Source organism: Nostoc sp. (assembly GCF_036917935.1).
In the GTDB taxonomy this organism is placed as follows: domain Bacteria; phylum Cyanobacteriota; class Cyanobacteriia; order Cyanobacteriales; family Nostocaceae; genus Nostoc.
In genome coordinates this window covers 1-57671 of sequence record NZ_JBALEL010000053.1, presented here as the reverse complement: position 1 = coordinate 57671, position 57671 = coordinate 1, and the positions used below count along the sequence as shown (strand labels likewise).

Genomic DNA, 57671 nt, shown 5'->3' with positions numbered 1-57671 from the left:
TAGAGAGGCTGCAAACTAATCCTGAGATTAATATAGTTTTGATGGATATCATGATGCCAGAAATGGATGGTTACGAAACCACCCGCGCCATCCGCCAGCTACAACAGTTTCGCTCACTACCAATCATTGCTTTAACTGCCAAAGCCATGCCAGGCGACAAGGAAAAATGCATCCAAGCTGGAGCCTCTGACTACATCACCAAACCTGTAGATACTGAGCAACTGCTTTCACTACTCCGGGTTTGGCTCTATCGATAAGGGAGTTCGAGGAACCTCTCCCTGCCTTAAACTTTAGTTCAAGTCTGTCCCTCTCCGACTCGGAGAGGAACGGTTTTACGTAGAAAAAGCAGGGAGAGGTCAATTCATGCCAATAACACCAAATGACAGTCTAGCGGAACATACTACTTACTGAAGTATCTTCATGAATCCGCCAGATAGTTTCTCCTAACAGATTAGCTACTGACAGCACCACTAGTTGGGGAAAGCGGTTGTTTTCTGGTATGGGAATCGTATTTGTGACAATGACTTCCTCAAACAAGCCACTGGATAACCGCTCCATCGCCGGTGGAGAGAACACCGCATGAGTTGCACAGGCGTATACCTGACGCGCTCCTTCTTCACGCAGTAATCGCGCCCCTTCCGCGATCGTGCCCCCAGTGTCGATCATGTCATCCACCAACACTGCTGTTTTGCCTTTAACATCGCCGATGACATTTAACACTTCAGCAACATTATGAGCCTGACGACGTTTGTCAATAATCGCCAGTGGAGCATCATTCAGTTTTTTTGCAAATGCTCTGGCTCGTGCTACACCACCAACATCGGGGGAAACAACCACAACGTCAGGCAGTTGTTTGCTTGCTAGATAATCTAGCAATACTGGTGAACCGTAAACATGATCAAAGGGTATATCGAAATAGCCTTGAATTTGAGCCGAGTGTAAATCCATTGCGAGAACGCGGTTGGCACCTGCTTCGGTGATCAAGTTAGCAACCAGCTTGGCGGTTATTGACTCTCGTCCTGCTGTTTTGCGATCGGCACGTGCATAACCATAGTAAGGAATTACTGCCGTTACCTGTCGCGCAGAAGCTCGACGACAGGCGTCAACCATAATCAATAATTCCATCAAATGATCGTTTACGGGTTGACAACATGGCTGGATTAAATAGACATCACAACCCCGAATCGATTCTTGGATTTGAACGTAAAGTTCTCCATCCGCAAATCTTTTGCGAATCATTGGCCCCAAGTCCATACCCAGATAACGAGCGACTTCTTGAGACAGTTGTAAATTGGCAGAGCCAGAAAACAGCCGCAGGCGATGATTATCGTTCAGTCCTGTTGCAGATGGTTGCACTTTGAAAGTTGCAGAACTGAGCACAGCAGATCCTCTATGTGCATTCATAGTAATATTATCATTAGAGATTTAATAGATTTAACCAAGAAATAGCCTAAAAAAACATCTGTGAGTTTTGTTGAAGCTTCCATACAAAATTTAAACATTTCTGCATAAAATTATTATTCGCTAATTATCTAGTCTTCTTGGCAAACAAGCTATTGATAGCTTAACTGACATCAAGTCCATCCACTAGGTCTATAGTTCAATTTTTTGAGGTTAAGGTAAATAACCCTAATCGCTTAAAAATTATTAGTGTGGCAGGTTTTTCTAACTACCTCATTTATAGCTGACAGTAAAGCATTTACAACTTGAGTGAGATTAAAGAGTTTCTTCTCACACAGTATAGCACCAATGACTAAGTAGTCAAATGGTAGCTTATTATTCTATAACTTACGCATTGAAAAGAACGACAATTGTACAACGTGGAATCTGATCGTGAGCATCCTGTCAAGTGTAAACGGCCAATTGGTGCTGAATTAGTTAGCATCCGTATTGTTACGGGGATGGCATTGATGCTGTTGAGTAGCGCTCTGATTTTTGGGTGGTTGCGATCGCCCCAGTTAGGTGCAGCGATAACTGCATAGGCCCTGTTGCAGATTGTCGGCGATCTGTGACTCAAATAGATGGTGATTTTGGATGTTGGAGCGATCGCGGAGGGAATAAATTTGGTAAATCGCTCAATGGCAGAATTTTCGGAACTTTGCGGATGAAAAATTTTAAAACTTTTTTGATGAAGTGACCCAAATTTGGGATCAAAGAAGCCTTCCAGAAAGCATCCATACACTAGCTCAAAGAAAAATGGACAAAATCAAGATTTGTGGTGCGAAAGGAATCATTCTTGATTTAGATAACACTATTATTTCTGAAGACGATCGCTACCTATTTTATTGTGCAGAAGATTGGCTTACACAAACCAAGTTAGCCGGATGACAATTTTTTATTTTCTCAAAGGATTGATTTAAAAAGAGATGAGTGATTTGTATAACCTGGATTCTCAAATTAATTTTGCATATAGCGGTTCTCGATCCAGTAAGGTACAATTTTGACCTCTCTCCTAAAAGGAGAGAGGCTTTGAATTTTTCCCCCTTGACGAAGCGAGAAGGGGGTTAGGTCTATTTGCATACTTGTACCTCACCCGATTGAAAATGGCTATATTTCAAAATCTATCGTTTACCCAGAAAGAGAAATTGGATTGAGGATTGGGGACTCTTAAGTTATAGAGTAGAAAACAACCTTTCTCCGGTGGGGTGTACTTGTTGGATATAGTAGAATATTGCCGCAGGTAACTGTCCGTCGCCTCTTGGACTTAATCTTTGTGGGTGACTTCCTCCTCAGTTGCTACTACACTCAATGAATCGATCATGCAACCACCGATTTCAGTTGGCACTGTCTTGCAAAACCGTTACCGCATAATTCAAATTCTCGGACAAGGAGGATTTGGTAGAACCTATCTGGCAGAAGACCAGAGGCGCTTTAACGAACTTTGCGCGATCAAGGAATTGATTTCAACAGCAAGGTCGGCTTTGGCTTTGGAGAAGGCACAAGAGCTTTTTCACCGAGAAGCTGCCATTTTATATCAAATCGAACACCCACAAGTGCCGAAATTCCGGGAAAGATTTGAGCAAGACCAACGCTTATTTTTAGTGGAGGACTACGTTGCAGGTCAGACGTATCGAACTCTGCTAACTGAACGTCAAGCTGTTGGTCAAACTTTCACAGAGGCTGAAGTATTGCAGCTGATACAGATGTTGTTGCCTGTTTTAGAGCATATTCACAGTCGAGGGATTATTCACCGAGATATCTCGCCAGAAAACATTATTTTGCGAGATAGTGACGCAAAACCTGTGTTAATTGACTTTGGGGTGGTAAAAGAACTGGCAACGCGTTTACGATCGCCAGATAGTCCCCTGCCAGAAACCACCGTGGGAAAATTAGGCTACTCTCCTAGTGAACAAATGCAAACAGGGGGCGCTTACCCTAGTAGTGACTTGTATGCATTAGCGGTGAGTGCGATAGTTTTGCTGACTGGTAAAGAACCAAGCGATCTATTTGATCAAAACCAACTAACTTGGAATTGGCAGGGGTGGGCAAAAGTGAACCCGCGATTTGCTGTAGTGTTGAATCGAATGTTGAATCATCTACCGAGCGATCGCTATCAAAGTGCTGCTAGTGTATCTCAAGCACTACAACCTTTAGAGCAACTCAGTCCTCCTCCCCTAAATGCCTCTAACTTGCAGACAATGGCAGTTGGTCGCCGTCCTAACTTAGTACCACCAGCGGCTTCGCCCAAGAAACCCGATCCTGTGATTCCACCAAGTCCCACTAGCTCAGTTTTAGATAATCCCTTAGCGATCGCCGCAATTGGCACTGCTGTAGTGATCATCGCGGGATTCGGTTCTTGGACGCTGGTCAGTTCCATCCGCAGTCAGTCAAAACCATCACCAAGTGAGACGCTTCCACAAAATTTCCCTTCACCAGTGATTTCTGGTGGTACTACATTCACATCTACACCCACACCCACTAACGATCAACCTGTTCTATCTAGTAAGCCCCTCAATCTGGAAGCATCTAATAACACAGCCACAGTTAAAGATACTCTCAAAACAAATCAAATAATCAGGTACACTTTTTTTGGAGACAAAGGTGACAAGCTAACTGCGTTTATTGACCCAGGAAGCAACGTTTTGCTAACAGCCTTAAGTCCCAATCAACAAGCAATTGATATTAATGCCCAACAAGTAACAGCCTATCAAGGCATATTGCTGGTTACTGGTAGATATACTCTTGAGTTAACTCTGGTTCCAGGAGTTGCCGAAAGCAATTACAACCTCAATGTTGCATTAGAAAAACCAGTCAAAGCAACACCGACAGAGACACCTTTGCCAATTCCCACAGAAACACCTTTGCCAATTCCTACAGAGACACCTTTGCCAATTCCCACAGAAACACCTTTGCCAATTCCCACAGAGACACCCTTGCCAATTCCTACAGAGACACCTTTGCCAATTCCGACCCCTAGTGAAACGCCAACTTTGCCGCCTGCTGATGGAACACAACCATTTTCTGGGCAAAGAAATTAATGTTAAACACACTACTGATTACTGGAACTGATACGGAAGCTGGTAAAACTGTTTTAACAACAGCGTTAGCAGCTTATTGGCAAAAATATTACCCACAGCGTAGCTGGGGAATCATGAAACCGATTCAATCGGGGATTGGCGATCGCGAATGGTATCAAAAGCTATTTGTGCTAGAACAATCTGCTGAAGAAATTACACCTTTATACTTTCAAGCACCTTTAGCCCCTCCGATCGCAGCAGCACGAGAAAATCGCCGAGTAGATTTAGCAGTAGTTTGGCAAGCTTTGTCGAAGTTGCGATCGCAGCGTGATTTTGTACTTGTAGAAGCCTTGGGAGGGTTAGGTTCGCCAATAACTGAGGAATTAACGGTAGCTGATTTGGCGGGGGAATGGCGTTTACCAACGGTATTGGTAGTACCAGTTAGATTGGGTGCGATCGCTCAAGCAGTGGCAAATGTAGCATTAGCTAGACAATCGCGCGTCAATCTCAAAGGCATTGTTCTGAACTGCGTACAACCCCGAACAGATGCAGAAATAGCCGACTGGACACCATATCAATTGATTCAATCACTCACTAACACGCCAGTTTTAGGCTGCTTACCCTATCTAGATAACCTGACTGATTTAGATAAACTTGCTCAAATAGCATCAGATTTAGATTGGGAAACACTAACACTTGAAAATCATTAAATTGACTGTGAATTTTGACATACTCCCCGGCGTAAACGCACGGGCATTCTTCACGCTTCATCGACAGATACAACCGTTGTAGTTTTACTCCGTCTCGACGTGCATTTAGAGTCGTGGCAATGCCCTATCCCGACTTTTTCTATATTTTTCGCAGCGTTAGAGTCGCGCTCGTGTTCAATTCCGCAATTTAGACACTTAATCTCGCGTATCTTTAAATCAAGCTTGCCCCATCTGTAGCCGCATCCCGAACAAATTTGGCTCGTCGGCTCCCAACGACTAATAACAACAAACTCACGTCCAAACTTCTGAGATTTCGTCTCGCATAATGTCCGAAATTCATGCCATCCCTGAAGACTGATTGCTCTGGCAAGTTTGCGATTTTTCACCATCCCGGACACATTTAAATCTTCCAGAACGATAGTTTCGTTTTCACTAACGACTTTGGTTGATAATTTGTGCAAGAAGTATGAGCGAGTATCTGCAATTTCATTATGCAGCTTTGCAATTTTAATCCGAGTTCTATGCCTGTGCTTTGAGTCTTTAGGCTGACGTGCTAATTTCTTTTGTAATTTCCGAATTTTCCGATCAAGCTTAGAATAGATCGGACTCTCAGCCTTTGTACCATTACTCATAAAAGCAAAGGTCTTTATCCCCAAATCAACACCGACGCTTTGGTTTTTAGCATCAATATTCACTGGTTCGATATCAACTACAAAGCTTAAAAAGTAACGCTCACCGCAGTCTTTTATAATTGTGACTGAACTAGGTTGTGATGGCAATCGTCTTGACCATATAGGGATCACATTGCCTATTTTGGCTAAATAGACACTATCTTTATTGTTAAACCCCGCCCTTAAGGGCGAGGTCTTAATTGAAAAACCACGAAGGGTTAATCTAGCCGATTGCTGATTGGTCTTTTTCTTAAATCTAGGAATTCCAAGTTTTTTGCCTTTGCGCTTTCCTTTCAGGGAATCAAAGTAATTTTTGTAAGCTACTCCTAAATCTGCAACTGACTGTTGTAATGGCACAACAGAAACATCTGATAACCAACTGCGCTCTTCCGTTTTTTTCGCTTGAGTAATGAATAGTTTCTGCAAGTCTCCATTGCTAGGGAGTTTAAGAGAGTTTTTGCATAAAGCTAAAGCATCGTTCCAAACCACTCTCACGCAGCCAAACAGTTGAGCCAAGCTTTGGCGCTGTTGGTCAGTTGGGTAGAATCGATACTGATATCTAGCTTTCACTTTAATGTTTTTTATGATACTATATCTAGTATACCACCACGCAGAAGATTTTCTATGCCTTTTAAAGAAAAAAATGAATATTGTTGGAAACCTGAAACAGGCAACCGACTAGACAAGTCTCCTATCTGTTTTAAGGGAACAGAAGGACAGAGAGAAGCCTTAAAACATATTCCTGGATGGCAAAATGAACTAAGAAAATTTATAGATCAATTAATCAATAAAAAGCCGTCCTTTATGACGGGGCTTCAGACCCATTTTTTCGGTGAAGGTGAGGATTTTATTACCTGCGTAGGCGTAGACATCGCACCAACTCAATTAGGATACAGCAACATTTTTGAGGATAGTCATCGGCCCTTGGGCTTTGAGAATATCCATTTCTGCGGTGTTTCGCACTAGCAGGGCACCAGCGAATCCTAATGAATTCACAGAGATAGATTGGAAATGCTCCTGCGATCGCGGTACGATTAACATCCATTCTCGTGTCGCTAGCAGATTGTAAGCACCAGATTGCTTTGGATCTAAACCCACAGCATGACGCAAAGTGCGATAAACTTCCAGTGTTGCTTGGGCCCCTGCAAATGGCGATCGCACCCAATTGGAATTTAGTGATGCGAAAGCATGTACAAAAGGAAGTTTTGCTGAAGTTGGATTCGAGTTCTGAAATTGTGCTGATCTTAGCAAAGCTTCAATCGGTATTTGCAGCCCTGAAGGTGCAAGTGGTAGCGGCACTAATTGTAAGTGCTTGTGTCGCTGACTAGCACCTGCGCTTTTGCCACTGTTGTAAAATGCTAAACCATCGAAATCAGCCAAACACGCCCACATAGCCGTAAAATCTTCCAGGGTGAGTAAGCTTTCTTGTTCCTCGAAACCACGGGTGATGATTAGCAGATGATAATCAACAACATTGAATTTATTTAAAATACATACATGGGTATCGGAGATATCCGCTACAAATAAATCCTCTTCGTAGGGCAAAAAAGGATTAAACTCTTCGCCAGAAGTAGCAGATTGTTTTTCCTGTTTCTCCTTAGCTGCTTTTTTGCGATTCAGGTTAGACAAAATCCGCACCAAAAAGCGCACGCCATCCTGTTCAACAAATTCAAATTCTGTCGGAATCGACAGTAGCGCCCCGCATTGCAAAGCATGTTCAGTTCGTTCTTTAACACTTGTCCATAAAGTGCCAGGTTTAAGTAGGATTTTCCCCTGTGCCATTTTTATTCCTTCAGGCATGGTAAAGAGTACGCAGCGCTGTGCGTCTCTACGAATGACTATATTCCAATCCGGTTCAATAAAATACCAAAGCTTTCACAACAACGCAATACCTCCGCAACAAAACTGTCACAAATCATATCTACATTAGTAATACATCTAAATATCTTTCCAGACAGCAATGCAAAACGAATCTCGCGACAGAGAACACCCATCAAATAGCATTTCACATAACACTGCTGATGCCAAATATCATAAACCCTGGAAAAAGGCTGCCGCCTCTCTATCGCTGGTGCTGCTGGGATCAGGTATGACATTGGCAGGCGGCTATATGGCTGGACACTCTCAGCAGGTGTCTGAAAATGCATCTAATTTGGCAGTGAGTCGAGTAAATGCCGCTCCTCCATTGCCAGTTGCTACAGATCCTAACTTTGTTACCCAGGTGGTGCAAAAGGTCGGGACCGCAGTGGTACGAATTGACTCTTCCCGAACCGTAAAAACACAGTTACCAGATGAATTTAACGATCCACTCTTCCAACGCTTTTTTGGCTCTCAACTACCAGCACAACAGAATCACGTAGAACGGGGTACTGGTTCCGGTTTTATTATTAGTGCTGATGGTCGTATTCTGACCAACGCCCACGTAGTCGATGGTGCTGATACCGTGACAGTTACACTTAAGGATGGGCGTAGCTTTAAAGGTAAAGTGTTAGGAAAAGACGAGTTGACCGATGTTGCTGTTGTCAAGATTCAGGCAGACAATCTCCCGTTAGTAGCCTTGGGTAACTCTGATCAGCTGCAACCGGGAGAATGGGCGATCGCGATCGGCAATCCCCTTGGATTAGATAATACAGTAACTACCGGCATCATCAGTGCTACCGGACGCAGTAGCAATCAAATCGGCGCTCCCGATAAGCGAGTAGAGTATATTCAAACCGACGCAGCAATTAATCCCGGTAACTCCGGCGGCCCCCTACTAAATGCCCGTGGGGAAGTAATTGCGATGAATACAGCCATTATTCAAGGGGCACAAGGATTAGGCTTTGCTATTCCTATCAACACAGCACAACGCATTTCCAGTCAACTAATAGCTACAGGTAAAGTAGAACATCCTTATCTGGGAATTCAAATGGTGGGGTTAACACCTCAGCTAAAACAAAATATCAACTCAGATCCCAATAGCGGTTTGAATGTGAATGAAGATAAAGGTGTATTAGTTGTAAAAGTTGTACCAAATTCACCAGCTGCAAAAGCAGGGATACGTGCTGGTGACGTAATCCAAACGCTTGGTGGTCAAGCAGTCACAGATGCCAGCAGTGTCCAAAAGGCAGTAGAAAATAGTCAAGTCGGGAGCGATTTACGTATGGAATTACGTCGCAATGGGCAGAATCTTAACATAGCTGTGCAACCTGGTGCGTTCCCCACCCAAGTGCAATAAAAGTTTTGCTATCAATCAATAGAGTAAAAGTGAATTTTTAAAGGATGGGGATTGTGCCCGTCCTTTTTTTCAGGTGGCAAAATTGAGTTGCAGTAAGCGTATTGCCGTCAGGTAGGCACTGCCACAAACATCAAAATCGAACGGTTGAACTAATTACTTTTTTCACTACTGTATAGCTCTTTCCAGCCCGATTTTTTATTTGTCAAAGGAATTAATATTTTATGAAAAATTAATTTCTTTGATGTCAATATCATAAAAGGGAAGTTTGCGAATGAGTATTAAAAGAATGCTTGCTAGTGCAGCGCTGATTTTACCAATTGCTGTTACCTTTATTCCTTTTCAAGCCGATGCTCAGATCAGACAACCAGTTAGGCGATCGGTTCCAGCTAGAATAATCAGAAGACCATTGCGAGTTAGGGTTCATACCCCTGTTCAAGCGAGAAGGAGAATACTGCTTCCTGGACGTTGGGTGCAAACAAATCGTGGTCGCCACTGGATACCTGCTCGCTATGTATATAGATAAAAAGTCCTACAATTGCAAAAAAATATTGTCCATCAATATTGATTGCAGATTTCTTTTTTCATAGCTTTAGTTAGTGTTTAAAAATCCCCTTTAGAATATTTCTAAAGGGGGATTATTTCATATTTACAATAAATAGGTAGGCATAATTAAACATACAAAAAAATCCTAGTTTGTAGTAAGCGATTTATCGCTTCTTCAGATTTATTAAAACTCAAGTCTTAACTACAAACTTTAATTGATTTATGCCTAGCAATAAGTTGCAACTGAATTTTAAGCTAGAGCCACTGCTGGTTGCTGCCAGCGTCCCACTGCCTTACCAATTACTGCCAATTCTTGCATCAAGTTATCGAAACGGTCTGGTGTCAGGGATTGGGGCCCGTCAGATAAAGCTTTGGCAGGATTAGGGTGAACCTCTATCATCAGGGAATCTGTGCCAGCTGCGATCGCAGCCATTGCCATTGAAGGCACAAACTCAGACCAACCTACGCCGTGACTGGGGTCAATCATAATTGGCAGGTGAGTCAGCTTTCGCAACACTGGCACTACTGATAAATCCAGTGTATTTCGCGTATACTGACGGTCAAAGGTGCGTATTCCTCTTTCACACAAAATTACATTGGGATTGCCAGATGCCAAAATATACTCGGCTGCCATCAACCAATCTTCAATAGTAGCCGCCATTCCTCGCTTCAACAGAACTGGTTTCGGCTGCGCTCCCACTTTTTTGAGCAAGGAGAAATTCTGCATATTTCTTGCCCCCACCTGAATCACGTCAGCAACTTCCGCAATTTTATCCAGGTCTGCGGCATCCATCACTTCTGTAATAATACCTAGTCCGCTGACTTCCCGCGCCTTCGCCAACAAATCCAAAGCACTCTCGCCGTGCCCTTGGAAGGCATAAGGTGAAGTCCGGGGTTTGTATGCCCCTCCCCGCAAAAATGCGGCTCCAGCAGCCTTGACGCGCCGCGCCGTCTCCACAATCATTTCTTCATTTTCTACGGAGCAGGGGCCGGCAACAACAACTAAAGGCTGGTGTTCGCCAAATACCACCGCTCCATTAGGAGTATTAACCACCACATCCGAAGCTTCGCCGTGGCGGTACTGACGGCTAGCTCGTTTGTAAGGCTGTTCTACGCGCAATACCTGCTCAATCCAGGGGCTAAGTTCCTGAATCTGTAGTGGATCTAAGTTGGCGGTTTCACCTACTAGACCAATAACTACTTTGTGTTGACCAACAATTTTTTCTGGAGTTAGCCCCCAGCTAGTTAATTCCTCATCAATGCGGTTTATTTCCGCTTCTGGGGAACCACTTTTCATTACTATAATCATCTGAAAGTTCCTGATTAATTAATTGAGTAAAATTTTCTGTACATAGGCTAACTTTATTGTTGCCTATTAGCCTAATTACAAATAGTTAAAAATAAAATTTGTTTACAAAATGAATAGACAAAATGTAGCGCTCAGTCAGTATTGTTACTGCTAAATAACTAGATATGGGGTATAAAAAGGATTATATAATTTTAATTAGCAATGTTGAAGTTATAAAATTTCAACTTCAACATTCACTTTTTCATTTACCCAATATCACAGTTACTTAATACCTGAGCGCCGTTCATTATAAGTTTTTTTGCCGAGTTTCGCGCCAAGCTGCCACCATTCGTCCCCAATTGGTGTTGAACTCACCCAAACCCAGCAAACTTCCGACTTTTTCTTCATCCCAAGAGGCAGAGAGAACGCCATAAGTTATCCCTAAAACCCCCAAACCAAATAATCCCATGTTCACCAATAACACGGCGATGGGAGGTAGTTGGATGTCGGAGTAGATAGCAAGCAGATAGCTAACAACCAAGGCGCTAATGCCCAAAGCTGTTGGTACACCACAGAACCCTGCTACCCGTCGGATCATCCGCTGGCTGACTACTTGGGGGATTGCCATCTGTTGTTTGGTATAAACCACTTTTTTATCAGCCTGTTTGACGGATTCTTGGGGCTGTGCTGCTGGTTTACTTTGAGTTTTTGCGGGTTTTTGGCGCTTTTTGTTCGGTTCAAAGGGCAAACGACTGCGTTCAGATTCTTCAGCAGACATAAGCGGTAGTCCTATCCACGAATACCGAGACGAGCAATTAAAGCTTGATATTTTTCCCGGCTTTCTTGCGATATATAAGCTAGAAGACGCTTGCGCTGACCGATTAGCTTCAACAGTCCCCGTCGGGAAGAATGATCTTTTTTATTTGCCTGGAGATGTTCGCTGAGGCGGTTAATGCGCTCAGTTAGCATGGCAACTTGGACATCGGCCGAGCCAGTGTCAGTTTCGTGAACTTGGTAGTTGGAAATTATTTCTTGTTTCCGCAGTTGCGTGAGGGCCATGGTCGATTCAGTTTCTAGTTTTTCTAAATGTATGCAGCAGTCTCCTATAATATCACAGCCCTCAAGCTGGATGTGGAATGACCTTGGAAGTAATATTTGTACTTTTTAATACTAGGTTTCAGAGGGTAACTCTCGGTATACTTCATTTCAATCCCTAATAGGGATTTTATAGGAATCATATTTGATTTCTGAAAAAATCTCGGTAGTCTTGTAGTGAACTGTCATGGCTTTACAGCACTTCCGGCAGCTATGAGGTACATCATCAAAGCTGAAAGCTATGCTAGGAGAGGGGCAAGAAGAAAAACTGTATTGCATAATAGCGGGAAGCGCTGTAATGTTGCAAAAAATTGTAGGTTGGGTGGAGGCTTTGCGTAACCCAACATCCTGATATATGTTGGGTTACGCAAAGCCTCCACCCAACCTACGTCTACGTCTACGTCTAATGCACTATTAAAGCCTAGACAGTCCACTACGTACATTTCAAAAATCAAATACTAGTCCTATAGTTGATTGCGATTGAGCATTTAAGAGATATGCTCAAAACCAGAATTGTTTCAATCCCTAATAGGGATTTTAGTTGATTGCGATGAAGATGTATTAGATGTTTCTATTCAGGAATCTTGGGTTTCAATCCCTAATAGGGATTTTAGTTGATTGCGATTCTAATTTGTTTACTGGTTAATCGTTATTGACTGTTTCAATCCCTAATAGGGATTTTAGTTGATTGCGATTCTTAAGACTCGCAATAGAGAGAAAGATAATTATGTTTCAATCCCTAATAGGGATTTTAGTTGATTGCGATCCAATCTTCGATGGTGATTCTGCAAAATATTATAAGTTTCAATCCCTAATAGGGATTTTAGTTGATTGCGATGTAAAGGGCGGTTCTTTATTAGCATCAAAGAAAAGTTTCAATCCCTAATAGGGATTTTAGTTGATTGCGATGTATAAGTTTTGATTGTGTGTGTTCAAAGGTAGTGTTTCAATCCCTAATAGGGATTTTAGTTGATTGCGATTATATAGATAAAGAGATGAATTCTTGCCACATTTAAGTTTCAATCCCTAATAGGGATTTTAGTTGATTGCGATGATAAGCATATTGAAGCTGTGAAGTCTGCTTTAAAGTTTCAATCCCTAATAGGGATTTTAGTTGATTGCGATTCGCCTCTCTAGTTATGCCGCATCAATATACCCGTTTCAATCCCTAATAGGGATTTTAGTTGATTGCGATTCTTTTTCGTTTCTTTTTCTGGGCATAACCTTCATGTTTCAATCCCTAATAGGGATTTTAGTTGATTGCGATGCTAAAGAAGCGTGGAATAAGTTATTAAGGCAAGTAGGTTTCAATCCCTAATAGGGATTTTAGTTGATTGCGATGTGTTTCTTAGTTTCTCAATAGTACTGTAGGTAGCTGTTTCAATCCCTAATAGGGATTTTAGTTGATTGCGATCTGTCTGGGTTTCGTGGTTGAGAGTATTTTGCTGTTTCAATCCCTAATAGGGATTTTAGTTGATTGCGATAATACAGGCTCATCAGTAGTTCCGATCGCAGTGCTGTTTCAATCCCTAATAGGGATTTTAGTTGATTGCGATTTCAGGTATTGTTGGCACAGTTATCGAAAAACTGGTTTCAATCCCTAATAGGGATTTTAGTTGATTGCGATATTCCCAGCTCTCTTGCTTTAGCTATGCGATCTGAGCGTTTCAATCCCTAATAGGGATTTTAGTTGATTGCGATGTGTTTACCGCATCTGAAGCGCTAGTGAGATGGGTAAAGGTTTCAATCCCTAATAGGGATTTTAGTTGATTGCGATAAAAATAGATTTGAATAAATCAGGGGTTCAAATTTCTGTTTCAATCCCTAATAGGGATTTTAGTTGATTGCGATAAAGTAATTCTGGGTTATCAAGAGCAGAGTAGTAAAGTTTCAATCCCTAATAGGGATTTTAGTTGATTGCGATTTTAGCATTTGAAACGACCAGGGGGTTGTCCCAGTCAAGTTTCAATCCCTAATAGGGATTTTAGTTGATTGCGATATAAGAGTTTCAAGTGATTTATCCATAGCAGGTAGTTTCAATCCCTAATAGGGATTTTAGTTGATTGCGATTTGACATTAAATGAATAACAGCCCCGATACTTCAGTTTCAATCCCTAATAGGGATTTTAGTTGATTGCGATGGGATGTCTTCTGTTTGTGTCTCGTAGTCCTTATCGTTTCAATCCCTAATAGGGATTTTAGTTGATTGCGATTGCCCCTAAACTTTGGCAAGATGGGAAAGTTTTAGGTTTCAATCCCTAATAGGGATTTTAGTTGATTGCGATCGCGGGCCTCTGAAAGCCCTGTGTTATTTTGTTTTCAAGGTTCAATAGCGCGAATGGAAAAATCATAACATAAAGAGTGGTAATTGTGCTAACTGTAAATAACTGAAAGTCAGTATACATAAGGTGCGCGGATGGTTTAAAGAAGCTACAACCCTCAAATCCTTGCATATAGGGCAATTCAGCCATTTTTGTATTCACCCCTTCTCCAACACCTACCCATCCGCGCATTTAGCGAAAAACTAATCCGATTGGAAAGCTGTTTACTGTAGATATCCGACTCGATTAGGTCAGCTGACTTTAGGGTGATGCCCACGCCTACGTAATTCCAGCATCCCCATGACTAACCTTATTTGGCAACGTCTTCAAAGTCTGTGATCGCACAAGCAAATTCTCTAAAAGCTGTTTTAATCAGAACCTCTTTCGTTCCTCTTTCCAGGGAAGAATTGCGTATGAGGTCTGTTAATTCTATGAACAACAGAGAAAACATAAAACGATCTTGGCGGTCAACTTGTTTCAAGCAAGACGATATAAACTGATAAAGCTCTGTTTTTCTGGGTTTGGTTTGTTCATCCCATATTTGCAACCCAAGCCGAAAAGTTCTCAAACGGATTTCATTGGTGTTGTATGACGCGTCTTTGTAGCGGACTGATACGCGTTGAGGTATTTCCATGAGTTTTAGCTATACATATTCAATGTAAAGTAATTATTCACTTATATTTTGGCTCAACCGGAAAAATCTGATGTTTTGCACCAATCGCAACAGCCGCCAGATGTTAGAAACGAATGACTTGCGTGGAATATAGACAGTTAGTAGGGTAGCACAGATGTGCTACCCTACGATCATCAATTTAGAGGATACCCCAGAAATGGAGTAGCCCTTGACCAGAAAAAGCTTCAATCAAAATCGCAGATAAAAAACCAATCATTGCAAGACGACCGTTCCAATTTTCACTCTGAGGAGTGAAGCCAAAACGTACAGCATTAGGATCTTCTGAAACGATAGGCGCAGGATTCTTAAAACCTGACATGAGCATAACTCCAAAGTTTAAGTGTTGTAACAGTTGTAACTGTCTGTAAAGTAATGTAACAAATCTTTAAAAGAATGCAAGATTGATAGCAATACCTTTTTTGCGATATCTCATTCAGGGGCTATGAGACTTAACTGTAAATTGCATTGAGAAAGACTTGTGTATACAACCATAGGCAAGCTTTTAGAGGAGACAAAGCGTAGCTGTAGCTTTGCCTCTTTGGTGGGGTTCTTAAAATTACGCCGGATAAATCCGTAATCTTCTATTTGGTTCTTCGCCAAAACTATGCGACTTGAGGCGATAATGTTCTACCAACTCATGTTGCATTTTGCGGACTTGGGGAGAACGCGGCAATAACTCGACTGGCTGTCCTTTCGGAATCACAATTTGCTCAACAGCAAGTCTAGCTTCTTCAAGAGCATCCATCTCATCATCGCTACCATTGTGCAAAAACAGTTGCAGTTCTAGGTCATCGGCCATTTCTGGGTCGTCGATGTTCAGCAACCGCCGCAAACCACGGGTAATTTGGGGAATGGTGCTGGACTTAATCATGTGGATGGGTACATGACGGGCTTTGGCCATTTGGCGTAATTTGGCGTGGTTTTTGACGTGCGATCGCAGTGCTAAAATTGCATCGGCACTATCTATATCTTTTGTCAATACCACGGGCAAAGTTAGCACGCTAATCACCTGTTCCAGTTGGTGGCGGCTAACCCCATAAGGGTAAACGTGCAGTGGCAAATCTTCACCATTCGGCCCTGGCTGTCTGGTAGCAGCAGCCAAATCAATGCTTTCAGAATAATTGAAAGATTCATCTAGCAAACGATCAAACTCACTGCGCCCAGTCACCCGCTCTACAGGCAATTGCGGCAGTGCTACCATTTGTCCAGATGAACGCCAGCCATTAGACGGTCGTGCCGGTGCGAAAGATTCTTCCACTGTCCCTAGCTGTCCACCGCGACCATTGACAACAGCTAACTGGCGTGTAACACCGACTTTGCCCTGGTCATCAACGGTTCTCGTTTGTGGACTAGGCTGACGCCCCCGCAACAGATTATCTACGGAGTCAGCAACGCTTTCGTGTACTGTCCAGCGTTGGCGTTCCAACATTTCCACAGCAATTTCAAAGGTAGGCGGGGCTTTACGCTCCAAAACAGTCTTTTGAGAGCCTCGCCGTCTGGCTTCATCGTCTCCCAGCGTCACAGCTTGGATACCCCCAACTAAATCAGCCAGGGTGGGGTTTTTAATTAGGTTTTCGATCTGATTCCCGTGGGCAGTACCCACCAACTGTACACCCCGTTCCGCAATGGTACGAGCCGCTAAAGCTTCCAGTTCCGTACCAATTTCATCAATGACAATTACTTCTGGCATGTGGTTTTCCACTGCCTCAATCATCACCTGATGCTGTTGATCTGGATGAGCTACTTGCATCCGCCGAGCGCGACCAATGGCGGGGTGGGCAACATCACCATCCCCAGCGATTTCATTGGAGGTGTCAATAATCACCACTCGCTTATGCAGATCATCCGCCAAAACACGGGCAATCTCCCGTAAGGCAGTAGTTTTGCCCACGCCTGGACGCCCCAGCATGAGAATCGATTTACCAGTTTCTACCAAATCGCGGATCATGCCAATGGTTCCGAATACCGCCCGACCAACGCGACAGGTCAAGCCAATAATCTTACCAGTGCGGTTGCGAATGGCGCTGATCCGATGCAAAGTTTGCTCAATTCCTGCCCGATTATCTCCGCCAAAGATTCCGACTCGTTGAATACAATCATCTATCTGTTCTTGAGTAACGGGTACTTCGCTCAAATACTCAGCTTGATTAGGAAAGCGAGCCTCTGGGCGACGACCCAAATCTAAGACCACTTCTACTAAACTATCTCGTTTGGGATGACTCTCTAGTGCTTGTCGCAGGTCTTGGGGCAAAATGTCTAATAACTTTTGGAGATCGTCTGTAATCGTCATGCTTTCTATGGTGACGTTTTTAGAGATAGCGAGGACGTTTGCGTGCAGGAGAACCCGCCCTGAGTAATTTTCCGAACGAGCGATTAACGCTCCTGCTGTGACTTGATCTGGGAAACGAGAGAATGGGCAAGTTCTACAGCTTGCCAAAGTAATACGTCATCTTCTTCTAGGCGAACAGTCGCCTTCACATTGGTGTTACTTACCTCCTTATTCTCTAACTGTTCGAGAATTGGTGACAGCAGTACACGGGCGTAGCTACCGTAGGCGACCCCAGCAATGGAGGCAGGGGAGCAGGGAGCAGGGAGTAGGGGGGAAAACTCTTCTCCTCTGCCCCCCGCCCCCTGTCCCTCTCCCTCTTTGAGTAGTCCCATTGCCTTTAACTTAGCAACGGTATAGCTATTAGTGCCGCCTGCTAACTGCACATATCCCGGTAACTTAGCTGCCAAAACTTTTTGCCCTAATTTCACCGCGGCTATTGTGGTGCCATCGCCAATATCACCACTCATCGGGCGACCGTCGGTTTGCCAAATTAAAGTACTCTTGAGTGGGGCAATCAGGTCATACAATTCTCTTAGGTAGTCAGTCATCCCCTCGCCATCGGGACAGCTGATGGCTAGTAACTTTAGTTGATCGGCCCACGGTGAAATTGCTTGCCATAATTGCTCAAATTCTGCCAACCGCCCGACTTTTGTATGGATTTCTACGGCATCTACTCCCGTTGACATTACCAATGGCGCGATCGCTCCCGGCGTTGACATGTATGAACTTGTATAAATTATATCATAAGGACAAATTGGTATACAACGGCCACAGCCATAACATTTTTCGGATAATACTCCCGAAAAGTCTTCTTTTATACTGTTAAACACAATTGCTTGTGCCGGACAAATCCGTTCACAGGGACGAGAGCAGTCTGTCGGACACTCAGTAGGATTAAATTCTGCTTTCCGAAAATGGGGGTCTTCTCCATCGTTCAAGCTGACCATCAAAAAGGGCGAATTGCCTTTGCAGTCAAAGCCTCGCTTTTGGGCATCCCTAGCCAGAGATTTGGCTACAAGTAGCCCTGCTTGCGCTGCTGCAATTACCGCTGGATCAGCTGCAACATCTATGCAGTCAGCGCCCGCCAAAGTATAGGCTAACGTTAAACTTCTGACTGCCGGCAAATGCTGGAAACTGGCTCCGCAGATCAGCTTGAACCAGTCACCTTGTTTGAGAGATTGTAAAGGGGCGAACAGATCAGTCACTATTCTATTATGCGTTTATGCGGCTAAAAATAGTAGTCTGTGATCAAGAAAAAGTCTGGATTTTCTGATTTAGGACATTGGTTATTTCCTCTCATCTCCCTCCACTCCCCGAAAGAGTAAAAACTACGCCAAAATCTAAATAAATCCGATCGCATCTTACCGACAATGCAGATTACCCAAAGTCTCCATACAGCGATTCTTGTGACTGACTTAGAACGCTCTGAACATTTTTATGGCAAAGTATTGGGATTATCCCAAATAGATCGTTCCCTAAACTACCCTGGTGCATGGTATCAAGTCGGCGACTATCAAATTCACCTGATAGTCTCAACCACTGTCCCCACGGAAAACCCAAACGAAAAATGGGGACGTAATCCCCACGTCGCCTTCACAGTAGCTGACTTAGATGCCGCCAAACAGGAATTCCTCAATCATAATTATCCCATTCAAGCCAGCGCCTCCGGTCGTCCTGCCCTGTTCACTCAAGATCCTGATGGGAATATTATCGAGTTGAGTCAGCAATGAGGAGTGGAGAAGGGAATAGGGTACAGCTTACAGGGTACAGATTATTCCCCCTCACCTGTCACCTCTCCCCTATCTTCTATTCTGGTAATTTATATTGCCCAACAATACGCTTGGCAAACTCTGGAACGTGCGCTTCTAATTTCTCTGGATGATTCCGCTTCACATACAAATAATTCCGAGTAAAGTGAGAATCAATGGAAAACCGCGCATATTCTAAACCCTTGGGGCCGATTTTTTCGATAACCACACCCATGAGTTTTGCTGCCCACATTGGGAGGGTAACGCCTTGATCGTAAGCGGGAATACTTTGCTGTACGGCTTCTTTCCGGTTGCCTTTAGACATCACTGGTTGAGTATCTAACTGGTCTTTGACTAAATCCAGCATTTCCTTACCAGTGTCATTTCTGACTACAATCCATTGCCAACCGAAGGGTGCGCCCATGTAGCCAACAACTAAATCGGCTAGGGAGTTGACGTAATCAAAGCAACTCATACAAGATGGGGCAAAGACATCTTTGAGTTGATTGGTCTTCAAGCCAAAGAAAGGTACTGTTTCTGATGAGCCATCTTCATGTTTGAAGTGAACCCGGAAGTCTTGCATGAATTCGTAATGCACAACTGTATGAGGCGATCGGCTGGTGGTTTCTAAGAATTTTTGCAGTCCGGCGCGGTTAACGTTATCTACGCAAGGCGTACCCAAAACATACAGCTTTTCTAAACCAAGTTGTTTTTCTACGGCTCGTAATGCCTGAATTTGGCAACCAACACCAATTACCAACAGTCGTTTCATCCCTGATTTTTCTACCTGTTCTAACACAGAAAGATTCGGGGAAAGTGTTGGTTTATTTACCCGTGCTGCTAGTATTTCTTCTGGGGTACGGGCGATGACGGGCATGGGTTGAAAGCGGTCTTCTTTGGTGTTTTGCACGCAGACTACACCTTCAACTAAGCCGCGATTAAGCATTTCAATGGCAATACTGCTAACAATACCCGTCCATTGTGCGCCTTCGATGGGCTGCTGTTTCTTCGCCGCTATCATGTCTTGATGAACACCAAAGTAGATTTCATCAGGGTTGTCGAGATGGCGCGATCGCGTGTGCGTTTCTGCTTCAAGTTCACCTATTTGCTGATTAATAAAAGCGCAAGCTTCCTTGACATAGTGAATATAATATGTATCGCATAGTCCGCACTCGCTACAGAGTTCTTTAGCAGGGCGGCGGCTGGTAGGTTTTAAGGCTCTGGCTTTTTTGTGAGGAGAAACTGAGGTCATATAAACTTTTTGTTTTATCCAGGAATCGCTTTTATTACCATACCTTCACTGGCTATGAACTTCACGATAGAGATTGAACAAGAATACGAAACCTGATTGCTCTAGAAATAGAACTAGCCCTTTCAAGGTGGGTAAAAACTTTGGTCAAATTATTCCTCTTTAATCTCTTTACTCTGTGTTCTCTGCATCTGGAGTGGTTAAATAAATTACTTTTAAACCGCAGCAGAGAAGCCCGTGCGCCCTTGCGGTTCCCCGACTTGTTCGCTTTTAGCGTTCCCGCTCTTTAGCAACTGGCGCGGCACAGAGAGAAAAAAAGAAATTTTACGAGTCACATTGAAAGGGCTGGTCTTAAAAAAGTAGGACTTATATCATGTCCGCTTGATTACTTATTAAACCCAGGAGTTCCCCACCCCGCCAAAGCTACGCTTCGTCTCCCCTCCCCGCAAGCAGGGAGGGGATTAAGGGGAGCCAGTGCGGTCTTCTCCCTTGGCGCTAGCCTCTCCCTTTGGGAGAAGGGGAGACGCTAAAAGCGATGGGGTCTCCCCAAGTGGAGCATCTGGCGTGTGGGGTGCAATGACTCTGGGAATCATAACTAATTATGCGGACATGATATTACGCAAACAATAGCCGAAAAGAGTGATTTTATGGTAGGGGCAATTCATGAATTGCCCCTACGCCGTGTAGTTTTGCGTAAGTCCTACAAAGTATCGTTGCAGATGAGAAACTATAGAAATATGTAGGCGCACCCCGCCTTCGGCATCGCACTCAGCGATAAGTAGGGGAAATACAATTTTATTTTTGATACACAGATAAAAGCAGACATTCCCAAACTAGCCGTGGTTGAGCGTAAGTCAGTAAGTGTTTACGAGCTTGTTCTAGCTGGTTGATGATCCTAGGTTGATGCCACTGCTGCCAGTAGAATTGCTGAAGATAATCAACTAACCACAGTTGTGCTTCTGTATCTAAATTCTTATCAATTTTTTTGGCTAACTCCAAGGCGTTACGGTAAGATTTAGGCACTTTTTTCAAGTCTTCGAGTAACTCAGGAGGAATAGCTTGTAATTGCTCATAAGATGCGATCGCACTTCCGGCACTACCAGCTGCTATGCTCAATACTGCCTGATTTTGCAAAATTTCCTGATGACCTGTTTGTGTGAGTACAACAGCTAAAGATTGTGCATCTAAGCGATAAAAAGGAATACGTTGACAGCGTGATACCAAAGTCGGCAACACAGACTCAGGTGTAGGTGCAATTAAAATTAACGTTGCCTGTCCCGGTTCTTCCAAGGTTTTAAGTAAAGCATTCGCTGCGGCTTCAGCCATTGTTTGAGCTTCCTCCAGCACTACCACATTCCTCGGCGCTTCTAAGGGCGGACGACTCAGAAACTCGGTAATTTCCCGAATTTGCTCTAGTCGAATTACAGGTGGTGCTTTACGCTTGAGTCCTTTCTCAACTGCTTCTGCTGCTGTTAATCGTTGTCCTTGGTATTGGTACGTTGGTTGTACCCACAATAAAGCTGGGTGGTTCCCCTGACGCAAACGGTTTTGTAAAGACGCAGTGACTCCCATCCGACTGGAAAATAGCAATTCCACAAAACACCTGGCTGCTAAACTCCTTCCTACACCATCTGGCCCCATAAATAAGTAGGCTGGAGGAACCCGCTTTTGTCTGACAGCCTGAGTGAGTAATTCTATCGCTTGCTGTTGTCCTACAACTGGTGCAAATGGGTCATTAGTCATTAGTCATTAAAGGTAGGTTGGGTTTCGTTCCTCAACCCGACCTACAAATATTTTATTTTTTCAGAGTAATATAAAGAGCGATACTTTTTGCTAATCATAATTTAGTCAGTTTTTATGTTTGTTCATAGTGCTGAGTACGATTATTACTTTTGTACTCAGCACTGTTTAGGTAAATAAGCGATCAAACCTTAGACGTGAGAAATCTGGATATCTCTGCATGTGCCAACACAGCACCAGGTTCGCGCTGGAGAGCGTTGTAATACTTTCTCTCGAAGGTATTGCCTGTCTCTACCGGTACAATCAGCGTGCGGACATCAGCAATCAACTTTTGGAAATCGTCTAGCAATATCGGTTCATCTGCTTCGAGCATTTCATCAACTTGTACAACCATCTCAGAAATGCGATGTAGCCAAGCAAATTGTTCATGAGCGATGACGAGCTGAAGCAGTTCTGCGCTTGATACTCGTCCACTAATCTGTTCGTAGGCAATGCGTTCTGTCTCCAGCAACATCTTGTGAAGGTGGAGTAATTTGTTTCGTAAATCACGCAGATATTGATGCTGACGTATTCTTTGTGTAAGTGTGTTAGAAGTCAATGTTACTTATCCTCTCGTTACAATAGTCTTCAATGGCTTAAATAATTTCTAAGCAGTGGGCATTGGTAACTCTTCGCCATACCTATGCTCTATCCCCCTTGTGGGTGGAGTTTTTTATCTATTTGGTTTCCTTGGGAAGAAGCATTATAATCAACATATCTTTTTATAGTGGTCATGTATTATATTGGATTAATCATATATTAGCATAAACTTGTAAAAAGTACATAGTGTAGAACCAAGCGAGAAAAGATCAATTATGGGAAAACCGTCTTCATGTCGCTAGCAAATGTAATTTTAGGTCTTCTTCAGCAGCAAGAAATGACGGGCTACGACCTCAAAACGAGCTGCTTTGATCAATGCATTGCCCATTTGTGGCCAGCAGACCAGGCACAAATTTACAGAACTCTCGATAAGCTAGTTGAGCAAGGCTGGATTACCTGTACCATTGAGATTCAGCACGATCGCCCCAACCGCAAAGTCTACAGTGTAACAGAGACAGGGAAAACCGAATTCGCCCGATGGCTGGGGATTCATCAGCCCTTGCCGACTGTACGAGAACCTTTGCTCTTACAGTTGCATTTTGCAGATCAGTTATCAAATGAAACCATCATTCACCTACTGGAGCAACAATTGGCGGCTCGAAGCAAAAAGCTGGCTGAATGTGAAACCATCGATTTGCCATCACTCGGTGATGAATCTGCTAACCGCAAGCAGGTGATGCAAAGGTTGGTACTGGAGTTGGTGATCCGAAGAGAAGAGACTTATATTGATTGGTTGAAGAGTGCGATCGCACTTATCAGTGACCAAAAACCATTACCCTGCTCTACTACTAATCTGTCAAGTTTACATTGATGGGAAGCAAGTTCTATTTTAGTTGAGTAAAGTTGCTAGATTGAAACAAAAACCACCAGCTTTTTACACTGGTAGTTTAATTTTTAGAAAAATTACTTTTTTCTATTGGTTGTAATTACTCTTTTCCACCTGTTATGATTCAAGCTAATTCTGAGGTAAAAGCAAGATGAATCTCGATATCTTCATCCAAGAGTTGACTGCAACTATCAAAAGTGGAACTGAAGAAGACATATTAAAACTAATATATTTCTCTGACAATGCATTTGAAGAGTTTAATAATTTAGGCGGAGGCGATGTATTCAAGAAAATGCTCTTAATTCCATTTATTGGCTTTAAGAGGATGAATGAACAAGTCCTCTTTTTGGTAGCAAATACTTTGAGATCCCCCTAAATCCCCCTTAAAGAAGGGGGACTTTGACTGCGGTTCCCCCCTTTTTTAAGGGGGGTTAGGGGGGATCTAGAAGTGCCTAAAATCACAGTCAACCACTTTTCAAACATCCTCTAAGGATAAAGACTTCCAAGTAACAATACGTGAAGTTGAACTCTCAGAGTCAGATAGAGAGAGATTTTTAAAGAAGCTTGCTGACAAAGTACAGCTTGAGTGTATTGCTAATCTAACCTATCAAGATGAATACACAAATATTTCAGCTTCTGCTCCTATTGGTAAAATTGGTGATACATATAAGCTAGTGTTTTTTTAAGACATCTACGAATAATATCAAGTTCAGATGAATACTTGTCATTACGAACGAAGTGAAGTAATCGCAGATTTGCTGCTGTTGCCGCTCTCTAACAAAAACCTCATTCCAACCAATATTAGCTTGACAAAGTATTACTTCTGCAATTTTTTTATTTCAGCAACCTCAGACCACTGAGGGTTACTAACACTGTGGAACCTTCATGGCCAATGACGCCGATGGGTAGGTTAATATTTCCTAGAAAGTTGCCCACTAAAAGCAACATAATGAAACCCAATGCTACGACTATATTTTGTTTTACTATGAGTTGCGATCGCCTACCCAAATGCATCGCCACGGCAATTTTTTCTAACCTGTCTGCCATCAGTACTATGTCTGCGGTTTCCAATGCCACATCACTCCCAGATATTCCCATCGCTATACCCACAGATGCTTGGGCTAAAGCTGGTGCATCATTGATACCATCGCCCACCATTGCCACAGTTTGATATTGTTGCTGTAGATGACGGATCATATCCAGCTTATCTTCTGGTAGAAGTTGAGCATACACCCGATCAATTCCGACTGATTTGGCGACACTGTGAGCAGTTTCTGCGTTATCCCCAGTTAACATGACAATTTGCTCAATTCCCAGTTTCTTTAAGCGGGTAATGGTTGCGGCTGCTTGGGATCTTACTTCATCTGCGATCGCAATTACACCCATCACCTCAAATCCGGCTCCCCTCCTCGCTTGCGGGGAGGGGTTGGGGGTGGGGTTCTTCGCTACCCAAACAACGGTTTTACCTTCTTCCTCTAAAGATTGAGCCATTTCTCGCAATTCTTCAGGTAAATTTGCCAGATACTCTTGCACAAAAACGGCATTTCCGACAATTATCTGTTGTTCTTGGGCAATTCCGACAATTCCTTGTCCCGGTATGGCTTGCACTTCGATTGCACCAACCCAATTCAAATTACCAGCCGCCTGTACAATTGCCTTACCAATGGGATGTTCGGAAGAGGATTCCACACTAGCAGCAGTTTTTAATACATCAATTTGAGTGTATTCACTAGTTGGAATTACTTGGAATACCTGCAACTGTCCTGTTGTGAGAGTACCAGTTTTATCAAATGCGATCGCTCGGACTTTGCCAATCTTCTCCAACTGCGCCCCATTTTTAAACAAAATCCCCTGTCTTGCACCATTGGCGATTCCCGAAAGCAGGGTGGGCATAATTGCCGCCATCAGCGCACAGGGAGAAGCTACCACCAGGAAAGTAAGGGCGCGATAAATCGTCGTTTCCCAATCCCAACCCCAAAGAAATGGCGGCAAAATTGCCAGTAATAACCCGGCTACTACAATAACTTTGGCATATCCTCGTTCAAAGCGATCGATAAACTCTTGCGAAGGTGGTGCTTCAGTCTGCGCTTGTTCTACTAAGCGAATCACCCGCTGAATTAAACTGCTTTGGGCTGGTTTGTGTACTTTAATCTGCAATGCACCATAGCCGTTGAGTGTACCGGCAAATACTTCTGCGCCCACTGTTTTCTCTACAGGTAAAGACTCGCCTGTAATCGCAGCTTGATTGAGGGTGCTGTAACCAGATAAAATTATCCCATCAGTAGGAATTAGCTCTCCGGGTTTGACGACAATCTCATCACCCACTTTTAGCTGAGTGATGGAAACTTCCTCTTCCCTTCCCTGATGTAAAACCCTTGCTGTATCTGGTGTCAGGCTCATCAAACTGCGGATACTCCGCTCAGTTCGCGCCATTGCATAGCCTTCTAATGCGCCACTGATGGCAAAAATGAGAATCAAAATTGCCCCATCAATAATTAAATGATATTCTCTTCGCCATAAGCCGAGGCTAGCAGCACCAATCGCCGCCACAATCATCAGCAAATCTACATCGAGTTCTTTTTCTTTGAAGAGGGTAGTTAATCCTTCTCGCGCACTTTCGTAACCACCAATCACGTAAGCAGCAGGTAGCAGCAAGAACGCCAATCCGAAAGCGCCGAGATGTAAGGCGAACCATCCGAGAAATAGCAGTAAGCCACACAAAAGGGCTGCTACGGTATCTGCGTGTTCTCTGGTGAATTGGGTGAAACGTTGGGGGTAGAGCATGAGAGGTGAATTAACTGGAACTCTCTCACGATAAACCTTGACATTAATGTTAATGTCAAGGTTTATAATGATTTTGAAACGCATAGGCGCTTCTCTGCGAGACGCTACGCGAACGCCTTCCCGCAGGGTAGAGGCGCTGAGGGAAGCGCAGAGGTACGCAAAGTTAAATATTTATCTGGGTTTTTGAAGCGTTTTTCAAAAGTGGGATGTGGATAAATGAGACGATTTAACTGTTAACTTTAAAATTGCAGTAGGAGGAAAAATCTATGTTAAAGCGAATATATATTGATAACTTTCGTGGCTTGGTAAATTTTGAGATGAATTTTGACTCGATTAACCTGTTTCTTGGTGGTAACGGGACAGGTAAATCAACTGTTTTTGAGGTTTTGCGGAAAATTCAAACTTTTGTAAGTGGTGACGCTAAAGTAGAAGGAATTTTTAAATCTGCTGACTGCACTCGCTGGCAGACTTCGCCAGTTCAGCGTTTTGAGCTAGAAATTGCTGGAAATGGTGGTAGTTACAAATATGAACTTGCCATTGAACACCATCAAGGAAAAAGCAATGTTTCTTATGAGCGTTTGTGGTTTAATAACAAACCTTTATTACAGTTTAACATGGGTGAAGTTCAAATTTTTTATGATAATTATTTAGCTGGTTCAAGATATAATTTTGATTGGTCGCAGTCTATAATTCCCCTAATAATGCCAAGAGATGATAATACAAAGTTGACTTGGTTCAAAAAACGTCTAGAAAGGTTTATTATTGTCCAAATAGTTCCTAGTATGATGGTCGATGGTAGCGAACATGAAGAAATACAATTGACTTATAGAATGGAGAACTTTGTTTCTTGGTATCGCTACATTTCCCAGGATCAGGGTAAAATTGCTGAACTGATAAATATTCTAAAAGATGTATTGGATGGTTTTGTAAGTTTTAAATTTGAACAATTTAGTGAAGAATATCGAACTTTAAAATTACGTTTCTCAATAAATGAAGATAGGACAAAAATTATTGATTATCGATTTGGTGAATTATCCGATGGTCAAAAAGTGGTGATTGCTCTATACACCATTCTCTATTGCACTGAATCTGAAGATTATACACTTTGCATTGATGAGCCAGAGAATTTTTTAGCTCTGCCGGAAATTCAACCTTGGCTAATTCAACTTTATGATTTCTGTATTGACGGAAAAATACAAGCTTTACTAATCTCCCATCATCCTGTATTAATTAATTATCTTCTAGCTTCTCCGATAGGTTATTGGTTTGAGCGTCAAAGTAATGCACCTGTACGAGTAAAACCAATTAGTAATCAAGAAACTCAAAATTCGGGATTACCAATCTCAGAACTGATTGCACGGGGCTGGCTGTATGACCCAGAATAGAGTACAGATAGTAATTTTGTGTGAGGATTTGCAACAGCAAGTTTTTGCATCTCATTTTTTAAAAAGGCGAGGCTTTAATATACATCCAAAAAACCTCACAATTAGGACTTCTCCAAAAGGTAAAGGTGCAGGAGAGCAGTTTGTGAGAAACCATTATGCAGCAGAGGTTAAAGCATACCGGAGAAAAAACTATCGTTCAGGAATGCTAGTAGTGTTGATTGATGCAGATAATGAAACAGTAAAGGCAACACTGAAAGAATTAGATAATGCACTGATAGAAAACTCACAGGAACTTCGTAAGCCCGATGAGAAAATAGCAATCTTCGTGCCAAAAAGAAATATTGAAACTTGGATACATTATTTACAAGGTGAAACTGTTGATGAAGAAACAGAATATTCAAAATCAAACAATGAGTCAGCTTGCAAGCCATCTGTAGAAAATTTGGTAAATCAGTGTTATCAAGGTTTAGAAGAAAATGCGCCGCCATCTCTCCAGGCGGCTTGTGAAGAGTTACAAAGACTTTTACCGTTATGAAATAACTTATGAACGCTAGTTGCTTAACTATTAAAGAACTTACCGATGCAGTAGGCGGCAATCTAACTCCGCGGATGGTACGGCATTATCATCAATTGGGACTATTACCGCAACCAGTGCGCTCGCCTAGCAATTACCGTCTCTACAACCAAAAAGATGTTCTTCGCTTGCAACGGATTGTAGCACTCAAGCAGCAAGGGTTTCAGCTAAACCATATTCGCAATATTTTGGAGGTGGAACCAGAAGCCGACACAACTTTTAACCTGATGGGACAACTTCAGCAGCAATATCGAGCGGTGATGCAACAAATTTCCCAACTGCGGCAAACTGCATCAGCATTAGAAGGATTATTGGGGCGCGATCGCCATTGTCAAATTATCCAAGCGGAAGTCTTGGCACAACTCAAGTTACTCGATGTCGAAACTAAAGCTGGATTAGGGGGATTAGAAAATCTCTGGAGTGGCTTGGATGCCGAAATCCATACGCATTCGGAAGCTTTTACCGAATCGCTACAACGTTTATTACCTGATTTATCTCAGCGTTCGGAAATTGAACAACACTTAATCTCTCAGATGGTTTTGGCTTCTGGCGATGTCAGCTTGGTGTCCTTTATCAAATTGAGTCGAGATGCGATCGCCGCTAGTCGAGAAGCCCTATCTTCAAGCTGTCAAATTGTTGTCGATACCCAAACGGTTGCTGCTGCTTTGGATCAAACCCGATTACTTCACTTGGGATGTCAGATTGAAACCTTGATTGATAATCCCCATATTACCACCGCTACAGAGGCAGAACTGGCCTTTTGGCAGCATCGAGAATGGCGAGAAAAATTGCTGCAAGTAAGTAATGGTTGTGTGCTGGTAGTTGGTTATGCTCCCTCAGTACTTCTGGAAGCTTGTGAAGCGATGTCTACGACGGGCTACGCCAACGCTAACCAAAAAATTCAGCCAGCATTAGTAATTGGAATGCCCATTGGCTTTAGCCATGCTCCCGCCGCCAAGCGACAACTGATGCAACAAGGGATACCTTATATTACAGTTGAAGGGACTTTGGGAGGTGGCGCTTTAGCTGCAACTGCCTTAAATGCCTTGGTGGAGTCACTGATTGATAAACCAGATTGTCATTGTTATCTCAAAGATGTAGTAGATTCCGCTGAGTGCTGAACAATAGAGATATAGCTAGGACTTACGCATTGTACAAATGCATCGTGATCTGAATTAACGATCTTGAGGTTGTTTCAGGCTTTTCTTAATTATCCTGCGATCGTCAATAGACCATGCTGTAGGGGCACAGCAATGCTCATTGGTGTCAACTTAACGTGAAAGCAAGTCTAGAACTAGCTTTTAGATTGCCTCGTTAAGAGTGCCTCGTTAAGAGTCTCCGACTGGGAATGCTCGTCCTTGAGGCTCCGCCTCTCTTGCTGGCGGCAGAGCCGCCAGGAGCAGCATTTCTAGCCAGAGGCTAGAAACGAGGTTTTAAAGGAGTTTCAGCTTAAGTTGACACCAATGAGCTTTTTCTGTGCCCTTACGAAAGATGTGGTTTTTAAACTTATCCATATTTGGCTTGGCATTTCTTGTCAATGCGTAATATCATGTCCGGCTGATTAGTTGTCATTGCGAACACTTCGTTGCACTCGCAACGACTATCGTAAGTTATTAAGCGGACATGATATAAGTCCTAATAGCGTTTCCTAATCATATAAGGTACATCAGAGCAAGCGAGGAGCTTGCTCTTAGGGAGTTGGGGGTGGGTTCTTATAACCTCATTCAACCGATAATCGCTATAGGAGTGAAACTAAATATGCGTTATCCCGAACCCTTGTAGAAACGTAGCACTGCTCCGTCTCTACATTCTTTTTCACTCATATCTCTAATTAGGACTCAGTTAAGACAGTATGATACTCAGTACTCAGCACTACTGAAAATAATATTGTTAAATAATATTGAATTTGCTACATTTTACCAGTTTTAGTAATTCAATAATTCATAATTGTGGCCATAAGCTACCAACTTGCTATAAGTTGCAATATAACTTAGAAGAATTTATAGTAAACAGACTTTGGCAATTAGAGTATAAATTATCATGCTATACAAACTACAGCGAAGTATAAATCAGTACAAGTGCTTCAAAGTAATTAGAACTAAAGATAAGTCAGATGTATAATTAGCCCGTCTCCTCCATAATCCCTAAAAAGATCGCGATTTAGGACTGGCAGGTTTTCTATTTTTTACTTTAATTAAGGGGCTTATGTGGCAACAAGAAAAAAAAGATACTTCGATAGTCAGGCTGATATTATGGGTTGCCTTAGCTACAACCCCGATGGCAGCAACTCTGATGGTATCAGCACCGATGCTGGCACAATCTACACCTGAAGCTACCTCTTTTCCACTGCCACAAACAGTGCAGAATGGATCAACAGTGCGAATTGACGGTTCTAGTAGCTTGGGTGCAATCAACCAAAGCCTGAAAGAAAGTTTTGAAAAACAGTTTGCTGGCACAAAGGTTGAAGTTGCTGCTAACGGCACTAATACGGCACTGAAAGATTTGCTAAATGGCAAAATCAACATCGTAGCAATGGGGCGTGGGTTAACGCCAGCAGAAAAAGCTCAAGGACTAGAGCAAGTTCGTTTGCGCCGTGAGAAGATTGCGATCGTGGTTGGTGCAGATAATCCTTTCAAAGGAAGCTTGACTAGTAGGCAATTCGCGCGGATTTTCCGGGGACAAGTTACAAATTGGTCACAACTGGGAGGGCCTTCTCTTAAGATTCGGTTAATCGATCACCCTAACACCAGTGAAACTCGCGATACTTTTCGTACTTATCCAGCCTTCAAAACTGCTAACTTTGCTACAGGGGCCAATGCTACCCAAGTAACTGAGGATAATACCGCAGAAATCATCAAACAACTGGGCAAAGACGGTATCAGCTATGTGTTAGCTAATCAGGTGTCTAAGTTGAAAGGTGTGCGAGTTCTGCAATTACATCAAGCTTTGCCAGATGATGCTAGATATCCCTTCTCGCAACCTTTAGTTTACGTTTACAAAAAAAATCCCAGCTTAACCACAGTTGATTTTCTCGGCTATACCCTGGCACCTCCAGGACAGAAGGCTATAGAACAAGGTAGAACTGCTGAGGCAGAAGCGATCGCAGCCGGTGTATTACAACCTGCTGTTACGGCTTCCCCCAGTGCCCAGACGACACCCGCGGCTACGCCTTCCCCTGATGCCACTACTTCTGTATTTGGCGAACAGCCTTTTGTGGCTGCTCCTCCACAAAACAGTCCAATTGTAAACAAAGAAACACCCTTGTGGTTGCTGCTACCTGTCTTTTTTCTGACTGTAGCTGGATCTGTACTATGGTGGATTCTGAAAAAACGTCAATTGCCCACTGAGAATATAGACAATTTACCAGAATCAAATCCTCATCCACCCAGCACAGACAATGGAGAAACGGCGCTGCTCGATGCCAGCACAGTTTCCTCCCTGAATGGAGCGATGCTTGAGGAGCAGCCAGTACCGCACTTCCAAGAGCAAGAAACCCCCGATCGCACTCCTTTCAACATCTACGCTCAAACACAATCTGACCTGACCCAGAATGCTACTCAGGGGACATCAAATTTAGTCCAAGAGACAAGTAATGGCACCTCTAACCTCTATGAAGGTACAACATCGGGCGTAGCTAATGGATCAGAAAATAACAACTTAGGAGCCGCAGCTTTAGGTAGTGCGGCTATCGCAACAGGCATCGGGGCGACTACCTGGTCTGCTTTTACCAACAAAGAAACAGAAACAGACGCAATTGATGAGACAGTTGAGCTATACAATTATACGGACACAAACACTCCTGAGTCTGATGAGGTTGCATGGGACATAGAAGCTCCTGCGGCTGTAGTAAATACTTCATATCCTCACCTGGCTAATATTCCAGAAGATGTATCTGATGTAGAACTGCCTTCATCTGAAGTGACAACCCCACTCCCGGAATTACCAGATGTGCCAGAAGTAACATCTGATTTTGGTTATTGGGACACAGCTATTAGTGAAGATGAGGTAGATGAGGAACTTCAGGCAGAGTTGAACTGGCTAGAGAGTATCACCTCAACTGAAGATACAGCCTCAGTAGATGAATTGCCCTTAGCGGAGTCTGACGAAGTAGCAGCTGATATGGAACCATCAGCAGCACAAACATCCTCACTGCTGGATTTACCAGAATTGTCAGAAGATGCATTGAGTGAAGATGCATTGAATCAAGATGCATTGAATGTGGTAGCAGACGCAGCCGAACCCACTTTGCAAGAGGAAGAATTTCCCGCAGAGCCGACTGTTGGGGAAGGTGTTGCTGAAACTGACTCCACAGATTTGGCGGCTGCTGCGGCAGCTTTAGCAGCAGGTGCAGGAATTGGAGCTTGGGCTACCACTTTAGGAGCTGATGCCCAAGGGGAAACTGATACTACGGCTGACAATGAGACGATCGCAGCCGAAACAGCTATTGGTTTGGTTGATGCAGATGAAGAGAGCAATATTGTGCTCACAGCACATACTTATACATCGGCTCATGTCTCTTGGGAGATTTCCGAAGCCAAGAAAGCAGCACTGTGGCAACAAGGCGGCTCTCAATTGGTAGTACGACTCTACGATGTGACTGGCATTGACTTGAGTTATCAAAGTCCCCACCTGGTACAGCAGTATGAATGTGATGAGACTGCATACGATCGCTTTGTGGAGATTCCCCTCAACGATCGCGACTACATAGTTGAAATTGGCTATATCGCTTATGGCGAATACTGGTTATTCATCGCCCGTTCTGCGATCGTTCGTGTCTTCAGTCCTGTGAATCCAGATCCCATAGTTGATAATGTAGCGATCGCGGCTGAAACAGATATTGACTTGCTAGATGCCCAAGAAGAGATCAGTGAAGAAGAGAGCAGTATTGTACTCACACCGCGCACTTGGCAATGGGCTGATGTCTCTTGGGAGATTTCCGAAACCAAGAAGGCAGCATTGCAACAACAGGGCGGCTCTCAATTGCTAGTGCGACTCTATGATGTGACTGGAATAGACTTGAGTTATCAAAATCCTCAGTTTGTCCAGCAGTATGAATGTGATGAGACAGCACACGATCGCTTTGTGGAAATTCCCATCAGCGATCGCGATTACATAGCTGAAATTGGCTATGTCGCTGATGGCGATACCTACGGCGATAAACTAGGCTGGTTATTCATTGCCCGTTCTGCGATCGTTCGTGTCTTCAGTCCTGTGCATCCAGATTCGACAACAGATCCCACAACAGATTCGACAACAGATCCCACAACAGATCCCACAACAGATCCCACAACAGATTCGACAACAGATCCCACAACAGATTCGACAACAGATTCGACAACAGATTCGACAACAGATCCCACAACAGATCCCATCGTTGAAAATGTAGCGTTAACAAGCGAAACAGCTATTGACTTGGTAGATACCCCAGAAGAGATCAGTGAAGAAGAGAGCAGTATTATCCTCACACCCCGCACTCCCAAATGGGCTTATGTCTCTTGGTACATTTCCAAGGCTCAGACTGAAGCACTGCATCAACAGGGCGGTTCTCAATTGGTAGTGCGGCTCTATGATGTGACTGAGATTGACTTGAGTTATCAAAGTCCCCAGCTTATACAGCAGTATGAATCTGAAGAGGTAGCACGCGATCGCTTTGTGGCTATTCCTGTCAGCGATCGCGATTACATGGTTGAAATTGGCTATATTGCTGATGGCGAGCGTTGGTTACTCATCGCCCGTTCCGCTAACGTTCGGGTTTTCAGTCATCCCCACGGAGATTTTTGGTTTGTGGCTGATGCTGAGTTGATTATTCACGGAGCAACCCAACCAAATACAAGCGTAAACATTGGTGGTCATACTATCAAAATCAAACCCGATGGTACTTTCCACCTACGTCTTCCCTTTTCAGATGGTTTAATGGACTATCTCATAACGGTAGCTGCTGATGGGGAATCCACAAGAACTATCCATAAGAAGTTCTCTCAGGAAACTTCCGAAAGCTAACATTACCCTGAGTTATCCCCTCTCACCTTATTCTCCCTTTTTAGGGGGTGTAGGAAGGGGGGATTTTATTATGCCAATTTTGCCGCTAACTTTTTAGAAACCTTACTAGGAGCGGGTTTGGAACCCCCCAATCGACGCATCTCTGGAAAACCGGAAAAAACTTTTCCAAATCTCTGCATTTTGCAGCCTGAAAACCTTACTGCATAAGGCATCGACGCATCTCAACGAAGTTATGCGGTTTTCCAGGTTCGGGCGAGATGCGTCGATGAGCTTCAACACAGTTCCTAAAAGTAAAATATATTACTTAAAATTGTCAAGGTTTTAACAAAAACTTAGCATTGGGTATCTGTTGCTCTAGAAAAATTGCTTGAGTTAGACATTTCCTAAATGCTAACGTCTACAAGGTGACACAGGATTTAGAGCGGTTTTTTTAACTATGAAGCATAGACACAAAGTAGCTTTTAGCTTGACATCGTTGATCGGTCTCAATTTAATATCTAGCTTAGTCACATTTGATGAGGCGATCGCCACACCACCGAGAACCCCAGACAAAACTGTCAACTGCGAGATTTTAGTTGTGGGTGGTGGACTTTCTGGTGTGGCCACAGCTTACGAGGGCTTGCTAGCAGGGCGAACAGTTTGTCTCACAGAAATTACTGACTGGTTGGGAGGACAAATTTCTGCTCAAGGGACATCTGCGTTAGATGAACGCCCAACTCAACGAACTCTCAAATTCTATTCTCGCGGCTATCTGGAATTACGAAACCGCATTGGGCGTAAATACGGTAAGCTTAACCCCGGTGACTGCTGGGTAAGTGAATCGTGTTTTCTTCCCCGCGATGCTCACACTATTTTGACCCAGATGCTTAAAGATGCCGAAAAGCAGGGCAAAGGGAAGTTGGAATGGTTTCCCAACACAGTAATTAAGGATTTGGAAATCGCTGCTGATGGCAAAATAATTAATAGTGCGATCGCAATCCAACATCAACCACCAAAAGGCGCACCACCTCTCAATACTTTGACTTTATCTCAAAGCATTGAAGATACCTATCGGTACGAAAACTCATCTCAGTTTACCAAAACTATTCTCCGTTTCATCCCCAAGGTAGCGAAAGAGGATGCTCCTAAATGGTACGTCGTAGATGCCAGCGAAACCGGAGAAATTATCGCTCTTGCAGATGTTCCCTACCGATTAGGCATTGATGCCCGTTCTTACCTAGAACCTTCTGCTTCTGGCACCAATAACGACCCATATTGTCCTCAAGGCTTTACTTACACCTTTGCAATGGAGGCCACCAAGGAACCGCAACCGCAGACAATGCCAGCATTTTATCCACAATATGCGCCATATTTCAGCTATGAATTAACGCGATTGGCTAACTTTGATTTAGTTTTTACCTATCGTCGCATTTGGAGTTCAAACAAAGGAAAACCAGCAAAATTCGGCGGTGTAAGTTTTACTGCGGCTACACCAGGGGATATCTCGATGCAAAACTGGACTTGGGGTAACGACTACCGCCCCGGTACTGGTCAGGATAACCTAATTTACACTCGCCAACAATTACAAGCTACTAGACAATTACAACCAGGGGGTTGGATGGGAGGATTGCGAACAGAAAGCCTCCGCAGGGCTGAGGAAAATGCCCTATCTTTTTATTACTGGTTGGTAGCTGGAACTACAGATTCCCAATTAGGGGAGGGTGTCAAGCAGCAGCAACCCAATAACCGCTTTGTTTCCGGGCTAAATTCGCCAATGGGGACAGTGCATGGCTTATCGAAATATCCCTATATGCGAGAAGGACGCCGCATCATTGGCCGCCCCAGTTGGGGACAACCCGGAGGCTTTGGTATCTGGGAAATTGATATTTCTCGCCGAGATTATAATGATGAATATTACCCCAAGACTCTGCCAGCAGACATGTATCGCAGGTTAAGAGCAGCAGTTGCAGGTTTGGAAGCAGTATCAGTAATTGACGGTAAAGTTCCACCAGACAAAGCAATGCGACGGACTCGTTCTACCATCTTCCCTGATGCTGTAGGTATTGGTCACTACGCTATAGATTTCCATCCTTGCATGGTAAATAGTCCCCCAGAAGCCCCAGGTAACACAGAACGTCCAGGCGAAAGACGTGGTGCTGGTCAAGCTTATCCCTTCCAAATTGCTCTCAGGGCAATGATTCCCCAAAAAATCGACAATTTGCTGGTAGGAGGCAAAAGCATTGCTACTAGTCATATTGCTGCTGCTGCCTATCGGGTACACTCCTTTGAATGGTCATCTGGCGCAGCTGCGGGAACTGTGGCTAGTTTTGCACTCAAAAATGCGATCGCACCTTACCAACTAGTCGATGACTTACCCAAACAAGAGCCACAACTAGAAGCACTCAAACGGCTTTTGCAACAAAACGGCAACCCTACTGCCTTCCCAGATACATCTATTTTTAACGAAAACTGGGATAATTGGAAATAGATTGTCATTTGTCATTAGTCATTTGTCATTTGTCATTGGTTAAGGACAACGGACAAATGACAACAGACAAATGACTAATGAACTAAACTAATTACTTGCAGTATAGTTTTGTAAAATTATCTTGACCAATTGTTGTATGGTTATGACACTTTCAGCAGATGTTTACGGGATGTCCACAGCACCAACTATAGCTCCTGAACGGTCTAATCAAGTTATCCGTAAGACTTATCCGAATTACAAAGTGATTGTATTAAACGATGATTTTAATACATTCCAACACGTGTCTGAATGTTTGATGAAATATATTCCGGGGATGAGTGGCGATCGCGCGTGGGATCTGACTAATCAGGTACACTATGAAGGTCAAGCGATCGTCTGGGTCGGGCCCCAAGAACCTGCGGAACTTTATCACCAGCAGCTGCGCCGGGCAGGTTTGACAATGGCACCTCTAGAAGCAGCTTAATCATCATGGTCAAACCCACCGTAGATCCCCTCCGCAGGGCTTCGCAAAAAGCTGCCAGACTGGTTTGGAATCACTCCACACACCTTTCTGGTCTTATCCCTATTTTAGAACGTCTTTGTCAGCACGATGGTATCCAAACCGTGACGCCGGGAGTGATTGGGCGGGCAAAAGGTCACTGTCCAAAAATGCAACTGCGCGTCTCAGTACCAATTCGGGGAGGCTATAAAGTCATCGCCCGGCAGGGGAAGACGGTGCAAGAGGTGTTTATTTTAACAACTTTGCCCCAAGATCAACTAGAAACAGCATTAGCGATCGCCATGAGATGTTAATCATACCCCAATGCCCCATGCCCCATGCCCAATCCCTAATAACTATTCCTCAACCCGATGTACTGCAAATTTGTGTAGCGGCAGACTAACGATACAAGAAAAAGTTAAGAAATATGACAGAGCCGTAGTTATTTTCAAAGTCATAACTACAGATTCCCAGCCGGGTAAAACTATTTTCTCTATGCCAAAAGCTACACAGTAAACTAGCCAGTAACTAAAGCTCATTCTAAACAGAATTCGCTCTGTTTCTTCCACATCATTTGTTTGCTGCTTCCCGTCCCACAGTAACAACAGTCCAATAATGCAAGCTACAAAGGAAACAGCAACTACAAATTCGTGACAAAATATATTTAACGAATGCATTTGTGTTTATTCCCACATTTTTCCAGTTGGAATTCAGTCTAAAGGAATATTCCTTACAGAAATACAAATCATTTACAAAGCTCAATAGAGTCATGCAGTTTCTGTAAACAAATGCAACAAAAATTGTTGTTTTGCAAATCTAGATATTTTGGTTCTTCAGTACTTATTATGCCAAATTAACAGTCTGTAACAGGGAACTCTTAACAGGTAACAGGGGAAAGAGGCAATATTAAAAAATAATGTCAGAAAATAAGCATAATTCCCTTGTATAGCAAGAGGATGTTTGAAAAGTCCTATTGTCGGTATGAAATAGTTTTAGATCCCCCTAAATCCCCCGATAAATTGGGGGAATTTGATTCCGGTTTCCCCCTTTTTAAGGGGGGTTAGGGGGGATCAAAGTGCCTAAAATCACAGCCAAATACTTTTCAAACAACCTCTAAGACTTTTGAGATTTTTAACTGGAACTTTAGCATAAAAGGTACTGAAGAACCGATATTTTTATTGAATAAAAATTAAATTGTTAAAGACGAATGGCACTTATATCATGTCCGGCTAAATACTTGTCATTACGTTGGCGTCAGCCTTCCCGTAGGGTACGCAGCGATAGCGAAGTGAAGTAATCGCAGAGTCATTTCGATTGCTTCTCTACGAGACGCTACGCGAACGTTCCACTCGCAATGACATATTGTAACTGATTAAGCGGACTTGATATTACTTAAGCAAAAGTTGCCGCTCAGATACGCGACTTTTTCAAGAAGTCGCGTATCTGGTAATTTCTGAAGATGTCTATTCAAAGACATAATTTTGAGCCACTTTCCAATAGCGCGAAAACCGTTTTAGGTCAATATAGCCTTCATAGTCAAAAAATGGTTCTACCGTTACCACTTCCACTGCTATAGAAGGCTCCATTTGATTACAGATATCATCAAACCGGGGACTGGGACTATTGGCTGTGACAACTAAATTAGCATCATATTCTTGAGCAAAAGCTAAAATCTGTTGCGCTACATTGCCACGGCGGATAACAACGGGTAACTCTAGCAAACATTCGTAGATAAAAGTCAGACGTTTAAGACTCAATTGCCATTCCTCTATCAAAGCCTCGTCCCAAACCCAGATAGCTGGGGCATCGGGGTATTTTTGTAATCCGGGATTATTTGGACTAAGGCAGTCTCCATGTACCCAAACAATTGGTTTATTCATTCTTTACTTTTTACTTTTCTTTCCGCGCTGCCAACTTTGGCTATTAGGTTGTTTGCTAAATTCGCCTTTGGGAAAAAGTCGCTGTTCTAATTCTTCATAGCTGCCTTCAAAATCACAATGACCATAAAGGGAGCATTTCTGACAATAAACGTTTTTGGTGTAACGTTCTAAGTTTTCACGGTTGAAAAAATACGGTTTATGACTAAAAGTGCTAGCAACCCACTGCCATGACATATTATTACTAGCAGGATCTCCATCTAAAAGATGTTCAAGAAACCACTTGGCTCCTGCTTGCCAACGAATACGCCGCCAATGGATAACGTAAGCCGCTAGCCACATTCGAGCGTGGTTATGTAAATAGCCAGTTTCTCTCAAATCACGACTGAAACTGTCAATGCAAACTCTATCTGTAGTTCCTTCTCTAATATCTTGCGGCAATTCGGGTGCATATTCGCCCACAGTATAACCAGTTTTGTACTCTTCCTGGTCTTTCCAGATTTCATCCCCTAACTTTATATACAACCGTTGCCAATAGTCGCGCCAACCTAACTCGTTAATTAGTTTTGTAGCATCATCTTGTTGCTGTACCCGTTCAAGGACGTAATCTCGAATTTCTCGCAAACTCAAAACGCCATAGCGGATATAAGGCGAAAGTCGCGTCACGGCACCTGTGAAAAAGTTACGTGTTTGCGCGTAGCCTACGGGGTCGATTTTTTGCAGCGCTTCTTGTGCCGCTTGGCGTCCCCCCACAGTTTCGCTGATGTGGTCATCGCGTTCTGCTGCATCTGGGAATTGTTCGCGGAGGTAGGCTACCAACTCATCGCGGTTGGTAAATTCGCGTTGCATATCTTTAGTCATCATCAGCAAATACGAATGGTTACGTGCGTAGACATCACTCAACTTATGTACAATTCTAAAGCGATCGCAATCTCTCACACCACCATCATGAGCAATATTCCCCAAGTCGGACAACCAGCGCCAGATTTTTCCACCCCTGACCAAAATGGCAATTCAGTCACTCTCGACGACCTCAGCAGTCAGTGGATTGTCCTCTACTTCTACCCCAAAGATGACACTCCCGGCTGTACCACCGAAGCAAAAGATTTCACCGAGTTGTATCAAGACTTCAGCGCACTGGGAGCGAAAATATTAGGCGTAAGTCCAGATTTGGGTAAGTCCCATTGTAAATTTATCAGCAAACATAACTTGTCAATCACCCTTTTAAGTGACCCAGAACATCTTTTGATAGAAGCCTACGGCGCTTGGCGATTGAAAAAATTTATGGGCAAAGAATATATGGGTGTTGCTCGTTCAACTTTTTTAATTTCACCTGATAAAATTATTGTCTACGCTTGGCCTAATGTAAAAAGTAAAGGTCATGCTCAGGCAGTTTTAACTAAATTACGGGAATTAGCAGCCACGTAACGCAACTGGATGCAGGTATAGTTACAGCAATGTTACGTGAATCATATTTATAGTAAAAAAGCAGGATGTGAGCAGCCTATTTGAGCAAGCAATTATCAATGCGTTGAACTCAGCCAATCCTGAAAAAGTTCTGGAAGGTAAAGTAGCTAATGCTATTATCCGGGCAGGGTTGGATTTAGTCAGTTTCAATAAAGTAGTGGGTCTAAATGGTGAAATTGATGTGGAAACCAGCAACGCTATCATTTGCTAGATTTAGCTGGTTTTTATCGTCCTCCTTTTTATATTGCTACTGAAGAAAGTGTAGAAATTAGTGAAGAAATTATCATTGATAATGAATTAAACGTTGAAGAGACTAAAGAAATTATCAAAGGTAAGATTGATGTGCTGGTTCTCCAAGAGCAGCTATGGTTACTGATAATTGAATCTAAGAGGTCTAGTTTTTCCTTAGAGGATGTTTGAAAAGTCCTTTTCTTAGTAGCAAAACGTTTTAGATCCCCCTAAATCCCCCTTAAAAAGGGGGACTTTGATTCCAGTTCCCCCCTTAAAAAGGGGGACTTTGATTCCAGTTCCCCCCTTAAAAAGGGGGGTTAGGGGGGATCAACAAATGCCTAAAATCACAGCTAAATACTTTTAAAACAACCTCTTAGCAAAGGCGATTCCTCAACCTTTGATTTATATGTTGGCAAATCCTCAGCCTGAGCATCCTGCATATTCCTTAGTAATGAATGGAGAAGATTTCCAATTTATCAAGTTGATAAAACAAGATAAACCAATGTATGCTTTATCTGATAGATTCACTTTATATAGACACGAAAATGAATTATATAAACTTTTGAATATATTAAAAAAAATAGGTCAAGTTTTAAGTTAATTATCTTTGCTCTTCCTATATAAGCTAATATTAGAACAGTGTTATAGCGTTTCCCATTCAGATGCGGTATAACATTTAATCACGGGGTGTAGGGGCACGGCAGTTCCTACGGGTGTACCTCACGCAAACGAGAAGCGCTATATAATATTTAAACTGCATCTTTAAAATTAATTATGGTTCAATTTATCCAAGCACAAAATATCGGGCTTGCCTATTTGGAAGAAAGATTTAGCCTACAGCTAGCCGAAGATGAGGCATTCTTCACCGAATGGTTTGAGAATTTACCAGAAATTACAGATTTAGAAAAGCCAGATTTAGACAGAATAAAACTTCATTTTCTCCGTTTGGTCAAGCGTCCCCCTTTGTCAGAAGAAACGGTGAAATTAGTAGTTTTATCTCCTTTACTCAATTTAGCTGGATTTTATGATGAGCCTTTTTATATAAGAGGCGAACAATCAATAGAAATTTCTGCTGAGGATGAAGGAGAAATTATTAGAGGTAGAATTGATGTTTTAGTTATTCAAGAACAATTTTGGTTGTTAGTAATTGAATCTAAAAGGTCTAGCTTTTCTCTTTTAGAAGCCATACCTCAAGCACTTGTTTATATGTTGGCTAATCCTAATCAAGACAAGCCTACTTTTGGATTAGTAACAAATGGTAGTAATTTCATTTTTATAAAACTGACTAAACAAAATACACCAAAGTATGCATTGTCTGATGAATTTACGATGTTGAAGAGAAAAAGTGAATTATATCAGGTTCTAAGTGTATTAAAAAATTTGAGTCAAAGTTTGAGTTAATAATTATGTCTATTCGTCCTATATACCTTGATTGTCACGCGACTACGCCCGTAGATGAACGGGTACTAGCAGCAATGCTACCCTACTTCACAGAAAAATTTGGCAACCCATCAAGTATTAGTCATATTTACGGTTGGGAAGCAGAAGCTGCTGTGAAGCAAACGCGAGAAATTTTAGCAGCAGCAATCAACGCCACACCAGAAGAAATTGTGTTTACGAGTGGTGCAACAGAAGCAAATAATTTAGCTATTAAAGGTGTTGCCGAAGCTTATTTTAAAAAAGGTCAGCATATTATTACTGTTGCAACTGAACATAGTGCAGTTATTGATCCTTGTAATTATTTAAAAAGTCTCGGTTTTGAAATTACTATTCTCCCTGTCCAAAAAGATGGATTGATTGATTTAACTGAGTTAAAAAAAGCTTTACGTCCTGAGACGATTTTGGTATCGGTAATGGCTGCAAATAACGAAATTGGCGTGTTACAGCCTTTGGCAGAAATTGGGGAAATGTGCCGCGATGGGTTAGGCGCTGCTGGAGGCGATCGCAATATCATTTTCCACACCGACGCCGCCCAAGCTATTGGTAAAATTCCCTTAGATGTGCAAGCGATGAAAATTGATTTGATGTCGCTAACAGCACATAAAGTATATGGGCCCAAAGGCATTGGAGCGCTGTACGTCCGCAGACGCAACCCCAGAGTGCAACTGGCTCCTCAGCAGCACGGCGGTGGACATGAGCGAGGGATGCGTTCTGGTACATTGTATACACCGCAAATTGTCGGTTTTGGCAAAGCTGTAGAAATCGCTTTGGCTGAACAAGCAACAGAAACCCAACGCCTCACCCAGTTAAGGGAAAGTTTGTGGGAACAGCTTTCGCAAATTGAAGGAATTCATCTCAACGGACATCCTCAAGAGCGATTGGCGGGAAACTTGAGCATCAGTGTTGAGGGAGTGGATGGAGCCGCACTCTTGCTAGGATTACAGCCAGTAATGGCGGTTTCTTCTGGTTCTGCTTGCTCGTCGGCAACTACTGCACCCTCCCATGTTCTCACAGCACTGGGACATTCAGAACAGCTAGCTTATGCCTCAGTGCGGTTTGGTATTGGACGGTTTAATACGCAAGAGGAAATTGATGTTGTGGGGCAACATGCGATCGCTACGATTCAAAGTTTACAAAATAAACGGTAAGCATAAAAGCCAGCAAAGCTTCTTTTTTGGGCAATCGCATATTTAGGAAGAGATATTATCGGTGCGATCGCCCATATCAAAAACATTAAATTCAATTCCTTCTAACTTCAGCCTCAAAGCCTCTAATAAGAGATTTACCCTTTCTTCAATAAAAATGCTTAGGGCGTGTTCAGGAAGTGCATCGCCTCTTGACCATTCAAGAATAATCGTCGGTATAAGATGAGAGTGTAGGACTGTCTCTAAACCAGGCTCGTCATATTCTTTGAGATAATCTAATGGATTTTTATCGCTAATTTTAAGATTAGTTATTTGAGACAGATAGGCAATATTCATTAAGCTGTCAGATTCTATTTGACTAGCAATGCCACTGTGTGTAATAAAATTAACTGGAAATATGTGGTGCAAGTTAGGCTTATCTGTTAGTAAGTAATAAACATCAGATAAAACATCTCTATGAGGTTTTGCCCAATCTTGTGGTTTGTGGTTTGCATAAAGTGATAGTATTGCTCTGGATAAGCGACCTCTATAACTGTAAAAAGATTTTCTTATCGAATTCTTATCAATATCAAATTGATTGAATGAGTAAGTCCTATTAGCCTTTTGTTGATTAACAAAGGTTATATGTTGCCAGAGTTGAGTAGTGTTTGTTAGTAAATCTGCATTATGAAAACTATAATACCAAAAATACTTATTTAAAAAACTATAATCTGGTTTATCATTCCGATAAAAGTATGCTGTGATAGTCAGGTATAAATATCGGTAAGGGATTAATCTTCCACCCTTAATATGCAAAATATTATCAAAGAAATCAAAAGTTTTAGCAACTGCTATTTTAAAATCAGACCATACAGCTTCAATATGTTCTGTTTTTAGCTCATTGAGATATCTATCAGTAATATTTTGTATCCCTGCATCAGGAAATGTAAGTTTTACTACTACAGCTAGTATCTGGAGCAATGTCCAATTATCAATACTGGCATATTGACTACTAGAAATAGTTTTTTTAAATTTATCAAATAATTCCCGAAGATAGAACCCAGAGATATTATTTGTCTTATTTTCAGGACGAAAAGTTTTAGCTACCACAATATCAAAGATATCCAAGGGTTTGCCAGCTTGATTAATCCGCTCAAATATTTGACAAACTTCTGCAACTTCAATACCGCGTAATTCAATAAAGGAGATTTTGTAATAAGCAAAAACATCCCTAATTCTCCTTAATTGTTGCATGTAAGGATGATCGTATTTTCCATTAACACTTACATAAATATTGTTTTCTATTTTTCCATAATCTTTAATTATATCTGTTAACTTGATAATTAGGTTATCTTGATAACGTTGTTTTTTCCCAAGATTTGCTTTAAGCTGACCATCTTTATCATCTATTTCGTCCCAAAACAAGAACCTTTTTACATAGCTTGTGTCATCAGTTGCATCAGTAAGTTCAATAGTCAAATCTATATATAGTGTTGGATCAAAGTTTTCGTTATTAGCAATTTTACCCTTGCCCCCATGTATTGATGTTAATAAAGAAGTTGTTCTTTGTTGTCCATCTAAAATATATTGGTATTCATTAGAGTAAAAATTATCAGCAAATTTTATACCACCTATTTCTCTATGACTTTCTAGCTTTGTATTAGTTTTCCAAATTAGAATACTTCCCAAAGGATAAAATTTATAAATACTATCCCAAAGTTTTTTAACGTTCTCTTTTTCCCAGACAACATCTCTTTGAAAAGTTGGAATTTGATACTTGTTTGATAGAAGATTTTCCAGATAGAAAGCAATACTCTGAGAATCTGTCTTAATGCGTTCAGTAGATGTAAACATTGAATTAACCTTACCTAAGTTTGAGTAAATATCAAGATTTGTGTGTGAATTTTACTAAAACAAGTAAAATTCCATACAAAGCTAACTGATATTTAATTAAGTGGCAACTCAGATTTTAGAAAATCTCTGCAATCTTTCTTCCATGCCAACGTTGCCCTGCAAGCCGCCTGTGTGTACTAGCAACAAGGAATTGCCTCTACTAAAAAATCCCTGTTTTAGTAAATCCATCACTCCGTAAAACATTTTGGCGGTATATACGTAATCAAGGGGTACGCCATGTTCTTGTGTGAACTGCTGGCTGAACAGTAGCAGATCGTCGTTCACCTTTGCATAGCCGCCAAAGTGGTAATCACATACCAATTCCCAGGAAGCCGGAGAACTATATAGTACGGGTAAACCAGAGGCGAGGTAATTTGTCAGCAGACTTTCGATTTCTTGTGCCAGAAATGCCCCATTTTTCAATACTGGAAAAGCGATCGCTCTTTGCCTTTGATCCAACGAAAGCGCAATTCCTGCTAGTGTGGTAGCTGTACCACAAGCTACGCATATATGATCAAATGCGTAGGCGTAGCCAGGCGTAGGCATCGCATTACCAATGATCTCTGTGCAGCCGCGCACACCATTTAAATTACTACCACCTTCGGGAATGATAAACACCTCACCGAAACGTTGTCGCAGATATTCTTGTAGCGCTGGGGTGTTGCGCTGTCGATACATCTCGCGGTTCAGGTATACAAGCTGCATACCCTGTTGTACAGCAAAACTCAGCGTAGGATTCAGCGGTAGCCTTTCCTCTCCACGAATTACGCCAATGGTACGAAAACCGAAAAGATTACCAGCCGCCGCAGTTGCATAGATGTGATTGGAATAAGCGCCGCCAAAGGTTAGCAGTGTCGTGAAATTTTTCTCCTTAGCCTCCAGAAGATTGTATTTCAGCTTAAACCACTTGTTGCCGTTAACGCACGGGTGCATGAGATCGAGGCGCAGCACATACAGATCAACATCTGCGCGACGGGCGATTTCGCTGTTGATTTGTTGTAGAGGAGGAGGAAAAAAGGTTAACGACATGTGTCAACATTCTAACTTAGAATTTACATTTTCTCACGTTCATTCTTGAACATAAAAGTAATGATAAACATTGAGTAATTCAATGGTAAGTCAATCAAAATGATGGATAAATCTTTCTGATGATTAGCTTTAGAAATTGGCATTTTACTAATTGAGTTTTTCAGGTAAATATAAGGAACATAACACTCGCTCCAGATAATATTCTTTTTGGAGAAAAGAAATGGTTGCACTCACACAGCTTACTCAAGTTATTTCCAATCCAGGACGTTTGACGATTCAAACTGTTGAAATTGCTCCTCAAACGACTGCTATCCGTTGTCTTGACTGGGATAGAGAACGTTTTGATATCGAGTTTGGTTTACGGAATGGTACGACCTATAATTCTTTCTTAATTCAGGGAGAAAAAGTTGCCTTAGTTGACACATCTCACCGCAAGTTTGAGGAATTATATCTTGAGATACTGCTGGGATTAATTGATCCGACTAAAATAGATTACTTGATTATCAGCCACACGGAACCCGACCACAGTGGATTAGTAAAAAATATTTTGCAATTAGCTCCCTCTATTACTGTTGTTGGTGCAAAGGTAGCTATTCAATTTTTAGAAAATATGGTTCACCAGCCTTTTAAATCAATGCAGGTGAAAAGTGGAGAGCGATTAGATTTAGGCGACGGACACGAATTAGAATTTATCTCTGCACCTAACTTACACTGGCCTGATACAATCTTGACTTATGATCACAAAACCTGCACTCTCTACACCTGTGATGTGTTTGGGATGCACTACTGTGATGACCACACTTATGATGAAAATATTACTTCAATAGAGGAAGATTTTCACTATTACTATGATTGTCTCATGGGCCCCAATGCCCGATCTGTCTTGGCAGCTTTAAAACGGATTGAAAAGTTAGAAATAGTCACAGTTGCGACGGGACATGGGCCTTTATTACAACACTATATCTCCGAATGGCTTGGACGGTATCAAAACTGGAGTTTAGAACAAGCAAAAATAGAAACATTAGTGGCTCTATTTTATGTTGAAGATTACGGGCATAGCGAACATTTAGTCCGTACCATAGCGCATGGATGCGCGAAAACAGGCGTGGCAGTAGAATTAGTAGACCTCAATAGTGCCGAGCCTCAAGAAGTTCGAGAATTAGTTGCACAATCTTCTGGTTTAGTAATTGCAATGCCACCGCAATCTTCGGTGATGATTCAAGCTGCTTTAAGTACAATTTTAGCTGCTGTTCACAAGAAACAGGCAATTGGTTTATTAGAGTCAGGAGGTGGAGAAGATGAACCTGTTTATCCTTTACGTAATAAGTTTCAAGAACTGGGATTAACTGAAGCTTTTCCTCCTATCTTAGTTAAGGAAATTCCTACCCAAGCAACGGAACAGCTTTGTGATGAAGCGGGGACAGATATCGGTCAATGGTTAACCCGCGATCGCACCATTAAACAAATCAAATCTATCAATAGCGAGCTAGAGAAAGCTTTAGGGCGGATTAGCACAGGATTATACATCATCACCGCCAAAAAAGGAGAAATTCAGAGTGCAATGTTTGCTTCTTGGGTGACACAAGCGAGTCTTGAGCCTTTAGGAGTAGCGATCGCAGTATCCAAAGATCGAGCAATTGAATCCTTGATGCACGTTGGCGATCGCTTCGTTTTAAACGTTTTAGAAGAAGGCAAATATCAAGGATTAATGAAACATTTCCTGAAACGTTTTGCTCCTGGTGCAGACCGCTTTGCTGGAGTGAAAACATATCCAGCAAAAAATGAATCGCCCGTTTTAGCTGAAGCTTTAGCTTACATGGAATGTGAAATTACTAGCCGCATGGATTGTGGAGATCATTGGGTAATTTATAGCACAGTCCAAACTGGAAGAGTTGCCAAGCTAAATGCACTTACCGCCGCCCATCACCGCAAAATTGGCAATCATTACTAAATGGGGCATTGGTTATTTCCCCCTTGCTCTCCAACAGACGCGATTAATCGCGTCTCTACCCACTCTTATACGCGATTAATCGTGTCTCCCAAAAGCTATGTATAAATCTCCTGAAAATACCCCAATTAGCATGTACGAAATAAATCGGGGGCGCGTCGTGCGCTCCTTGGAATTTATTCAAGATATAATTGTAATTTCTTTGTGTATCGGTTTATTTAGCTTCATGGTGCTTCAGGTGAGAGATATGTTTCTCTCCTTACTTCCGCCTCTAGATTTTCATGCTGTTACTGCCGATATTCTCTTTTTACTCATTTTAGTTGAGTTATTCAGACTGCTGATTATTTATCTACAGGAACATCGAGTATCTATTGGGGTAGCTGTTGAAGTTTCCATTGTTTCTGCTTTGCGAGAAGTCATTGTTAAAGGTGTTCTAGAAACAAGTTGGAGTCAAGTTTTAGCAACTTGTGCCTTTTTATTAGTGCTGGGAATACTACTGTTCCTCAGAGTTTGGCTACCCCCGACCTTTGAAGGTATCGACCCGGAACAAGAAGCATCTAAACGCTATAGAAACCGAGCCAAGTCTGAATTAACACAAACTAATAGTCATTAAGAGTAGGGAGTGGGGAATAGGGAGTTATATCATGTTCGCCTGATTACTTACTTAAATCGGAAGAGAAGAACCCCACCCCGCCAAAGCTACGCTTCGTCTCCCCTCCCCGCAAGCGAGGAGGGGATTAAAGGGTGGGTGCAATGACAGTAGAAATCATAACTATAGCGTTTCCTAACCAGATGAGGTACATCATAGCCCCCTATCGAAGAGCGGGGAGGGGGTTGGGGGTGGGGTTCTTGTACCTCACTGAACCGAGAACCGCTATAATTATCCGAACATGATATTAGCTCGACTTTATCCAAAATTAAGAACTCGCTTTTCTTTATCTGGCAAAAACCCTGGCTTTTTAACAAATACTTTTTCCAAGTCACAAATTAGCGATAAGTTTAAAAAGTAAAACTACCGTCCCACAAAGGTTTCAGCGTCGGCTTGAGCGTTGCCAACAAATGGATAAAGTCGAGGTTAGGAGTTAGGAGTAATGGAAGATGAGGGAGACAATGCCCAATGCCCAATTCTCAATGCCCAGTATCCCATGATTAAGAGAGGTTATTATGTCTGCTGTCACATTAACGCCCAACCATAGCAGAGATGTACAAGTTGTTGAAATTGGTAAAAATACTCTGATTTTGCGATCGCGGACTTGGGACAGATTAAAATTTGAAGTGGAGTATTCCCGCCAACGGGGAACTACAGCGAATTCTTATCTGATTCAAGCTGATAAAAAGGCTTTAATTGACCCTCCTGGCGAATCTTTTACCGAAATTTACCTTCAGCAACTTGCACAACATCTAGACTTCACTACCCTAGATTACATTGTTCTGAGTCATGTCAACCCCAACCGCAGATCAACTCTGCAAGTATTGCTCTCTCAGGTTCCTCAAGCCACTATAATTTGTTCTCGCCCCGCCGCTAATGCTCTAAAAACCGCCTTTCCCCAATGGGAATCACGTATTCAAGCGGTGCGATCGCAGGATACTTTAGATTTAGGACAAGGACATCTTTTATCATTTATCACCGTACCAACTCCTCGCTGGGCGGATGGACTTTGTACTTATGATCCCGGAACAAAAATTCTCTACACAGACAAACTTTTCGGCGCTCATATTTGCGAAGATACTTTGTTTGATGAAGATTGGAAGGGATTAGATGCGGAACGTCGTTACTATTTTGAATGTCTCCATGCACCCCAAGCCAAACAAGTTGAAGTAGCCTTAGATAAAATATCGCTTTTGGGAGCCAGATGTTATGCCCCAGCACACGGCCCGGTTGTTCGTTACAGCCTGAGTCGTTTTACCTATGATTACCGTCAATGGTGTCAAGGGCAAAAATCTCAAGAATTGAGTGTCGCTTTGCTTTATGCTTCTGCTTATGGGAATACAGCAATTCTGGCGAATGCGATCGCTCAAGGTTTGATTCAAAATGGAATTAATGTGGAATCAATCAACTGTGAACTAGCAGACTCTGCGGAGATTAACCGCATTGTAGAAACCTGCGATGGCTTAATTATCGGCTCACCTACTTTAGGCGGCCATGCACCGACTCAAATTCAAACTGCTTTAGGAATAGTTCTCTCGGTGGCGGCTAAAACTAAGTTAGCAGGGGTGTTTGGTTCCTACGGTTGGAGTGGAGAGGCAATAGATTTAATCGAAAGTAAACTTAAAGATGCAAATTATCAACTAGGATTTGAAACAATTCGGGTGCGTTTTAGCCCTACTCCTGAGATTCTCCAGCAGTGTCAAGAAGCAGGTGCTTCCTTTGCCCAAAACTTGAAGAAAATCAAAAAATTGCGGACTTCCCGTCAGGTTGTGACAGAAACCCATGTAGATCGTACCGAACAAGCGGTGGGGCGGATCATTGGTTCTCTGTGTGTTGTGACAACTCGTGATGAAGAAACTCACAAAGGGGTTTTAACTTCTTGGGTATCCCAGGCAACTTTTAACCCGCCAGGAATTATGATTGCGATCGCTAACGAGCAAAATGCAGATTTAATGCATCATCCTGGTGATAATTTTGTGCTGAATATCCTCAAAGAAGGAAGAAATGTGCGACGCTATTTTTCTCGTCATAGCACTTTAGGAGATAATCCCTTTGCAAATCTTGCCACACAAACAGCTCTTAATGGTTGTTTGATTTTGAATGAGGCATTAGCCTATTTAGAATGTACAGTGCAAAATCAACTTGAATGTGGCGATAGATGGTTAATTTATGCCGTCATCAATCATGGTGAAGTGTTGGAAAATGATGGTGTCACCGCTTTGGAGCATCGCAAATCTGGCAGTTATTATTAACCTGACTTTTTACGGTATTTAAAAAACCTCACTTCTATTTCTCTCTCCTAAAAGGAGAGAGACTTTGAGTTTTCCCCCTTCCCGCGTCGGGAAGGGGGTTAGGTTTTTCGTGGGCTTTCCTACATAACGTGAAAAGTCAGGTAAGTAAAGTAGGTGGGCGGGAAAATTTATAACTATGTCATTGCGTTCGCCCTTGGCGTTCCCGCAGGGTACGCAACGGAGTGGAGTGTTCGCGTAGCGTGTCGTAGACAAGCAATCGCAAGGTTTTTACCGCTTTTACTTTTCGTTACATAGTTAGGTTTATTTGTGCCTACCTACTTACACACCAGTCTTTTAGAGTTGCAATGGCATTGTTTCGACTGACAATGCCATTGTTTCGGCTGACAATGCCATTGTTTCGACTGACAATGCCATTGTTTCGGCTAACAATGCCATTGTTTCGACTGACAATGCCATTGTTTCGACTGACAATGCCATTGTTTCGGCTAACAATGCCATTGTTTCGACTGACAATGCTATTGTTTCCTCATTCCCAGCCTCCGACTGGGAATGCATTCATTGAGTCTCTGACTCAATGTCTGACTGGAGGCAGCAGCCCCTAATAAGCCATTCCCATGCTCTGCATGGGAACGAGATACGAGATAACGAGATAAACGAGAGAATAATGGGAAATCGAGCTTTTTTAGACTTGTGCGTATACCGTAGCCTTACAAGGAGAGAAGCTTTGATTTTTCCCCTTTCCCTAATAGGGGAGCTTGCTCGGTGGTTAAGTTTTTCAGGAACTTTACCCATTGTCGGCCAATCTTAGTGCCAATCGCCCATACCCAAAATCGTGATCTAAGATTGTTGGGTATCTTATAAATTGCGATCGCCACTATACCGATGATCGAAGTTGAACATCTGAGTAAAATATACGGTTCCACCCCAGCGATTACTGATGTCACTTTTAGCGTCGAACCTGGGGAAATTTTAGGGCTTCTCGGCCCCAATGGCGCTGGTAAAACCACAACCATGCGGATTCTGGCTGGTTATTTACCGGCAACAAATGGTAATGCCCGGATTGCTGGTTATGATGTCCATGAAAATTCCTTGGCTGTGCGCCAACGAATTGGTTATTTACCCGAAACACCGCCGTTATATCCAGAGATGACGGTAGAGGGATTTTTGCATTTTGTCGCCCGAATTAAGGGAGTATCAGCAGGCGATCGCCCCAACAAGGTAACAGCCGCCATCGAACGCTGCAACTTAGAAGATAAGCGACGGGTGATTATTCGCAAACTCTCTAAAGGATATCGCCAAAGGGTAGGAATTGCTCAAGCGATCGTCCACGATCCACCAGCGATCATTTTGGATGAACCCACCGTCGGACTCGATCCTCGACAAATAATTGAGGTGCGGAATTTAATTAAAAGCCTCGCTGGTACTCACACAGTTATTCTTTCCACGCACATTTTGCCAGAAGTGAGCATGACTTGTAGCCGCGTCGCCATTATCAATCGCGGTAAAGTTGTGGCAACTAATACACCAGATAATCTAATGGCACAGTTGACAGGTGGCTCAGGATATGAGTTGGAAATAGAAGGAGAAGCAGCCCTAGCAAAACAGGTATTGCAAAAAGTCGCAGGTGTGAGTCTGATAGAATCAATTCCGACAGCGGCAATGCACGGCCATCAACCGCAGGAAAACCGCGCTTACCTGCGGGTGATATCGCAAGCGGGAAAAGAACCAGGACGCGATATTGCCACAACATTAGTGCGTGCAGGATTCGGTTTACATGAACTGCGGCGGGTTAACGCCACCTTAGAAGATGTATTCTTGCAACTGACCACAGAAGAAAAGAATTTCGATCCTGATGTAGACTTAGCAGCAGACAACGAAGGAGAGGCAGCGTAAATGGGTATAGTGCTGAGTAATATTATTGCCATTTATCGCCGAGAATTACAGAGTTATTTTGTATCGCCTTTAGCTTATGCGATCGCAGGCATATTTTGGTTCATCGCGGGGTTATTCTTCGTGATGATTTTGCTAGGGCCAGACGGCATTTTGGTAGGAGTCGCGGCAATAGATTCACAAGGGCAACAACAGGGAGTACCAGTACCACCGATAGATGTCCCCTACGAATTTGTTCGAGCATTTTTAGATCGTATGGGATGGCTATTGTTGTTTATCCTGCCAATACTCTCAATGGGACTCTATGCCGAAGAACGGAAGCGGGGCACTTTAGAACTGTTAGCCACGTCACCAATCACCAATTGGGCGGTAGCTGTAGGTAAATTATTAGGCGCGATCACATTTTTTACCACAATGGTTGTACCCATGCTAGTGTTGGAAGCGATCGCAATTAGCGGCTCAAATCCACCAATGACACCCTCAATTCCCTTGCTGGGTCATTTGGGATTAATCTTACTAGCAGCGGCAATTTTATCTGTAGGAATGTTTATTTCCTCATTAACAGACAGCACAATTTTGTCTGCCGTTCTCACCTTTGCAGTAATCTTATTATTGTTATTGATTGATTTAATCGCCAAAATTGTCCCTGGCCCAGTGGGCGAAGCTTTAGGTTATCTGTCGTTACTGAAACATTACAACACATTAATCCAAGGCATTTTCGATACCAGCACCTTAATTTTATTCGCCAGTTACATTTTTTTGGGCATCTTTCTTACCGCTCAATCAATTGATGCACTGCGCTTTCAAAGGCAGTAATTATTGGTCATTTGTCATTTGTCATCTGGTACATTGCCAATTGAGTTTAGGTAGGAGTTGAATTTGGGTGCTAGTTCGTTAATGATTATTTTGATTGCATTTATAGCGTTTCCAAGGTAATCATAGCCCCCTCATCGCTTGCGGGGAGGGGGTTGGGGGTGGGGTTATTCGGGTTTAATAAGCAATCAAGCGGACATGATATCACTAGTTTTTTACAAATGACAAATGACAAATAACATGAAGATAGTTGCAGAAAAGAAACTGTGGAAATATCTATTTTGGTTGGGCCCGTTCCTAATTACTGTCGGCTTAACAGTTGGATTAATCTCTGAACAGTGGGGATTAATTCCATTAGCATTTATAATTACAGGAATTGTTATCAGTGGATTGGGGATAATATGGCAAAGCTATCAGAGTAACTGGTGGAACCGTCGTTCTACCCAAGCTGGGACTAATGCCGTAGTAGCAACTCTGGCAGTATTGGCCATTTTGGGATTGATTAACTTTTTGGGAACTCGTTATCACTCACGGGCAGACTTAACAGAGGCTCAATTGTTTACCCTTGCGCCCCAGTCACGGGAATTAGTGAGTGTCTTACCACAGCCGGTTAAAGTGTGGGTATTTGATATTAACCAGAATCCCCAAGACCGAGAACTGCTAGAAAATTATCAGCGGCAAAGCTCAAAATTTAAATATGAGTATATCGACCCCCAAGCTAGACCAGGAATTGCAGAAAAGTTTGGCGTTAAAGATTATGGGGAAGTTTATTTAGAATCTGGCGATAAACGGCAATTAGTACAGACAGTAAATGAAAATGAGCGCCTGTCGGAAATCAGATTAACTAGTCGCCTGCAACAACTAACAAATTCAACCACAGCCAAAGTTTACTTACTGCAAGGTCATGGCGAACGCCAACTCTCGGCTGGTAAAGGTGCAATATCGCAAGCGGTTCAGGGATTAGGCGATAAAAACTTTACAACATCACCGTTGAATTTAGGAGAAACTTCCAAAGTTCCTCAAGATGCAGCTGTAGTGATAGTAGCTGGCCCCAAGCGAGGACTGTTTGAGGGTGAAGTCAAAGCTTTGCAAGAATATCTTAATCGCGGTGGTAACTTACTGCTGATGATTGATCCTAATACCGATCCCAAGCTTAACAGCTTGCTACAAGAGTGGGGTGTTAGTCTGGATAATCGTTTAGCAGTCGATGTCTCTGGCGAAAGCGTCGTGGGACTTGGCCCTGCTGCGCCCTTAGTAACAGAATACGGACAACATCCAATTACCAAAGATTTCGGTAACGGCAATTCTTTTTATCCGATTGCCCGACCACTGGAAATTACCTCTGTACCTGGTGTGGAGGCGACTCCACTACTACGAACCAAACCCTACCCCAGCAGTTGGGCAGAAAGCGACCTCAAAAGCGAAAAATTGGAGTTTAATGCAGATAAAGACCTGAAAGGGCCTCTGACATTGGGTGTTGCTTTAACAAGAAAACAAGTAGCTAAATCTGCTTCCACTCCCCAAGCTTCACCGACACCTTCACCTCTGCCATCACCAACCACCCAAAGCAAGACTAGCCCTACTCCTTCCCCCTCCCCCAAGACTCCGCAAGCGTTACCCCTGCCATCACCAACTACCCAAGGCAAAGCTTCCCCTACTCCCACATCTCCTCCATCTTCCCCTACTCCATCATCTCAAACAGCCGCCGAGTCTCGGTTAGTGGTTTTAGGAAATTCTAATTTCGCCACCGATGGTTTGTTTCAACAGCAACTAAATGGAGATGTATTCCTCAACTCAGTTACTTGGCTGAGTAAACAGGAGAAGCAACCTCTTTCCATTCGCCCCAAAGAACCGAAAAACCGTCGGATAACTCTGACTACTACCCAAGCTAATCTTTTGATATTGTCGTCTTTGTTGGTTTTACCCTTAATTGGGTTTGCGATCGCAGTTATTATTTGGTGGAAACGACGTTAGAGTTAGGAATTCTCCCTCAGTTCCAATGACAAATGATTAAAAAATGAAATTGCCGCGAACGACTTTAATTTTGATACTGCTAGCGCTGGGTTTAGGTGGCTTTGTTTACTTCTATGAAATTCGGGGTGCAACTCAACGAGAAGAAATTAAAGAGCAAAAGCAGAAAATTTTCTCTTTTGGGGAAAATGATGTGCAGTCTTTAACAGTCAAGACAAAAAAACTCACCCTGAATCTGGAACGTAGCTCTGAATCTTCTAGTAACCCCAAGTGGTTAATCAAATCTCCGATATCGGGCCCAGCAAATGACGCTATTGTTTCTTATTTAATGGATTTGTTGGTCAAAGGTAATAGCGAGCGTACTTTATCAACTCCAGCAAAACAGCTTGAAGAATTTGCCTTAGATCCACCCCAAGCAACTATTAATATCACCCTGAAAAACCGACAAAGCCATCAGTTAATTTTGGGGAAATCTAACTTTAACGGTCGTTTCTTGTATGCTCAAACTGACCCTGCTACTAAACCCGATGGAAATATAAATGTGCTGTTGGTATCTACAGATTTTGCAAATGCCGTGAATCGGGAATTATCAGAGTGGAAACAACCTGTAGATAATAGTCAGAAACTTCCTCCGCTCACCATTCCTAAGCCAACTCCGACAAACAGCAAATAATTAATTCAAAATCTGGCGATATTACTATGACAAATCCGACAGCAACTTTGCTGATTTCCTGCCCCGATCAACGGGGACTGGTGGCGAAATTTGCCAATTTCATCTATTCTAACGGTGGTAATATTATCCATGCAGATCAGCACACAGATTTTGCTGCTGGGTTATTCCTTACCCGCATTGAATGGCAATTAGACGGGTTCAATTTACCGCGAGAATTTATTGCCCCGGCATTTAATGCCATAGCTCAACCTTTAGGCGCTAAGTGGGAAATACGTTTTTCTGATACAGTACCACGCATTGCTATTTGGGTAAGTCGGCAAGACCATTGTCTGTTTGATTTAATTTGGCGACAACGCGCTAAAGAATTTGTGGCTGAAATTCCTTTAATTATTAGCAACCATTCTAATTTAAAGGTAGTAGCAGAGCAATTTAATATTGACTTTCAGCACATTCCTATTACTAAAGACAATAAATCAGAACAAGAAGCCCAACAACTAGAATTACTACATAAATACAAAATAGATTTAGTTGTATTGGCGAAATATATGCAGATTGTTAGTGCAAATTTTATTAGTCAATTTCCGCAAATTATTAATATACATCACTCATTTTTACCAGCTTTTATGGGAGCAAACCCTTATCACCGAGCTTTTGAACGGGGTGTAAAAATTATTGGTGCAACAGCACATTATGCCACTGCTGATTTAGATGCAGGCCCAATTATTGAACAGGATGTGGTGCGAGTTAGTCACCGTGATGAAGTTGATGATTTGGTGAGAAAAGGCAAAGATTTGGAGAGAGTTGTATTAGCAAGAGCGGTGCGATCGCACTTACAAAATCGTGTATTAGTATACGGAAATAGAACAGTAGTATTCGAGTGATTTTCTATCCGAAGGAATGTAAGAGGTTATTTGAAAAGTATTTAGCTGTGATTTTAGGTACTTGTTGATCCCCCCTAACCCCCCTTAAAAAGGGGGGAACTGGAATCAAAGTCCCCCAATTTATCGGGGGATTTAGGGGTATCTAAAACGTTTTGCTACTAAGAAAAGGACTTTTCAAACATCCTCTAAGAGAGCGAGCGCAAGAAATTGCATGAGATTATATCCGAAGGAATATAAGAGGTTGTTTGAAAAGTATTTAGCTGTGATTTTAGGTACTTGTTGATCCCCCCTAACCCCCCTTAAAAAGGGGGGAACTGGAATCAAAGTCCCCCAATTTAT

51 protein-coding genes and 1 CRISPR repeat array (1 of these 52 running past the window's edge) are annotated in these 57671 nt (G+C 42.6%); of the genes, 31 read left to right on the top strand and 20 right to left on the bottom strand.

Annotation, left to right across the window (positions count from 1 at the left end; all coding sequences use genetic code 11):
- Nucleotides 1-257: the 3' portion of a response regulator gene (locus V7K62_RS23005; RefSeq protein ID WP_334868164.1), read on the top strand. It extends 3367 nt beyond the left edge of the window; only the last 257 of its 3624 coding nucleotides appear in the window; its start codon lies off the left edge, out of view; its stop codon occupies nt 255-257.
- A gap of 130 nt (nt 258-387) precedes the next feature.
- Here the strand turns inward: V7K62_RS23005 and V7K62_RS23000 are convergent, their stop codons facing one another.
- A complete protein-coding gene (locus tag V7K62_RS23000; protein WP_334868162.1) occupies nt 388-1404 on the bottom strand; it encodes a ribose-phosphate pyrophosphokinase in 1017 nt (338 codons plus the stop codon).
- A 416-nt stretch (nt 1405-1820) separates the two neighbouring features.
- Between V7K62_RS23000 and V7K62_RS22995 the strand changes: the two genes are divergently transcribed.
- Nucleotides 1821-1982, top strand: a complete 162-nt coding sequence (locus V7K62_RS22995; protein WP_334868160.1) for a hypothetical protein — start codon at nt 1821-1823, stop codon at nt 1980-1982.
- A gap of 31 nt (nt 1983-2013) precedes the next feature.
- Here V7K62_RS22995 and V7K62_RS22990 read toward each other — a convergent pair whose 3' ends face one another.
- Nucleotides 2014-2178: a hypothetical protein gene (locus V7K62_RS22990; protein ID WP_334868158.1), complete on the bottom strand. Its 165-nt coding sequence runs from the start codon at nt 2176-2178 to the stop codon at nt 2014-2016.
- Nucleotides 2179-2196: 18 nt separating this feature from the next.
- Here V7K62_RS22990 and V7K62_RS22985 point away from each other — a divergent pair, with 18 nt between their 5' ends.
- The 3 genes from V7K62_RS22985 to bioD all read left to right on the top strand — a co-directional run bounded on the left by V7K62_RS22985 (nt 2197) and on the right by bioD (nt 5167).
- A complete protein-coding gene (locus V7K62_RS22985; protein ID WP_334868156.1) occupies nt 2197-2328 on the top strand; it encodes a hypothetical protein in 132 nt (43 codons plus the stop codon).
- A gap of 431 nt (nt 2329-2759) precedes the next feature.
- The gene (locus V7K62_RS22980) at nt 2760-4478 is read left to right on the top strand and encodes a protein kinase domain-containing protein (protein ID WP_334868154.1); all 1719 of its coding nucleotides are present in this window, start codon (nt 2760-2762) and stop codon (nt 4476-4478) included.
- A complete protein-coding gene (bioD, locus tag V7K62_RS22975; RefSeq protein WP_334868152.1) occupies nt 4478-5167 on the top strand; it encodes a dethiobiotin synthase in 690 nt (229 codons plus the stop codon). The genes V7K62_RS22980 and bioD overlap by 1 nt, the downstream gene beginning before the upstream one ends.
- A 50-nt stretch (nt 5168-5217) precedes the next feature.
- Here the strand turns inward: bioD and V7K62_RS22970 are convergent, their stop codons facing one another.
- Both V7K62_RS22970 and V7K62_RS22965 read right to left on the bottom strand, forming a co-directional pair.
- On the bottom strand, nt 5218-6408 hold the full coding sequence (locus V7K62_RS22970) for an RNA-guided endonuclease InsQ/TnpB family protein (protein ID WP_334868150.1): 1191 nt from the start codon (nt 6406-6408) through the stop codon (nt 5218-5220).
- A gap of 315 nt (nt 6409-6723) precedes the next feature.
- Nucleotides 6724-7620 carry an ATP adenylyltransferase family protein gene (locus tag V7K62_RS22965; protein WP_334868193.1) on the bottom strand — a complete coding sequence of 299 codons (897 nt, stop codon included), beginning with the start codon at nt 7618-7620 and terminating at the stop codon, nt 6724-6726.
- A gap of 178 nt (nt 7621-7798) precedes the next feature.
- Between V7K62_RS22965 and V7K62_RS22960 the strand changes: the two genes are divergently transcribed.
- Entirely contained in the window at nt 7799-9055 is a 1257-nt protein-coding gene (locus V7K62_RS22960) for an HhoA/HhoB/HtrA family serine endopeptidase (RefSeq protein WP_334868148.1), read from the top strand.
- Nucleotides 9056-9326: 271 nt separating this feature from the next.
- A complete protein-coding gene (locus V7K62_RS22955; RefSeq protein WP_334868146.1) occupies nt 9327-9578 on the top strand; it encodes a hypothetical protein in 252 nt (83 codons plus the stop codon).
- Between the two features lie 270 nt (nt 9579-9848).
- Here V7K62_RS22955 and aroF read toward each other — a convergent pair whose 3' ends face one another.
- The 7 genes from aroF to ldpA form a co-directional block, all read right to left on the bottom strand.
- A complete protein-coding gene (gene aroF / locus V7K62_RS22950; RefSeq protein WP_334868144.1) occupies nt 9849-10907 on the bottom strand; it encodes a 3-deoxy-7-phosphoheptulonate synthase in 1059 nt (352 codons plus the stop codon).
- A 286-nt stretch (nt 10908-11193) separates the two neighbouring features.
- Nucleotides 11194-11664 (bottom strand): PAM68 family protein, encoded by a 471-nt coding sequence (locus V7K62_RS22945; protein WP_334868142.1) that lies wholly within the window; start codon nt 11662-11664, stop codon nt 11194-11196.
- An 11-nt stretch (nt 11665-11675) separates the two neighbouring features.
- Nucleotides 11676-11945 (bottom strand): 30S ribosomal protein S15, encoded by a 270-nt coding sequence (gene rpsO / locus V7K62_RS22940; RefSeq protein WP_041565894.1) that lies wholly within the window; start codon nt 11943-11945, stop codon nt 11676-11678.
- A 551-nt stretch (nt 11946-12496) separates the two neighbouring features.
- Nucleotides 12497-14266: direct repeats of the CRISPR family, unit length 37 nt; unit sequence GTTTCAATCCCTAATAGGGATTTTAGTTGATTGCGAT.
- Between the two features lie 346 nt (nt 14267-14612).
- Nucleotides 14613-14936 carry a hypothetical protein gene (locus tag V7K62_RS22935; RefSeq protein WP_251957739.1) on the bottom strand — a complete coding sequence of 108 codons (324 nt, stop codon included), beginning with the start codon at nt 14934-14936 and terminating at the stop codon, nt 14613-14615.
- 178 nt (nt 14937-15114) lie between these two features.
- Nucleotides 15115-15294: a chlorophyll a/b-binding protein gene (locus tag V7K62_RS22930; protein ID WP_190892099.1), complete on the bottom strand. Its 180-nt coding sequence runs from the start codon at nt 15292-15294 to the stop codon at nt 15115-15117.
- Nucleotides 15295-15531: 237 nt separating this feature from the next.
- A complete protein-coding gene (locus V7K62_RS22925) occupies nt 15532-17265 on the bottom strand; it encodes a R3H domain-containing nucleic acid-binding protein (protein ID WP_334868191.1) in 1734 nt (577 codons plus the stop codon).
- Nucleotides 17266-17348: 83 nt separating this feature from the next.
- Nucleotides 17349-18509 (bottom strand): circadian clock protein LdpA, encoded by a 1161-nt coding sequence (gene ldpA, locus V7K62_RS22920; RefSeq protein ID WP_334868139.1) that lies wholly within the window; start codon nt 18507-18509, stop codon nt 17349-17351.
- A gap of 165 nt (nt 18510-18674) precedes the next feature.
- On the opposite strand from ldpA, the gene V7K62_RS22915 reads away from it, so the two are divergent.
- Nucleotides 18675-19034 carry a VOC family protein gene (locus tag V7K62_RS22915; protein WP_334868137.1) on the top strand — a complete coding sequence of 120 codons (360 nt, stop codon included), beginning with the start codon at nt 18675-18677 and terminating at the stop codon, nt 19032-19034.
- 76 nt (nt 19035-19110) lie between these two features.
- Here the strand turns inward: V7K62_RS22915 and V7K62_RS22910 are convergent, their stop codons facing one another.
- From V7K62_RS22910 to V7K62_RS22900, 3 genes are all read right to left on the bottom strand, one after another.
- On the bottom strand, nt 19111-20304 hold the full coding sequence (locus V7K62_RS22910; RefSeq protein WP_334868135.1) for a Coenzyme F420 hydrogenase/dehydrogenase, beta subunit C-terminal domain: 1194 nt from the start codon (nt 20302-20304) through the stop codon (nt 19111-19113).
- Between the two features lie 792 nt (nt 20305-21096).
- Nucleotides 21097-22044: a DNA polymerase III subunit delta' gene (locus V7K62_RS22905; RefSeq protein ID WP_334868133.1), complete on the bottom strand. Its 948-nt coding sequence runs from the start codon at nt 22042-22044 to the stop codon at nt 21097-21099.
- A gap of 181 nt (nt 22045-22225) precedes the next feature.
- Nucleotides 22226-22639 (bottom strand): hypothetical protein, encoded by a 414-nt coding sequence (locus tag V7K62_RS22900; protein WP_334868131.1) that lies wholly within the window; start codon nt 22637-22639, stop codon nt 22226-22228.
- Nucleotides 22640-22912: 273 nt separating this feature from the next.
- Here V7K62_RS22900 and V7K62_RS22895 point away from each other — a divergent pair, with 273 nt between their 5' ends.
- Nucleotides 22913-23491, top strand: a complete 579-nt coding sequence (locus tag V7K62_RS22895) for a PadR family transcriptional regulator (RefSeq protein WP_334868129.1) — start codon at nt 22913-22915, stop codon at nt 23489-23491.
- Nucleotides 23492-23657: 166 nt separating this feature from the next.
- Nucleotides 23658-23882 (top strand): hypothetical protein, encoded by a 225-nt coding sequence (locus V7K62_RS22890; protein WP_334868127.1) that lies wholly within the window; start codon nt 23658-23660, stop codon nt 23880-23882.
- A gap of 458 nt (nt 23883-24340) precedes the next feature.
- Here V7K62_RS22890 and V7K62_RS22885 read toward each other — a convergent pair whose 3' ends face one another.
- A complete protein-coding gene (locus V7K62_RS22885) occupies nt 24341-26290 on the bottom strand; it encodes a heavy metal translocating P-type ATPase (protein WP_334868189.1) in 1950 nt (649 codons plus the stop codon).
- 266 nt (nt 26291-26556) lie between these two features.
- On the opposite strand from V7K62_RS22885, the gene V7K62_RS22880 reads away from it, so the two are divergent.
- The 7 genes from V7K62_RS22880 to V7K62_RS22850 all read left to right on the top strand — a co-directional run bounded on the left by V7K62_RS22880 (nt 26557) and on the right by V7K62_RS22850 (nt 37508).
- Nucleotides 26557-27675: an AAA family ATPase gene (locus V7K62_RS22880; protein ID WP_334868125.1), complete on the top strand. Its 1119-nt coding sequence runs from the start codon at nt 26557-26559 to the stop codon at nt 27673-27675.
- Nucleotides 27662-28210, top strand: a complete 549-nt coding sequence (locus tag V7K62_RS22875) for a hypothetical protein (RefSeq protein ID WP_334868123.1) — start codon at nt 27662-27664, stop codon at nt 28208-28210. Before V7K62_RS22880 ends, V7K62_RS22875 begins: the two co-directional genes overlap by 14 nt.
- Before the next feature lie 8 nt (nt 28211-28218).
- Entirely contained in the window at nt 28219-29370 is a 1152-nt protein-coding gene (locus V7K62_RS22870) for a precorrin-8X methylmutase (RefSeq protein WP_334868121.1), read from the top strand.
- Between the two features lie 1084 nt (nt 29371-30454).
- The gene (locus V7K62_RS22865; RefSeq protein WP_334868119.1) at nt 30455-34249 is read left to right on the top strand and encodes a DUF4912 domain-containing protein; all 3795 of its coding nucleotides are present in this window, start codon (nt 30455-30457) and stop codon (nt 34247-34249) included.
- 436 nt (nt 34250-34685) lie between these two features.
- Nucleotides 34686-36716 carry an FAD-dependent oxidoreductase gene (locus V7K62_RS22860; protein ID WP_334868117.1) on the top strand — a complete coding sequence of 677 codons (2031 nt, stop codon included), beginning with the start codon at nt 34686-34688 and terminating at the stop codon, nt 36714-36716.
- A gap of 136 nt (nt 36717-36852) precedes the next feature.
- Complete coding sequence (clpS, locus tag V7K62_RS22855; protein WP_094348337.1) at nt 36853-37179, top strand: ATP-dependent Clp protease adapter ClpS; 327 nt, start codon at nt 36853-36855, stop codon at nt 37177-37179.
- A 5-nt stretch (nt 37180-37184) separates the two neighbouring features.
- Entirely contained in the window at nt 37185-37508 is a 324-nt protein-coding gene (locus tag V7K62_RS22850) for a DUF2103 domain-containing protein (RefSeq protein WP_334868115.1), read from the top strand.
- Between the two features lie 42 nt (nt 37509-37550).
- Here V7K62_RS22850 and V7K62_RS22845 read toward each other — a convergent pair whose 3' ends face one another.
- The 3 genes from V7K62_RS22845 to V7K62_RS22835 all read right to left on the bottom strand — a co-directional run bounded on the left by V7K62_RS22845 (nt 37551) and on the right by V7K62_RS22835 (nt 39932).
- A complete protein-coding gene (locus V7K62_RS22845; RefSeq protein WP_334868113.1) occupies nt 37551-37871 on the bottom strand; it encodes a hypothetical protein in 321 nt (106 codons plus the stop codon).
- Between the two features lie 786 nt (nt 37872-38657).
- Nucleotides 38658-39074 (bottom strand): hypothetical protein, encoded by a 417-nt coding sequence (locus tag V7K62_RS22840; RefSeq protein ID WP_334868112.1) that lies wholly within the window; start codon nt 39072-39074, stop codon nt 38658-38660.
- 3 nt (nt 39075-39077) lie between these two features.
- Nucleotides 39078-39932 (bottom strand): FAD-binding domain-containing protein, encoded by an 855-nt coding sequence (locus V7K62_RS22835; RefSeq protein ID WP_334868187.1) that lies wholly within the window; start codon nt 39930-39932, stop codon nt 39078-39080.
- An 87-nt stretch (nt 39933-40019) separates the two neighbouring features.
- Between V7K62_RS22835 and bcp the strand changes: the two genes are divergently transcribed.
- The 5 genes from bcp to V7K62_RS22810 all read left to right on the top strand — a co-directional run bounded on the left by bcp (nt 40020) and on the right by V7K62_RS22810 (nt 43357).
- Nucleotides 40020-40499, top strand: a complete 480-nt coding sequence (bcp, locus tag V7K62_RS22830) for a thioredoxin-dependent thiol peroxidase (RefSeq protein ID WP_334868185.1) — start codon at nt 40020-40022, stop codon at nt 40497-40499.
- A gap of 67 nt (nt 40500-40566) precedes the next feature.
- On the top strand, nt 40567-40749 hold the full coding sequence (locus tag V7K62_RS22825) for a hypothetical protein (protein WP_334868110.1): 183 nt from the start codon (nt 40567-40569) through the stop codon (nt 40747-40749).
- Entirely contained in the window at nt 40743-40958 is a 216-nt protein-coding gene (locus V7K62_RS22820) for a hypothetical protein (protein ID WP_442937327.1), read from the top strand. The genes V7K62_RS22825 and V7K62_RS22820 overlap by 7 nt, the downstream gene beginning before the upstream one ends.
- A gap of 585 nt (nt 40959-41543) precedes the next feature.
- On the top strand, nt 41544-42170 hold the full coding sequence (locus tag V7K62_RS22815) for a type I restriction endonuclease (protein WP_334868108.1): 627 nt from the start codon (nt 41544-41546) through the stop codon (nt 42168-42170).
- Nucleotides 42171-42175: 5 nt separating this feature from the next.
- Nucleotides 42176-43357 (top strand): cysteine desulfurase family protein, encoded by a 1182-nt coding sequence (locus V7K62_RS22810; protein ID WP_334868107.1) that lies wholly within the window; start codon nt 42176-42178, stop codon nt 43355-43357.
- Between the two features lie 42 nt (nt 43358-43399).
- Here the strand turns inward: V7K62_RS22810 and V7K62_RS22805 are convergent, their stop codons facing one another.
- Both V7K62_RS22805 and V7K62_RS22800 read right to left on the bottom strand, forming a co-directional pair.
- Complete coding sequence (locus tag V7K62_RS22805; RefSeq protein ID WP_334868105.1) at nt 43400-45187, bottom strand: GmrSD restriction endonuclease domain-containing protein; 1788 nt, start codon at nt 45185-45187, stop codon at nt 43400-43402.
- A 108-nt stretch (nt 45188-45295) separates the two neighbouring features.
- Nucleotides 45296-46255 (bottom strand): 1-aminocyclopropane-1-carboxylate deaminase/D-cysteine desulfhydrase, encoded by a 960-nt coding sequence (locus tag V7K62_RS22800; protein ID WP_334868103.1) that lies wholly within the window; start codon nt 46253-46255, stop codon nt 45296-45298.
- Between the two features lie 220 nt (nt 46256-46475).
- Between V7K62_RS22800 and V7K62_RS22795 the strand changes: the two genes are divergently transcribed.
- The 9 genes from V7K62_RS22795 (at nt 46476) to purU (ending at nt 57332) form a co-directional block, all read left to right on the top strand.
- Nucleotides 46476-48206, top strand: coding sequence for a diflavin flavoprotein (locus V7K62_RS22795; RefSeq protein ID WP_334868101.1), 1731 nt, complete (start codon nt 46476-46478; stop codon nt 48204-48206).
- A 97-nt stretch (nt 48207-48303) separates the two neighbouring features.
- A complete protein-coding gene (locus V7K62_RS22790) occupies nt 48304-48816 on the top strand; it encodes a phosphate-starvation-inducible PsiE family protein (protein WP_334868099.1) in 513 nt (170 codons plus the stop codon).
- A 551-nt stretch (nt 48817-49367) separates the two neighbouring features.
- Nucleotides 49368-51104, top strand: a complete 1737-nt coding sequence (locus tag V7K62_RS22785; protein ID WP_334868097.1) for a diflavin flavoprotein — start codon at nt 49368-49370, stop codon at nt 51102-51104.
- Nucleotides 51105-51453: 349 nt separating this feature from the next.
- Entirely contained in the window at nt 51454-51666 is a 213-nt protein-coding gene (locus V7K62_RS31625; RefSeq protein WP_442937328.1) for a hypothetical protein, read from the top strand.
- Nucleotides 51667-51986: 320 nt separating this feature from the next.
- Complete coding sequence (locus V7K62_RS22775) at nt 51987-52997, top strand: ABC transporter ATP-binding protein (RefSeq protein WP_334868093.1); 1011 nt, start codon at nt 51987-51989, stop codon at nt 52995-52997.
- Nucleotides 52998-53810, top strand: a complete 813-nt coding sequence (locus V7K62_RS22770; RefSeq protein WP_334868091.1) for an ABC transporter permease — start codon at nt 52998-53000, stop codon at nt 53808-53810.
- A gap of 225 nt (nt 53811-54035) precedes the next feature.
- Nucleotides 54036-55781: a GldG family protein gene (locus V7K62_RS22765; protein ID WP_442937326.1), complete on the top strand. Its 1746-nt coding sequence runs from the start codon at nt 54036-54038 to the stop codon at nt 55779-55781.
- A 43-nt stretch (nt 55782-55824) separates the two neighbouring features.
- A complete protein-coding gene (locus tag V7K62_RS22760; RefSeq protein ID WP_334868089.1) occupies nt 55825-56451 on the top strand; it encodes a DUF4340 domain-containing protein in 627 nt (208 codons plus the stop codon).
- A 26-nt stretch (nt 56452-56477) separates the two neighbouring features.
- Nucleotides 56478-57332, top strand: a complete 855-nt coding sequence (purU, locus tag V7K62_RS22755) for a formyltetrahydrofolate deformylase (protein WP_334868087.1) — start codon at nt 56478-56480, stop codon at nt 57330-57332.
- The last annotated feature ends 339 nt before the right edge of the window (nt 57333-57671 follow it).

Bases quoted from the DNA above. Each gene is read 5' to 3' on its own strand.
- V7K62_RS22840 (WP_334868112.1), bottom strand. From the start codon at position 39,074: ATGAATAAACCAATTGTTTGGGTACATGGAGACTGCCTTAGTCCAAAT.
- V7K62_RS22980 (WP_334868154.1), top strand. From the start codon at position 2,760: ATGCAACCACCGATTTCAGTTGGCACTGTCTTGCAAAACCGTTACCGC.
- V7K62_RS22865 (WP_334868119.1), top strand. From the start codon at position 30,455: ATGTGGCAACAAGAAAAAAAAGATACTTCGATAGTCAGGCTGATATTA.
- V7K62_RS22860 (WP_334868117.1), top strand. From the start codon at position 34,686: ATGAAGCATAGACACAAAGTAGCTTTTAGCTTGACATCGTTGATCGGT.
- V7K62_RS22810 (WP_334868107.1), top strand. From the start codon at position 42,176: ATGTCTATTCGTCCTATATACCTTGATTGTCACGCGACTACGCCCGTA.
- V7K62_RS22805 (WP_334868105.1), bottom strand. From the start codon at position 45,187: ATGTTTACATCTACTGAACGCATTAAGACAGATTCTCAGAGTATTGCT.
- V7K62_RS22790 (WP_334868099.1), top strand. From the start codon at position 48,304: ATGTATAAATCTCCTGAAAATACCCCAATTAGCATGTACGAAATAAAT.
- aroF (WP_334868144.1), bottom strand. From the start codon at position 10,907: ATGATTATAGTAATGAAAAGTGGTTCCCCAGAAGCGGAAATAAACCGC.
- V7K62_RS22785 (WP_334868097.1), top strand. From the start codon at position 49,368: ATGTCTGCTGTCACATTAACGCCCAACCATAGCAGAGATGTACAAGTT.
- V7K62_RS22845 (WP_334868113.1), bottom strand. From the start codon at position 37,871: ATGCATTCGTTAAATATATTTTGTCACGAATTTGTAGTTGCTGTTTCC.
- V7K62_RS22960 (WP_334868148.1), top strand. From the start codon at position 7,799: ATGCAAAACGAATCTCGCGACAGAGAACACCCATCAAATAGCATTTCA.
- bioD (WP_334868152.1), top strand. From the start codon at position 4,478: ATGTTAAACACACTACTGATTACTGGAACTGATACGGAAGCTGGTAAA.
- V7K62_RS22760 (WP_334868089.1), top strand. From the start codon at position 55,825: ATGAAATTGCCGCGAACGACTTTAATTTTGATACTGCTAGCGCTGGGT.
- V7K62_RS22775 (WP_334868093.1), top strand. From the start codon at position 51,987: ATGATCGAAGTTGAACATCTGAGTAAAATATACGGTTCCACCCCAGCG.
- V7K62_RS22870 (WP_334868121.1), top strand. From the start codon at position 28,219: ATGAACGCTAGTTGCTTAACTATTAAAGAACTTACCGATGCAGTAGGC.
- V7K62_RS22895 (WP_334868129.1), top strand. From the start codon at position 22,913: ATGTCGCTAGCAAATGTAATTTTAGGTCTTCTTCAGCAGCAAGAAATG.
- V7K62_RS22875 (WP_334868123.1), top strand. From the start codon at position 27,662: ATGACCCAGAATAGAGTACAGATAGTAATTTTGTGTGAGGATTTGCAA.
- V7K62_RS22910 (WP_334868135.1), bottom strand. From the start codon at position 20,304: ATGACCTCAGTTTCTCCTCACAAAAAAGCCAGAGCCTTAAAACCTACC.
- V7K62_RS22765 (WP_442937326.1), top strand. From the start codon at position 54,036: ATGACAAATAACATGAAGATAGTTGCAGAAAAGAAACTGTGGAAATAT.
- V7K62_RS23000 (WP_334868162.1), bottom strand. From the start codon at position 1,404: ATGAATGCACATAGAGGATCTGCTGTGCTCAGTTCTGCAACTTTCAAA.
- V7K62_RS22770 (WP_334868091.1), top strand. From the start codon at position 52,998: ATGGGTATAGTGCTGAGTAATATTATTGCCATTTATCGCCGAGAATTA.
- clpS (WP_094348337.1), top strand. From the start codon at position 36,853: ATGGTTATGACACTTTCAGCAGATGTTTACGGGATGTCCACAGCACCA.
- V7K62_RS22945 (WP_334868142.1), bottom strand. From the start codon at position 11,664: ATGTCTGCTGAAGAATCTGAACGCAGTCGTTTGCCCTTTGAACCGAAC.
- V7K62_RS22850 (WP_334868115.1), top strand. From the start codon at position 37,185: ATGGTCAAACCCACCGTAGATCCCCTCCGCAGGGCTTCGCAAAAAGCT.
- V7K62_RS22935 (WP_251957739.1), bottom strand. From the start codon at position 14,936: ATGGAAATACCTCAACGCGTATCAGTCCGCTACAAAGACGCGTCATAC.
- bcp (WP_334868185.1), top strand. From the start codon at position 40,020: ATGAGCAATATTCCCCAAGTCGGACAACCAGCGCCAGATTTTTCCACC.
- V7K62_RS22965 (WP_334868193.1), bottom strand. From the start codon at position 7,620: ATGGCACAGGGGAAAATCCTACTTAAACCTGGCACTTTATGGACAAGT.
- V7K62_RS22890 (WP_334868127.1), top strand. From the start codon at position 23,658: ATGAATCTCGATATCTTCATCCAAGAGTTGACTGCAACTATCAAAAGT.
- V7K62_RS22905 (WP_334868133.1), bottom strand. From the start codon at position 22,044: ATGACTAATGACCCATTTGCACCAGTTGTAGGACAACAGCAAGCGATA.
- V7K62_RS22800 (WP_334868103.1), bottom strand. From the start codon at position 46,255: ATGTCGTTAACCTTTTTTCCTCCTCCTCTACAACAAATCAACAGCGAA.
- V7K62_RS22985 (WP_334868156.1), top strand. From the start codon at position 2,197: ATGGACAAAATCAAGATTTGTGGTGCGAAAGGAATCATTCTTGATTTA.
- V7K62_RS22915 (WP_334868137.1), top strand. From the start codon at position 18,675: ATGCAGATTACCCAAAGTCTCCATACAGCGATTCTTGTGACTGACTTA.
- V7K62_RS22925 (WP_334868191.1), bottom strand. From the start codon at position 17,265: ATGACGATTACAGACGATCTCCAAAAGTTATTAGACATTTTGCCCCAA.
- rpsO (WP_041565894.1), bottom strand. From the start codon at position 11,945: ATGGCCCTCACGCAACTGCGGAAACAAGAAATAATTTCCAACTACCAA.
- V7K62_RS22885 (WP_334868189.1), bottom strand. From the start codon at position 26,290: ATGCTCTACCCCCAACGTTTCACCCAATTCACCAGAGAACACGCAGAT.
- V7K62_RS22815 (WP_334868108.1), top strand. From the start codon at position 41,544: ATGGTTCAATTTATCCAAGCACAAAATATCGGGCTTGCCTATTTGGAA.
- purU (WP_334868087.1), top strand. From the start codon at position 56,478: ATGACAAATCCGACAGCAACTTTGCTGATTTCCTGCCCCGATCAACGG.
- V7K62_RS22990 (WP_334868158.1), bottom strand. From the start codon at position 2,178: ATGGATGCTTTCTGGAAGGCTTCTTTGATCCCAAATTTGGGTCACTTC.
- V7K62_RS22795 (WP_334868101.1), top strand. From the start codon at position 46,476: ATGGTTGCACTCACACAGCTTACTCAAGTTATTTCCAATCCAGGACGT.
- V7K62_RS22835 (WP_334868187.1), bottom strand. From the start codon at position 39,932: ATGACTAAAGATATGCAACGCGAATTTACCAACCGCGATGAGTTGGTA.
- V7K62_RS22880 (WP_334868125.1), top strand. From the start codon at position 26,557: ATGTTAAAGCGAATATATATTGATAACTTTCGTGGCTTGGTAAATTTT.
- V7K62_RS22930 (WP_190892099.1), bottom strand. From the start codon at position 15,294: ATGTCAGGTTTTAAGAATCCTGCGCCTATCGTTTCAGAAGATCCTAAT.
- V7K62_RS22955 (WP_334868146.1), top strand. From the start codon at position 9,327: ATGAGTATTAAAAGAATGCTTGCTAGTGCAGCGCTGATTTTACCAATT.